The organism is Oceanobacillus luteolus (assembly GCF_023715655.1).
Classification (GTDB): domain Bacteria; phylum Bacillota; class Bacilli; order Bacillales; family Amphibacillaceae; genus Oceanobacillus; species Oceanobacillus luteolus.
On record NZ_JAMBON010000010.1, the window covers coordinates 57,672 to 100,431 of the forward strand.

At 38.0% G+C, this 42,760-nt stretch carries 33 protein-coding genes and 1 pseudogene (1 of these 34 running past the window's edge); 15 read left to right on the top strand and 19 right to left on the bottom strand.

Annotated elements, in window-relative coordinates; genetic code table 11:
- From M3210_RS08620 to M3210_RS08630, 3 genes are all read left to right on the top strand, one after another.
- On the top strand, positions 1–140 hold the 3' end of the coding sequence (locus tag M3210_RS08620; RefSeq protein WP_349774331.1) for a nucleoside hydrolase. Its footprint begins 814 nt before the window's first position; only the last 140 of its 954 coding nucleotides appear in the window; its start codon lies beyond the left edge, outside the window; its stop codon occupies positions 138–140.
- Between the two features lie 160 nt (positions 141–300).
- A complete protein-coding gene (locus M3210_RS08625; RefSeq protein ID WP_251513307.1) occupies positions 301–1,242 on the top strand; it encodes a ferrochelatase in 942 nt (313 codons plus the stop codon).
- Positions 1,243–2,001: 759 nt separating this feature from the next.
- The gene (locus M3210_RS08630) at positions 2,002–3,696 is read left to right on the top strand and encodes a methyl-accepting chemotaxis protein (protein ID WP_251513309.1); all 1,695 of its coding nucleotides are present in this window, start codon (positions 2,002–2,004) and stop codon (positions 3,694–3,696) included.
- Positions 3,697–3,974: 278 nt separating this feature from the next.
- Here M3210_RS08630 and M3210_RS08635 read toward each other — a convergent pair whose 3' ends face one another.
- Positions 3,975–4,565: a restriction endonuclease gene (locus tag M3210_RS08635; protein ID WP_251513311.1), complete on the bottom strand. Its 591-nt coding sequence runs from the start codon at positions 4,563–4,565 to the stop codon at positions 3,975–3,977.
- Between the two features lie 1,518 nt (positions 4,566–6,083).
- Positions 6,084–7,502, bottom strand: coding sequence for a M20/M25/M40 family metallo-hydrolase (locus tag M3210_RS08640; RefSeq protein ID WP_251513313.1), 1,419 nt, complete (start codon positions 7,500–7,502; stop codon positions 6,084–6,086).
- Between the two features lie 375 nt (positions 7,503–7,877).
- Between M3210_RS08640 and M3210_RS08645 the strand changes: the two genes are divergently transcribed.
- The 3 genes from M3210_RS08645 (at position 7,878) to M3210_RS08655 (ending at position 10,295) form a co-directional block, all read left to right on the top strand.
- A complete protein-coding gene (locus M3210_RS08645; RefSeq protein WP_251513316.1) occupies positions 7,878–9,467 on the top strand; it encodes a BCCT family transporter in 1,590 nt (529 codons plus the stop codon).
- Between the two features lie 169 nt (positions 9,468–9,636).
- Positions 9,637–9,861, top strand: coding sequence for a hypothetical protein (locus tag M3210_RS08650; protein WP_251513318.1), 225 nt, complete (start codon positions 9,637–9,639; stop codon positions 9,859–9,861).
- A gap of 125 nt (positions 9,862–9,986) precedes the next feature.
- Positions 9,987–10,295 carry a DUF3784 domain-containing protein gene (locus M3210_RS08655; protein WP_251513319.1) on the top strand — a complete coding sequence of 103 codons (309 nt, stop codon included), beginning with the start codon at positions 9,987–9,989 and terminating at the stop codon, positions 10,293–10,295.
- Between the two features lie 53 nt (positions 10,296–10,348).
- Here the strand turns inward: M3210_RS08655 and M3210_RS08660 are convergent, their stop codons facing one another.
- Positions 10,349–11,086, bottom strand: coding sequence for an SDR family NAD(P)-dependent oxidoreductase (locus M3210_RS08660; protein ID WP_251513320.1), 738 nt, complete (start codon positions 11,084–11,086; stop codon positions 10,349–10,351).
- Positions 11,087–11,258: 172 nt separating this feature from the next.
- On the opposite strand from M3210_RS08660, the gene M3210_RS08665 reads away from it, so the two are divergent.
- Positions 11,259–11,876, top strand: a complete 618-nt coding sequence (locus M3210_RS08665) for a TetR/AcrR family transcriptional regulator (RefSeq protein WP_251513322.1) — start codon at positions 11,259–11,261, stop codon at positions 11,874–11,876.
- Between the two features lie 234 nt (positions 11,877–12,110).
- The gene (locus M3210_RS08670; protein WP_251513335.1) at positions 12,111–13,697 is read left to right on the top strand and encodes an acetolactate synthase large subunit; all 1,587 of its coding nucleotides are present in this window, start codon (positions 12,111–12,113) and stop codon (positions 13,695–13,697) included.
- Between the two features lie 122 nt (positions 13,698–13,819).
- Here the strand turns inward: M3210_RS08670 and M3210_RS08675 are convergent, their stop codons facing one another.
- Positions 13,820–14,578, bottom strand: coding sequence for a class I SAM-dependent methyltransferase (locus M3210_RS08675; protein WP_251513338.1), 759 nt, complete (start codon positions 14,576–14,578; stop codon positions 13,820–13,822).
- 547 nt (positions 14,579–15,125) lie between these two features.
- Here M3210_RS08675 and M3210_RS08680 point away from each other — a divergent pair.
- The 5 genes from M3210_RS08680 to M3210_RS08700 all read left to right on the top strand — a co-directional run bounded on the left by M3210_RS08680 (position 15,126) and on the right by M3210_RS08700 (position 19,625).
- Positions 15,126–16,049 (top strand): WD40/YVTN/BNR-like repeat-containing protein, encoded by a 924-nt coding sequence (locus M3210_RS08680; protein WP_251513340.1) that lies wholly within the window; start codon positions 15,126–15,128, stop codon positions 16,047–16,049.
- Positions 16,042–16,911, top strand: coding sequence for a hypothetical protein (locus tag M3210_RS08685; protein WP_251513343.1), 870 nt, complete (start codon positions 16,042–16,044; stop codon positions 16,909–16,911). The genes M3210_RS08680 and M3210_RS08685 overlap by 8 nt, the downstream gene beginning before the upstream one ends.
- 175 nt (positions 16,912–17,086) lie before the next feature.
- Positions 17,087–17,851, top strand: a complete 765-nt coding sequence (locus tag M3210_RS08690) for an SDR family NAD(P)-dependent oxidoreductase (protein WP_251513345.1) — start codon at positions 17,087–17,089, stop codon at positions 17,849–17,851.
- Between the two features lie 323 nt (positions 17,852–18,174).
- Positions 18,175–18,627 (top strand): hypothetical protein, encoded by a 453-nt coding sequence (locus tag M3210_RS08695; protein ID WP_251513347.1) that lies wholly within the window; start codon positions 18,175–18,177, stop codon positions 18,625–18,627.
- A gap of 800 nt (positions 18,628–19,427) precedes the next feature.
- Positions 19,428–19,625, top strand: a complete 198-nt coding sequence (locus tag M3210_RS08700) for a putative holin-like toxin (RefSeq protein WP_251513351.1) — start codon at positions 19,428–19,430, stop codon at positions 19,623–19,625.
- Between the two features lie 231 nt (positions 19,626–19,856).
- Here M3210_RS08700 and M3210_RS08705 read toward each other — a convergent pair whose 3' ends face one another.
- The 9 genes from M3210_RS08705 to M3210_RS08745 form a co-directional block, all read right to left on the bottom strand.
- Positions 19,857–24,311: a coiled-coil domain-containing protein gene (locus M3210_RS08705; RefSeq protein WP_251513354.1), complete on the bottom strand. Its 4,455-nt coding sequence runs from the start codon at positions 24,309–24,311 to the stop codon at positions 19,857–19,859.
- Positions 24,289–25,035, bottom strand: a complete 747-nt coding sequence (locus M3210_RS08710) for a DUF6063 family protein (protein ID WP_251513358.1) — start codon at positions 25,033–25,035, stop codon at positions 24,289–24,291. Before M3210_RS08710 ends, M3210_RS08705 begins: the two co-directional genes overlap by 23 nt.
- The gene (locus M3210_RS08715; RefSeq protein WP_251513361.1) at positions 25,032–26,540 is read right to left on the bottom strand and encodes a hypothetical protein; all 1,509 of its coding nucleotides are present in this window, start codon (positions 26,538–26,540) and stop codon (positions 25,032–25,034) included. Before M3210_RS08715 ends, M3210_RS08710 begins: the two co-directional genes overlap by 4 nt.
- Positions 26,537–27,610 carry a Wadjet anti-phage system protein JetD domain-containing protein gene (locus tag M3210_RS20585; RefSeq protein ID WP_251513364.1) on the bottom strand — a complete coding sequence of 358 codons (1,074 nt, stop codon included), beginning with the start codon at positions 27,608–27,610 and terminating at the stop codon, positions 26,537–26,539. The genes M3210_RS08715 and M3210_RS20585 overlap by 4 nt, the downstream gene beginning before the upstream one ends.
- Before the next feature lie 284 nt (positions 27,611–27,894).
- A complete protein-coding gene (locus M3210_RS08725; protein ID WP_251513366.1) occupies positions 27,895–28,212 on the bottom strand; it encodes a type II toxin-antitoxin system RelE/ParE family toxin in 318 nt (105 codons plus the stop codon).
- Entirely contained in the window at positions 28,193–28,468 is a 276-nt protein-coding gene (locus M3210_RS08730; RefSeq protein WP_251513368.1) for a type II toxin-antitoxin system Phd/YefM family antitoxin, read from the bottom strand. Before M3210_RS08730 ends, M3210_RS08725 begins: the two co-directional genes overlap by 20 nt.
- A gap of 142 nt (positions 28,469–28,610) precedes the next feature.
- Complete coding sequence (locus tag M3210_RS08735; protein WP_251513371.1) at positions 28,611–29,453, bottom strand: DUF6398 domain-containing protein; 843 nt, start codon at positions 29,451–29,453, stop codon at positions 28,611–28,613.
- Positions 29,454–29,580: 127 nt separating this feature from the next.
- Positions 29,581–29,889, bottom strand: coding sequence for a hypothetical protein (locus tag M3210_RS08740; RefSeq protein ID WP_251513373.1), 309 nt, complete (start codon positions 29,887–29,889; stop codon positions 29,581–29,583).
- Positions 29,890–29,970: 81 nt separating this feature from the next.
- Entirely contained in the window at positions 29,971–30,621 is a 651-nt protein-coding gene (locus M3210_RS08745; RefSeq protein WP_251513377.1) for a hypothetical protein, read from the bottom strand.
- A 466-nt stretch (positions 30,622–31,087) separates the two neighbouring features.
- Here M3210_RS08745 and M3210_RS08750 point away from each other — a divergent pair, with 466 nt between their 5' ends.
- The gene (locus M3210_RS08750) at positions 31,088–32,704 is read left to right on the top strand and encodes a glutathione ABC transporter substrate-binding protein (RefSeq protein WP_251513380.1); all 1,617 of its coding nucleotides are present in this window, start codon (positions 31,088–31,090) and stop codon (positions 32,702–32,704) included.
- 208 nt (positions 32,705–32,912) lie between these two features.
- On the opposite strand, the gene M3210_RS08755 is transcribed toward M3210_RS08750, so the two are convergent.
- Positions 32,913–33,524 carry a TetR/AcrR family transcriptional regulator gene (locus M3210_RS08755; protein ID WP_251513382.1) on the bottom strand — a complete coding sequence of 204 codons (612 nt, stop codon included), beginning with the start codon at positions 33,522–33,524 and terminating at the stop codon, positions 32,913–32,915.
- A 164-nt stretch (positions 33,525–33,688) separates the two neighbouring features.
- Between M3210_RS08755 and M3210_RS08760 the strand changes: the two genes are divergently transcribed.
- Complete coding sequence (locus tag M3210_RS08760; RefSeq protein WP_251513385.1) at positions 33,689–35,188, top strand: aldehyde dehydrogenase family protein; 1,500 nt, start codon at positions 33,689–33,691, stop codon at positions 35,186–35,188.
- A gap of 230 nt (positions 35,189–35,418) precedes the next feature.
- On the opposite strand, the gene M3210_RS08765 is transcribed toward M3210_RS08760, so the two are convergent.
- The 5 genes and pseudogenes from M3210_RS08765 to M3210_RS20405 form a co-directional block, all read right to left on the bottom strand.
- Positions 35,419–37,881 carry a restriction endonuclease-like protein gene (locus tag M3210_RS08765; RefSeq protein ID WP_251513387.1) on the bottom strand — a complete coding sequence of 821 codons (2,463 nt, stop codon included), beginning with the start codon at positions 37,879–37,881 and terminating at the stop codon, positions 35,419–35,421.
- Positions 37,853–40,231 (bottom strand): MrcB family domain-containing protein, encoded by a 2,379-nt coding sequence (locus tag M3210_RS08770; protein ID WP_251513389.1) that lies wholly within the window; start codon positions 40,229–40,231, stop codon positions 37,853–37,855. The genes M3210_RS08765 and M3210_RS08770 overlap by 29 nt, the downstream gene beginning before the upstream one ends.
- Before the next feature lie 181 nt (positions 40,232–40,412).
- Positions 40,413–40,733, bottom strand: coding sequence for a nucleotide pyrophosphohydrolase (locus tag M3210_RS08775; RefSeq protein WP_251513401.1), 321 nt, complete (start codon positions 40,731–40,733; stop codon positions 40,413–40,415).
- Between the two features lie 276 nt (positions 40,734–41,009).
- Complete coding sequence (locus M3210_RS08780) at positions 41,010–42,389, bottom strand: DUF2075 domain-containing protein (RefSeq protein ID WP_349774329.1); 1,380 nt, start codon at positions 42,387–42,389, stop codon at positions 41,010–41,012.
- Between the two features lie 27 nt (positions 42,390–42,416).
- Positions 42,417–42,569: pseudogene (locus M3210_RS20405) on the bottom strand (GIY-YIG nuclease family protein); the annotation flags it as partial.
- Positions 42,570–42,760: the final 191 nt, after the last annotated feature.

Genomic DNA, 42,760 nt, shown 5'->3' on the forward strand with positions numbered 1-42,760 from the left:
TGATTGAGGATATAGGTGCTGAAGGGATGTCTTATATCGATATTCGCCCTACCTCCGAAGCAGGAAAAACGAGAATTGCGGTGCATCTCCATTATGACAAGTTCATACAGGAATTCACTAAAGTTATGCTGCCAGGATAATCAACATCCAGTTTTGATAGAAAACAGCTAATAGCAGGAAAAACTCAAATCAATAGCTTGGTCATTTTTTTGATGGATAGGAGACGTAAGCTTGATGGATGAAAATACCTCTGTAAATGATGTAGAATATGAGTTGACTAGGTTTTAAAGGAGTAAAGAAATGAATGTACTAGTTCTATTCAGTTATGGAAGTTTGACATCGATCGATGATGTTGCCGGATTTTACCAAGATATTTATCATGGAACTGCAACGGAAGCCGATGTAGCCAGAGGTTTTAAATTGTATGATTCGTTTGGCAAAGCTGATCCTCTAGGGGCAAACATGACGCGGATTGGAAAAACTTTAGCCACACGATTACAGAGAGTGACTGGCGAAGAGTGGAAAATGTATATCGCTAACAAGCATACCGATCCTTCGCTGGAAGATGTTGCCGAGGAATGTATTACATTAAACCCTAAACGTATTGTAACTTACAGCCTGACCCCTTTTGATACACTGACGGGAAGTACTGCCTATGAGAAGAAATTCACTAATATTTTCCGTAAACATAATACGAAAACAGAAATCATACATATTCCGCCATTCTCTGAAAATGAATCATTTATTAACGCGTTATCAGACCGGGTAAAAACAGCCTATCATTGGCTGCCGGAATCCACTCAGAACAAAGCAGAAATCATATTTACAGTCCACAGTATGCCTGGAGTACCAAAAGCACATCAAAAAATGATTTCCCAATACCAAGCCTTGGCTAGAAAAGTTGCAGAAAATGCAGGTGTCAAGAAATATCATCTTGCCTACCGAAGCGGTAAACCTCTTCCGGAAAGATGGCTCGGTCCAGATGTTTTGGATGTCGTCCGCGATCTTCATGCCCAAGGCGTACCATCTGTTATTTTTGTGGAAGCTTTATCTGTAATAGAAAACCTGGAAGCAATTCAAGAAGTTACAATTGAAGCTGTCGGAAAGGCGCAAAAACTTGGAATGCATGCGGTGCAAAGCGAGTTTTTAAATGACAGTGTGGATTTTGTGGAGGCTTTGGTTGAGCATATGCTGGATTTTGATGATTTACAGTTGACTGTGGCCCCATCATCTACAAATTGACTCAAAATAGGTTGAGACATTGATGTCACATTAGGATGAGACAAGGTTGAGATGATGCTCGTCCTTAGGCACTTTGCTAACAACCGTTTAGCAGGAGAAGTTATTTCACTACCTTGTCCGTTTGAGAAGAACTTAATAAAGCCGACTAATTCCAAGCTGAATTAGTCGGCTTCCTTCTTATGAAATATATAAGTACCTATTTAGCATGTTAGTCCCCGGAATAAAGGACACCCCTATTAGTGACTAGGACTTGATATACGATGATAGACACCGGATATCTAACAATTTTCTTGATATTCTCACCCGATCTTATAGTCAGTTGAAACTCATCCTTATAAGCACAGTGGTACAGGAGCAGTTTGGAGGCCTTTTACTTAATTAACCGACTACGACGACATGCGGGTTCTCTCTCAGACTAATATTCCTTTCACCCCCTTGACCCTCAGGGCTCTACAGATAATCTCCTCTAATCCCCTCCCCATTAACTTATAAATCTTTTTCCCCACAAAAGTTTGTTGGAGACGGTTTTAATTAAATTCAGGACTTTTCTCTTAATCACCCATTGAAATAGGTTACTGAAAGTAATACAATTATACTTGTGCTTTCACTACATAAACAATATTCACTAGAAAATACATATAACAATTGAACTAGAAATAAAGTAGAAGCACAGCAATCATAATTTATAACTGAAAGGAGAATCACTTTACTTAAAGTACACACAGCGATATAACATAGTATAAAATACGAGGTGTAACAATGAAAAAAATATTTAACTTCAAAAGTATCCGGACAAAGATATTAGCAGGATTCCTCTTTGTGATCCTTCTCGTTATTTTGTTAAGTTCATTTACGATTTATTCCATCACAAAGACAAACCAAGATTTAGAAGATTTGCTGGACACCGAACTGTCCCTCTTAATCATAGATGAACAATTAGCCATCAATATGGCCCATCGTATGAGCTTGCTGCAGAGTTATTTATTATTAGAAAATGAGGATTATAAAGTAGAGTTCGAGAGTGGAATAGAGGAAAGCATTGAGTTGGAGAACAGCGCCCTTGAATTAAGCAACTCTCAAGACTTGCAAAATCTGATTGAGAAAAAAATCGAATGGGGCATGCTGACAGATGAAATTTTCATAGAATATGAGCAAGGAAATGAAGCTGCCGCTAGAGAAATCATGGATTCACAAGTACAAGTACTCGGCAATGAATTGATTCAAGGATTTAATCAATTAGCGATGAATAGAGAAAGAGAAATTCAGAACGTCGGTGAGACAATTGAGAAAAACGGTCAAACCACCATGTACATCGGTATTATCATTTCCTTATCAGCCATTTTGTTAGGTGTTGCGATTGCAATGGTCACATCCAGTTCTATTGTGAAGCCGGTAAGAAGACTTATGGATCGTATGAAACTGATTGCGGGCGGCAGTTTAAATAACGTACCTTTAGAGTCAACTTCCAAAGATGAAATCGGTCAACTGGTAACTGCCACAAATGAAATGAACGACAGTATGTACAACGTGTTGGGTAAAATCCAAACTGTCTCTTCTACCGTATCAGCCCATAGTGAAGAGCTTACTCAATCAGCAAGTGAAATCAGAACAGGTACCGAGCAAATTTCTTTAACTATGGAGGAACTTGCAACTGGAGCCGAGTCACAAGCTGATTTTACTAATAAACTTTCAGAAACTGTCTCAGCCTTTACACAAAAAGTCGAAGCTACAAATGAAGATGGAAATCGACTAGAACAAGAATCCACTACCGTTATTAAAATGACTGAGGAAGGCTCAGAACTAATGGAGACTTCCATGCATCAAATGGAAAATATAGATGGAATCGTTCAGGATACTGTACAGAAGGTACAAGGATTGAATGAGAGATCCCAAGAGATATCCAAACTCGTCGTTATCATTCAGGGAGTTGCAGAGCAAACGAATCTACTCGCATTAAATGCAGCGATTGAAGCTGCCCGTGCCGGTGATTATGGAAGTGGATTCGCAGTCGTTGCAGACGAAGTGAGAAAACTTGCCGAACAAGTAAGCCATTCTGTAACCGACATCTCTTCTATCGTCGATTCTATCCAGCAGGAATTCGACCTTGTTACCAATTCATTATCCGAAGGCTATCAAGAAGTCGAACAAGGAACTAATCAAATCAAACTTACCGTTGAAAAGTTTGATAGTATACAAAATTCCGTCACAACAATGGTACAAAGTCTCCAATCTATAACTGAGAATATGGATGAAATTACAGAACAAAGTCAGGAAATGAACACCTCCATCCAAGAGATGGCTTCCATTTCCGAAGAGTCATCTGCCGGAATTGAACAAACTTCTGCTTCGGCACAACAGGCCAGCAGTTCTATGGATGAAATCACCGGGAGTGCAGAAGATTTGGCTCACCTTGCCGAAGAACTGAATGGATTAGTGAAAGGGTTTAAGCTGTAGAAGGCTTAGTCTGTACCATATTTTACTCCCTCAATTTTAACTTGAGGGAGTGTTTCTTTTCTTACAAAACTACAAAAAAGAACCGTATACTGTAAACAAAAGTTTCTCAATTTACTTTCCTATAATATGCAAAATTAGTTCTGATATGAGGGAACTTCAGGCTAACTGAAATAGTAAACCATCAACTACCTAATAAAATTATTCTCTAATATGATGTAGTCGAGTATTCATATTTAGTTACTACTTTATATCTGATTGATACAATGAATACACTCTACCTAACCATCAAATTTCTCAATTTCTTCCTCCGATTTCTTTAAACTCTTCAACCATTCTTCCACAAGCTTCACACCATCAATCAGTTCAATATTCAATCCTTGTGCATAGCTTCTTGCATTTTCTGTAAAGGATCCGGTAGTTATAACATAACCACCGACTGCCTCTCGCTTCACCATATTCGAATGGATAAGTGCAATCGGGTCAAAAGACAAATCTCCTTGATAGCATTTTACCTGACCTAAATATAAACCATCATCTGTTGTATGTTCAAAATCCACGCCGTAATCATTACTATGAGGAGAAACCCAAGTAAACCCGCCCCTAGTTATTTGAAAAATATCCGCAACGAAATATTCAAAGGAAATGGAATCACCTTTGAGGTAAATACTAGAATAATTAACTGGATTCTCTGCTGATTCATCTTTGAATCTTAAATACAGCCCCATCGCAAGCGTCCTCTTCCATTCTTCGTTTGATTCGTTATGACAATCAATGAGTATGTTTATCCGTTGATGTTTCCTTTTTGTATAATGAAAATGAAAGTATGCTGCAAGTAATCCTAAACCGATGATTATCTCTAAAACTAACATCTTGTGCCCCTCCCTACCTATTACGTTATTAATATTTATTAACATGATTGATAGAAAGTATACGGAGTGTGCATTTTAATAGTAGAAGAGAGTAAACGAAGAGGACACGAGCCGTATTCTTTGAACTAATATGGAATCCATGTATAATTATATGTAAATTCTATTAAATATAGTTATTATTGGTAAGCAGCATTGTTGTAGCCACGGAAGGATAACAGCCTTGGAAAAACTGTTAACAGTTTATTCCTAGGCTGTTTTTAGAGGGGAAAACAATGCTGAGTAAGGAAACACGATGTCGCTATTTTCTCCATTTAACCATGTTGGTGATTGATTTAGAAGGATTAAGCTTGGATTCAGCAAAACATCGACTTTCCTTTTTATCAAAATGATTCTAATAGAGTCATTGACCTTCCGTGTGAACTGGAACCGAGAGTGAGCACGATACTAGGATCTTTATGTTACATAAAGAAGAGCGTGATGCAAAAACCCTTTTCCAAAGGGATATACATATCAATTCTACTAGTTTATCCGTTCTGCATTCACATTTCGGTTTTAGATATGAAATGGGGGTGAGCAAAGTGAACAAGATTCTAGATTCTTTATTATGGGTATTAATCGTTGGAGGAATAGTTGGTTTTATTGCTCTCATTGCTGTTGGAGGTCTTACCTATTTCAATTTTTAGGAATGAAATCCAAGAAGAGTTTGTTTACTAGAATTTCGGAGGTCTGACGCTCCAAGAATTGACAAACACTCAAAAAAAGAGAACCATCCTCAAGATAAAAAATCCCTCATGTCGTGCAAGCTGCGCATGGAGGGATTTTTTGTTCATATTCCCTCCCGCATATCAAGATTCTACAAGACTAAACCGAGCAACTTTCAAGCCGGATTCTTTGAATTATTTTGAATTAAATGTATAATTGTATGTAGATTGAAATAAATTTTATTAGAGAAGGATTTTCTAAGGTTCTGTGAGTTTGACCATGGGAAATCAACAGCATTTGCTGTACTACGGAAGGATAACAGCCTTGGAGAAACTGCTTAACAGTTTATTCCCAGGCTTTTTTAGAGGGGAAAATGCCTAGTATGTTGTCTATACACTTCATTCAACCTATTTTCTTTAGTAGATACAGCACGTTTAATAGAGTACTTGAAAAGATTAAGCTGAAATTCGACTAGACGTAGAAGAACATTCAGCACCTCTCTTTACTAACAATCATATAAGTCATTGCCTTCCGTGAACTGTAGCCGAAAGGGAATTCAACAATTTGCCATTGATGGATTGCACATGTCGGTTTCAGCTATGAAATGGGGGTGAGCAAAATGAACAAGAACAAATTTCTAAATACTTTATTATGGTTTTTAGTAGTAGGATTTATTGTTAGTTTTATTGCTCTCATCGCTGTTGGAGGATTGACGTATTTTAAATTTTGATGATTTCAGGGTCGGCTAAAACAATGCGAAATAAGCAATTAATCCCTCATGCAGCTTAGCATGAGGGATTAATTTTATAACACTTTCTATCTATTCCTCACAGGTTCTTCATTCAATAAATAATTACCTATCATCTTGTTCACACCTTGTCCTTTTTTACCTCTAGGTGTTTCTTTACGTACGAAATCGTATATGGCGGAACCGATCAGTTCACCTGCTTCTTGGATACGATCTTGACTGATTTTATCAATCGTATCGAATGGAGTATGATACCACGGTTCTAATGCTGCCGTTTCTGGTTCTCTTCTAATAAAGTTGGCGGCATCGATTCCTGCTTCATAAAAAGCTACGTGGTCAGAGGCACCTCGTTCAAAAAGAATGAGTGAATCATTTCCTAATCTCTCTGCAGCATCACTCGCAGATTGCCAAACAAGGTTTGGTGCACCGTCCACCACATTGACAAACATGGCTGTCGCTTCTTCCCAATTCGTTCCGACCATGTCTAAATTGAAGTTTGCCGTACTTCTGGCCAACTCATTGTCGGAAAGCTGACTCACATAATATCTGGATCCAACGAGTCCAATTTCTTCCGCTCCAAAGAAAACAAACCGGACTTCTTTGTCAGTTGGATATCCTTTCATAATTCTCGCCAATTCTAAAACAACAGATGTTCCGGAAGCATTATCATTTGCTCCAGGTGCATATGGTACACTATCGTAGTGTGCGGTCACATACACGATATCATGATTTTCTGAAGGCTTTCCTTTCGGCTTTTTGACTGCGATAACATTTTGGGATTTCTGATTCGTAATCTCACTAATTTTGATTGTAGCCGTAATCTCTGATCCTTCAATTTCTTCTAAAAGTGCTGCCCCATCTGCTTGAGTAATCGCCACTACTGGGATAGAAGCTGTGTTGTCACCTAAGCTTGGTGTTGGAGGTACGAGTCCATCGGCATTATCATAAATAATTACCCCTGCAGCACCAGCTTCTGTAGCATGTTCAACCTTTTCCCAGAAAGAGAAACCTCCCCTTTGAATAAGGGCAATGTTCCCTACTACCTCTTCTGAAAAATCACCTGGTTCGCCTAAGCCAGCATGGTATATAGCTCCAGATACACCCTCTTCAGTCGTAGAAGAAGAGCCAGTCGCGATACGAATAGCAAGTTCATTATCGTCCATGGATGTCACTAACTGCCCCTGCATCCGATTGGCGATATCGAACTCCTGTGTACTGACGTCATACCCATAACGTTCCATTTGTTGTTGGATATAGCGCGCTGCCTCCTTTTCCTGATCAGTTCCTGTAACTCTTGGTCCGATGTCTTCACTTAAATAACTGATATGCTGCATCGCTCTTTTTGAATCAAATCTCTTGATAATTTTGTTATCGAAAGGGGATCCGGTATGAATCGTATCACTCTGTGGTTTTGCGGCAACCGTTGGCACTTGAAACATGGAGAATAATAGTGCGATTATAGCTAAAACAACGATATGTTTCTTCAATAAAATCTCCTCCTTAAATATGCTGCCTTTCATAGTTTGATAGACATAAGAGATTGATTACCTTACAAAAAATATCCCACCTCCTCACCTTTGTATACGCTTCCAACATGTTGACTATAAGTATAATAATCAAGCCTCCATTAAACAATCAGTCCTACACCTTATTTTGAATATAGAATGGGTGCTTCCTACTAGGTTTATAGATTGGGTAGAGTCTAAAATTGCGATATGAAAAAATAAGTACGTACTCCATTCAGTTCCCCATAAACCTACATGCTTAAAAATCATAAAAAGTGGTAATACAGATATGGGTGACTAAAAAAGAGAAATTAGTCAAATTCGTTTTACGAAAATATCATTTTTGGGGGTTATCTTTTGGGTAGTGAATATCAAGGAAAAAGAAAAAAGCGATTAGTAGATTATAAGATTTTTCTTCCTGCTATCTTAATTATTATCGCAATTTCGATTCCGTTCGCCTTTTATGAGGACGAATCCACAGCATTACTGAACGGAATCTTTGCCATGATTGTTGATATGTTTTCATGGGGCTATATTTGGTATGCTGTTATTTTAGTTGGTGCCGGGATCTGGTTATCCTTTTCTAAATATGGAAATGTCGTGCTTGGAGAACCTGGGGAAAAACCACGTTTTACATTATTTGAATACGCATCGATCTTAGTTGCGATGGGATTAGGCTCCACCATCATGCGGACAGGGATGACAGAATGGGCTGAAGTGGCAGTAAGTCCTCCTTTTGGCGTAGAAGTTGGTTCACCTGAAGCCTTGCTTTGGGGAAATGCGTATGGGATGTTCATGTGGAGTGTGCAAGTCTTTGCGATTTTTGTCATGGCAGCACCTGCAATGGGATATATCTTACATGTTAGGAAGCGGCCTGTTATGCGAATTTCCGAGGCGCTCCGTGTACTCTTTGGGGATAAATTTACCGATGGCATCGGCGGTAAAATCTTGGATATTATTTTCTTAATTAGTATTCTTGCAGGAGCGGCAGTTACATTAGGATTGGGAACTCCAATTGTTACTTATAACCTGTCCGAATTATTTAATATAGAAATCACGTTTGGCCTGACACTGATGGTTACCATCATTTGGGTGTTGTTCTTTACCATGAGTGCTTATTTAGGAATAGAAAGAGGGATTAAAAGACTAAGCACGCTGAATATGTATCTTGCTGGGGCGTTTGCTATATTTGTACTTCTCATCGGACCTGGTATTTTCATCTTAAACTTCTTTACCGATACGGTCGGCTTTCTATTCTCTCATTATATGGATATGTCTTTCCATACCAATTCATTGAATATTGGCGGGGAAAACCGAATCGAAAGCAATACGGTATTTTGGTTCGCATATAGCGCCACATGGGCCATGCTGCACAGTGTATTCGCCGCAAAAGTCTCCAGAGGCAGAACAATTCGGGAGATGATTATCACCTATATGCTTGCTCCACTTGCCGTATCTTGGATAGCGACTGCGGTTCTCGGTGGCTTAGGAATTCACCGTCATATAACAGGACAAGTTGATGCGCTTGCTATTGTACAGGAAGACGCGATGGCATTGATTCCAGAGATCCTTTCAACATTGCCGTTATCAACAATTGTTCTTGTTGCCTTCATTGTGATTGCGATGATTTTTATGATTACAACCCTGGACTCAACGACGTATACGATTGCTTCCTATGCAGGAACGGAAAATATGAGCAGGGTCGAACCTTCCAAGCACCTGCGCTTGATTGTTGCAGCAATCATCACATTGCTAGCACTCGTATTAATGAGAATTGGCGGGCTAGCTCCACTGGAAGTGTTATCGGGAATCATGGGTATCCCGATTATCGTTCTACAATTCCTGACGATCTATGCAGCCAAGAAAATGATGGATGAGGACCAAGCATGGCTGCACAATGTACGAGATAAGAATCCTAGAAATAATAGAAGAAAATATCGATATTAAAAATAAGCACACTGCCGAAATTTGGTGGTGTGCTATAATTTTGGTGTTTTGGAGACTTTAAGTTTTCCAATAGCTGCTTTTAGCTTGCACATGCAAATTGATTCACTTTTTTCATGAATGAAAACACATGAGTTGGAAAATCCTATAGTTAAAAATAGGAGAATTACAAATGAAAAATTTAACACGTGAACAAGCCATACAATTCGTAAATGATTTATTTAAGGAAGATCTCAGTAGCAGTTTTAACGAGCAGGCAGATCAAGCTGGTGAGAATGGCGATCCTAGCTTCGTCGTAAAGAACAGCAAAGGTGATGAAGTGGAAGTTTTCGTCGATTGGAATAAGGAAGAAGATATCTTGTCCTATGCAATAAATGAAGATAATCAGTCAGAATAAGAAACCACTCCAACCAGTCCCAGAGATAAGAAGTTATCACTAGAGGTACTATCGAAACCTATGGTACGCTTAGGTTAAGTGACTACTTCAATAAGAAAAAGAGACTTTATTTCAGGGGGATAAAAATGATTGGTCTGATTATTATAATTATACTCTTCATCGTAATGGGTATTTTTCTAATCAATGGAAAAGGTTCGTTCTTAATTGCGGGTTACAATACCATGTCTGAAGAGGAAAAAGCTAAATACGACACCGTTGCCCTTTGCAAATTCATGGGGAAAATGATGTTTGCTTTTGCTTTCATAATGGTATTTTGGTTAATTAGTGAAGTATATAGTATCGATTGGTTACTGTATGTGGGTATTGCTATATTTATTGGTTTGACTGTGTTTATGCTGATTTATATGAATACGGGAAATAAGTTTAAGAAGTAGAAAAAATAAAGGCTGAACCCTCATAGGCCCAGCCTTTATTGTACTTGTATTAATTATTGTGCAGTATAACCACCGTCAACGACTAAGGCGTTTCCAGTCATGAAGCTGGAATCGTCACTTGCCATGAACAGTACAGCTTTCGCCATTTCCTCTGGTTTACCTAGACGTTTCATCGGTGTTGCATTGGATAAGAATTCACGGTCTGTTTCACCTAGGATTGGTGTTTCGATAAACCCTGGGCAAAGTGCGTTTACGCGGATATTTCGCTCTGCGTACTCTAATCCTAGAGAACGAGTCAAGTTCACAACCCCAGCTTTAGCCGCATTGTACGCAGCACTTCCAGGTGATCCTACCAACCCGTACATAGAAGCGGTATTAACGATTACTCCACCGCCTGTTTTCAAGAACTCTTGGATGGCACCTTGTGCAACTAAGAATACCCCATCAAGGTCAACCTCGACTGTTTTTCTCCACTCGGCATAGGATAATTCTTCTGTCGGTTTCACCGCACCAATTCCAGCATTGTTGAATAAAATATCTACTTTACCGAAAGTTGATAGAGTTGTAGAATAAATATTCTTTACATCCTCTTCACTTGTTACGTCCGCTTTAACGAAAACAGCTTCAATGCCTTCCGCTTTTAATTCCTCTTCAAATGCTCTGCCCTTTTCCTCATTGAAGTCAACTAAAACTAGTTTTGCGCCTTCAGAAGCAAATAGACGTGCTGTTGCAGCTCCGATTCCGGAAACCCCACCAGTAATAACAGCTACTTTATCTTGTAATTTACCCATATTCGATTACCCCCTGTTATAATAAATATAGTTAAATCTTTTATAACAACGCTTACAACCTTATTATACGAGCTGAAAATAGGCAATCCAACCATCAATATTTCTCTAAATGTCTATTAAATAGACATTCTGTACACTTTTGTCTAATCTACTCACATCAGGAGGTAGTAAAATGAGCGAACCAGTTTCCACACCACGAACAAATCGGACAAAGGAACACTTCCAGTTGGCTCTTATTTCTCTTATTAAAGAGAAGGGCTTCCAGGACACTACCGTCAAAGACATTGTTACTACTGCAAAATATAATCGAAGTACATTTTACACCCATTATCAAGATAAATATAAACTGGCGGAGGACTTGCTTTTTACGATGCTGGAAGGACTAGAGCATGCCGTCGGTAAAGCTTATCAATCCAGACGCAAAGTGAATACGAAACAGTTAACAGCCGAATCCTTTCATATCGTTTCCTATATTTATGATCATCGTGACTTTTTTGAACTGATAAACTATGAGGACACGATTCCCGAGTTGCACACCAGATTTCCTAAAACGATTCTGAAAATATATCAAGAAAAATTCCAGTTCGAAACGATTAACAATTTGCCTGTAGACATGAATTATTTCACTCGTTACACCGCATATGGTTTCTATGGATTACTATCTTATTGGATCAGCACTGGATTTGAAGCTTCACAAGAGGAATTTATTGAAGAGGTTATTCAGTTGGCTCGAACACATATGGCTACGGTGAGGTTTGTTGGGGATTCTTCGGACAGTTCGAGAAACTAAATTAGTATTAATAAAATACCTGCCGACAGTTGGAGTGCTCATGACACGTGAGCACTCCTTTCTTACGTCCCAAATTTCTTTATTTCTTCCTCTAATAGCCATGCCTCCAATCGTATCTCGCTTCACTATATTCGGGTAAAAACATAAATCTCGCCTTGATAGCTTTTCGCCTATTCCTAAAAGGTATTTTAAATAACATTAAGGAGAAAATATGAAAAAAAAGAGGTGCGTACGATGCGGAAAGCAACAGATTTACTAGTTCAATGTTTGGAAAATGAAGGGGTTGAGTATGTATTTGGCATAATGGGTAAGGAAACCTTGGACTTGATGGACTCCTTGTCCAAGTCAAACATACAATTCATCAACGTCCGTCATGAGCAAGGTGCTGCTTTTATGGCAGATGTTTACGCACGGCTTACAAATAAGCCTGGGATTTGCTTGGCAACTTTAGGACCTGGCGCAACTAATCTGTTGACTGGAATAGCAAGTGCAAATTTAGACCACTCCCCCGTTATCGCCATTACAGGACAAGCGGGCTTTGACAAGCAACACGAAGAATCACATCAGTACATCGATATCGTTAAAATATTTGAACCTGCTACAAAGTGGAGCGTGCAAATTAAAGATGCTCAAACAATACCGAAAATCATTCGTAAAGCTTTTAGAGTAGCCCAAATGGAAAAGCCCGGTGCTGTTCTAATTGAATTACAAGAGAATATCGCACCACAAATGGTACCAAATCAACCATTAACAGCTTTGCCCATACCAAAAAGCATCCCAATTCCACAAGCTTTAGAAAATGCTCTTACAACAATCAGTCAGAGTCAAAAACCAGTTGTACTGCTCGGAAACGGAGTAATCAGACAAAAAGCTGTACAGGGCATTCTGCATTTTGTGGAGAAATTGCAAGCACCTGTGATACACAGTTTCATGGCAAAAGGGATATTACCAAAAGATCATGCCTTAAATTATTTTACGTTCGGATTCAGTAAACAAGATGAAGCATTACCAGTAATTGAGCAGGCTGATTTGATCATTGCAGTTGGATTTGATCTTGTAGAAAGTCCACCAAAGAATTGGAATCCAAAGATGAACCCTATTTTACATATTGATACACTTCCTGCAGAGATGGATGAACATTACCCTGTAAAAGAAGAACTTGTCGGTGATTTGAAGGAGATTTTTCAGCAACTTACTGCACGGAATATACCGTCTAAACCATGGATGCCAGCTGGTAATCTAAAAGAACGTATTAAATCGGCTTATCATATTGATTCAAATCCAAATGTAAACCAATCACTCACGATAGAAAATATCTTAGAGAGCATTGAAAATATTGTTCCGGAAAATACAATTGTCATTTCTGATGTGGGTTCCCACAAACTCTCTATTGCCCGAACCTACCAATCGAAACAGGCTGGTAGGCTAATCATCTCCAACGGTTATGCTTCGATGGGAATTGCTTTGCCCGGAGCGATTGGTGCCAAGTTAGCTTGCCGGAACGATCCGGTGATTTGTATTACTGGGGACGGTGGAGCTTTGATGAACATATCGGAACTAGAGACGGCCAAGCGGATGAACCTATCGTTTATCGTCATCGTATTGAATAATTCAAAGTTAAAATTAGAGGAACAAATGATGCAGGATAAATTCAATAGTAGTTTTGGTACGGGATTCGGGAATCCGGACTTTGTGCAGTTGGCTAAAAGTTTTGGAGTAACTGGAGTTAGACCCCAACAAAAGAATGATTTTGAACAAGCATTAATAAACGGCTTAGGACAGGCTAATGGTATTTCATTAATTGATATCCAATTAGGATGAATAGAGAGAAGAATCCCTTTAAATAATATGGGATGAATCAATGTTAGATATAAAACATTTGATTCATCCCGTATTCATTTTCACTCCGAATTATTAGATATTTACTTTTTTCAAAAAAGTTCCTATGGCCTTGCGATAATTAGCCTTAGTGATCCTATAAAGGTTGGTTTCTGTCTATAGTGCCCGTGTTTTTCATCCCATGCTCCTGATTTCAAATCATCTGCCAGTCTCTGTATTAGTTTTTCCCCCATCCCTTCCGGCAAGACTCCCCAGACTGACTGTGACAATCGTACTTCTTTTTTCAAAAATGATTCCGGCCTGCCATAAAAAGCCTCTTGGAAACCATCTACACAGTCAAAAGGTAAAGGAATTTCCTGTACCTCACTTTTTCCTCCGAGCGATTTTCTGATAAAGTCAATGGTCGGAAAACGTGCCCGCTCGACTTCAATCAATTCCGGAAAGTAATCCGTATTCCAATAGCCGTCAATCGCCTCGGGATCAAAGGTCAAAATCAACACCTGATCCTTGGTAACTCTTCGTAATTCCTGTAAACCTTTTCTTAAATCCGACCAGTGATGCACCGTAACCATCGCCATGGACGCGTCAAAAGAATCATCATCAAAAGGTAACGACTCTGCTGTTGCAATAACAGCCGGCACCCTTTCCGCATGTTGACGTTGGGAGCGCATCACACTTGACGGCTCCACTGCAACGACGTATCTGTCTTTCGGTTCATATGACCCTGTGCCAGCTCCTACATTCAATACTGATTTTGCGGAACCAAGCGCATTGTAAACATATTCTTCAATTCTAGGATCCGTTCGTCTGTACCCAGAATAGTTCTGCCCTTGTTCGTCATAGTTATAAGATTGATTTTTCATTTGTGGATTACCTCCAGATTTTTATTTACCATAAACACTCTGTTAATGACAAAACCAAATACTTTATACTTATGAAGGAAATAAATCCTCTTAGGGGTTGAGAAAATGAGTACGTTTAAATTAGTAGAAAGAGGAAAGCGGAAAAAGAAATTTGACTTGGCGATCGAAGTAAAACGACCATGCGATGTTATACCTCCTCCTGGTTCTTCTCATATGAAGGATAGATCAGCGCAAGTATATTTTTCTCTATGTATATGGAAGTATTTAACTTATAATTCAAAGTTAACACAAAACGTAATGTATAGATATATAGATTGATATAAAGTTAACCATGCAATTAGTGCTTTTAAGATAAAAATTCGAGATTTTCTATACAATGTTAAGCGCTTTCCTGATATTATAAGAATATGGCATTTCCTTTAATTCCCATGTACCTTGAGATTTTTTAAATTTAAAAGATTTAGCGGCACTTTATCTTCACAAGACTCTTGCTGTAACCGTCCACAAAACATGATCCCATAAATAAATTTAGAAAGGGCACTTTCTCATGAAATATTTCTTATTTACTTTATCAGGCATCATCTTAATTGTATTATCAGTCGTATCGATTTTTTATTATCAAAACACCAAAGAAATGGATTTATCTTCCTTGGCCCCACCGCACACCTCAGAACCTCCATCTACAGAAAGTAAAGAATTACATATCGTTAATCCAGATGATCCAGTATTCTATTCCTTACAAGACGATGAATTGAACATCTCGTTTAATCAAGGAAAAGATTGGACTACTGTCCCAGTGACGTTGGACGAATTATTCAGTGGCGAATATAACGGGAACAGGCAAGAACTGATTGAGGATAGTTATTTCCTGACTGAAAATCTCGTAGGCTTCCTTTATCCAGAAGGACAGAATTTGGAAAGTCAAAGAGTTGTGTTGCTCTATTCCACGGATCAAGGGGAAACATGGGAAGAAACCACGGTCAAAGAACCCTTCCCCGGCATGCGATTTAGAAAAGTAGACTTTCTAAATGAAGACTTTGGATATATCATTATTTCTGGTGGTCGCACCATGTCTGAAGAAGGTTCCTTCGTCTTTCTTACTCACGACAGCGGGGAGAGTTGGCAGGAAACGACCAATTTAGGGGTGACAAGATTAATTTCCAATGGTGGATTTGTTGATGAGTCCACAGGATTTATAACTTTTGAAACAATCAATTCTGGTAAACCCGAGCTTTATGTGACACAAGATGCAGGCCAAACATGGAAGCAAGCATCCCTTCAAATTCCAGAAGAGTACAACGAGATTTTCATACAAGCGGGACTTCCAGTACAGGAAGAAGACCATTTATCTTTACTCGTGAACCAGGGACCGTATGGAGATTATCAAGGTGGACTAGTGGAAGGAAAATTCATATCAGAAGATAATGGAGAAACTTGGGAATTCGAAATGGAGGTCGAGCCTAATGAATAAATTGCGTACAAAGAATATAATTGGTTGGCTCTCATTGATGATCTCCCTCGGCTTTTTCTTCTTACAGATCGGCTACTTGGTCATCTCTAGAAAACATCAAGTGGAGTACGTGGATGACCGTTTATTTTACTTGATTAATATCATTTGTTTCATCTTTCTTTTCTTAGCACTATTACTTTTGATAAAACCTACGAAGAAATTAAAGCTAGTTGGAGCAAGTATCCTATTCATTTTTATTGTAGGTCAGATTTATATGTTGATCTCCAGTAATCAAATAGTGAAAAATACTGTAAGTGTCTCCCCTGATTGGAAACATGTCTTGTCAATTAAAGAGAACATGGAAAATGGAGATGTCGCCTATTATCGAGATTATTATCGCATTCTAGCTCGGCCGAAAGAAGTCCTCCCCCACGAGATAAAAGGGGAACTTAAAATCGAATGGCTAGCGGATGATGTAGCAGCCGTAACATTTGAAACGGAAGACAACACTATCCAACAATTTGTAGCCACTTACGGTTACCGTGGAGACGGGCTTTCCTATTACGAAGTTGGATCTGTGATTCATGGCAAATGGCAAGGTGAAAATATCGAACTAATCACCGGTACAGAAGGTCTGACAGTGACTGAGAAAGGTATACAAAAGTTATTTGAATGGGATGAGATTGAACAGTTTGGCACCCTTGCTATCGTTTTGAATAAAAATAACGAAGCCGTTTGGACGGTTGCACTAAATGACAACTTTGAAGTTCCTTCTGATTACTCACTGCCTACTGAAGGAAATATTACGTTGTATAAGGCTACGATGGAGGATAATGAGCCGATCATATTGGATTATGGTGGGAATCCTGAACTAGTACAATAAAAAAAATAACTAATCCCTCATGCTGCTTAGTAGAGCATGGAGGGATTATGTTTTTTTCACTGGGCCTTCTTCTTTATGTATCTATAGGTCTTCTGAAGCAGATAAATTGAATGTTGTAAGCGTTTGCTATACCATTAAATTAGATACAGATTATACACAACGAGGAGGATGAGAGATGGAGAACAAAGTAGTATTAATCACTGGAGGCGCAGGTGGAATTGGTAGAGAGACTGCGCAGCTTTTCCTGGATAATGGGGCAAAAGTGGCATTAGTAGATATTAATGAAGAAGCTTTAGAAAATGCCAAAGCAGGATTAAATGGGGATAAAGAAAATATTTTAGTTGTACAAGCAGATGTAACAAATGAAGAAGATGTGAAAAATTATGTAAAACAGACAGTGGATGAATTTGGAAAAATTGATGTCTTCTTTAATAACGCAGGTATCAACGGACCATTTAAAGAAATTAAAGATCTCGATAAGAAAACCTTCGAACAAATCCTGAGCATTAACGTAACCGGTGTCTTCCTCGGTATGAAGCATGTCATCCTTCAGATGGAAAAACAAGGTTATGGAAGTATTATCAACACTGCTTCCAATGCAGCTTATATTGGTTCCGCTGGTATGCCTGGTTATATTGCATCCAAACATGCTGTGGCTGGACTAACTAAGACAGCGGCACTTGAAGTTGCGAAAAGTGGAATTCGTGTAAATGCTGTTGCACCAGCAGCAATTGATACACAAATGCTCGCTGACATTCAAAACAACATTACTCCAGAAGATCCAAAGGTATCTGGAGAAGCGATTAAACAAGGTATACCATTGGGTAGATTTGGTGCACCGAAAGAAGTTGCACAAGTTGTCCTATTCCTTGCATCTGATAACTCATCCTTCGTAACAGGTTCACTATATAATGTGGATGGTGGAATGCAGGCTGATTAATGCAAGTAATTAAATAATTTGAAGTGTGCTCTCCTGAAGTTCTGCTTCAGGGGATTTTTTTAATATCACTTTACATTTCGAAAATATATCAGCAAAAACATATTTTAGCTGATATATATCTTAGCGTGATTTCGACGGATAACAGCATGGACAAATAACAGTCACTGCACTAATTTACAAAACCAAGTACTTCATACTTGCGTAGGCTATATGCTATAATATGTATACAAGTTTCATAATAAATTTTACGATACACTTAGCTCGACTCGCAGCTAAGTTTTTTATTTTATATGAAGCAAATAATCCTTTTAGGGGCTGAGAAAATGAGTACGTTTGAATTGGCAGAAAAAGCAAAGCGGGAAAAGAAATTTGATTTGGCGCTCGACTATTATCAACAGATTATTAATGACAAAGGAATTTCTGTTAATCTATTGCAAGAAGTGGCGAATATCTTCTACTTAAAAGGAGTAAACGACCATGCGGTTGCTTTTAATTTAGCTGCTGCCCATCTTTCATTGCATGTCTATCAAGAAAGTTACAAACAAGGTGATGAGGCAATTAAAAATGCCTTAGAAAATTTTCCGAAGGACCTCTTAGAGAAATTTCCAGAGCCCATCGGCGCACTACTTACTAGTGAAAGAGATACAATGAGACATCTTTCTCATGCTCTTATGGATCAGGAATTGATTTTTGAAAAAGCACCAGCTTACCGTCCATTTGCAGAAGTTTACTATGCGCAACTTTTAGATGACGGTTCAGAAAAAAGGATATCTTGAAAAAATTGAAGATAACCAATCAAGATGTCCTTGCTTTTGATCGAAAACATTATTTCAATCATGGGTTCCAAATATTGCTGGGTGAAATTAAGTGGGATCAATTAGACAATCCGAATGTCTATCAATTGTATATAAACCCGAGTTGATATAAGTCGTTTGAAACTTATTCGAACGATGCAACGGAAAGTTAAGTCAGGACAATATTTTTTTCAAATCAGCGATACCAAAAATCAAAAGGAGGCAAGTTCTTTATCCTGCTGTTTAATAGGATAAGAGGATTTGCCTCCTTTATTGTTATTCATTCTGCTATTCAACGAGTTATAGACACTTTTCTATAACAACTCCATCTGCTCCACTTCACTTACGTTCATCATTACCAATCAAAACAAAAAATAACCCCTCATGTGCTCTAGCCCGGCGCTGAGGGATTATTTCTAACTTCGTGTGTCCACCCCACTTGATGGGGTTGGTATGTTGCAACCGTTCCCAATAGTGGACGGTTTTTATTATTCTATGTTTTTCTATGGATATTATACCACATATAAAATGAGTATAAACCTGTTATAAGAGCAGCATTCAGTAAGGCCTACCACAATTTTAGCCTTAGATCTTATGCACCGGATTTTCTACTCTCGGTATATTCAATAGTAAACGGGAAGTCGCAGGCATCTATTCTTTCCAAAACACATATAGGAATATACGTTCTTATATGATAAAATACAGATACAATAGACTGGCTTCGCATGAGGGATGACGGCGCACTTTTCTTTCTGGAATTTTCCAGGAAGGAGGTGATGCCGATGGAGATTGTTGAAACATTAAGTCTCATGATTGCTTTTGGGACCCTGATTGTTTTAATTATGTCCAACAAAGAAAATAATCCCTCATGTCGTTTAGCCGCGCATGGAGGGATTATTTTACCCAGTGTGCCTTCCCCTCTTGTTGGGGTTGGTCTATTGGAACCGTTCCATGTTACCAGCATGGAGCGGTTTTTATAGTGTATTCAATATTTTGTTATTTATGTTTATTATAGCATAATGTAGTTACTTGTAAACAGAGGTATGTATAGAGGTTCAATGTTATGATTCTTATATCTCTTAAAAAGAAAAATAATCCCCCTATGATCGTCAAAACAAGTTTAAGACCAGAGGGGGAATTTTATGTTATATTAAAACACGTAATTTCTTCTGCCAAACTTTTCGACAAATTTCAGGAAGCGGCAGTTACCCTTACACTCCCTGCCCCTGAAGTATCCGCATAGCCGGCACAATCGTATCCGAGATAATCTCTTTACCATTTTCACGAATAAAGTCCAGTTTATAGTAGGCTTCAAATCGTTGACTAATTTCCGTTTTGACCAATTCAGGTGGTGTGACGATAATGAATTGGAATCTTAGTTTATCCGCTACAGCGAATATCGGATCTAAAACATGGGCAGATGCCGCTTGGCCGAATGGATTATCGACGACTAATGGAACCCAGCTTTGATCGGTTTCACTTTTCACGGATAATAACATCATCATCATGACCATACGGGCAGATAGTTTTTGTCCGCCGCTTCCATCTGATTTGGTTTTGGAACCTTGATTGATCGTTTGCCATGTGGAGTAATGCTCTCGTTGTGGTTTGCCATACATAAAGGCATTATCGGTACGCATGTTGTAGACAAGCAACTCTGGATAGCGATTCCGAAGCGCCACAAATAAGATTTTCTCATCACTGACAAGGCTTCTAATTTCTTGATCCAATGTTCGGTTTTGATCGTCGATAAAGTCAAATTGCTTCGTGATTTGCTGAATCGCCGAGACAAAATGTTGACTTAACAGCGGTTCAATTTCTTCCGCCTTCTTCGGTAAAATATCCTCTTTCAGCTGAACAAGCGGGAAAGTGCCTCGTTCATTTTTCAGTCTCATTTTCGCAATCATCGAGCGGATCGCTTCGGAAATACTCATCACTTTCATGCTGGCACGACTCGCCCAGAAGTGCTGAGCTTTTTCCGCTCTTTCCTTATCCCGTTCCAATTGTTCCAATCCGCTTTGGGAGAAACGTTTCATGTTTTTTACGACACTTTGAACATGGTCGTAATGTCTCGTATCCAGATGATCCAATGTCGTCAATACTTCATTTTTAAAGCGAATCTCCCAATCTTTACCTTCGATCGTCAGTTTTAAATTCCTTAGGGATTGATCAATCTTCGCATGCTTCTCTTGGCCTTTATCTTGTAAAGCTTGATGCTGATCACACCAGGCGATGATACATGATTTTCCTTGACTCTTAATTTTTTCGATATCTTCTTCCGTAAAGGCGGACGATTCTTCTTTCAAAATAACCGAGAGTGTCAGCATATCACCGTCATAACTTGTTATATTTGCTTCCGCTTCTTTTTGACGTTTTTCTGTTTGCTTGATTGCGTCTTTTGTATTTTTCGTTTGATCCTTAATCTCAACCGCTTTTACTTCTAAATCCAGCTCTTCCCAAGCCGCCACTTCTTTCTCATGCTTGGCTACCTTTTTCTCATGCTTAGTTCGCTCTTTTACAGCATGCTCCAACGATGTTTCTGCAACGGTAACTGCTTTTTCGATTGCGCGCTCTTCTTTTTCTGCAGCTCTAAGATCCTTGCTTGCGCTCTGCAGCATATTTTCGAGTATAGAGAGTGGTTCATCGGCTACGGTCGCATCTTTCCAATCCTCGTTTTGCGCATGTAATTTTTTCTCTATTTTCTTCTGTTGCTTCTGTTCACTTTCTTTTTTCGCTTGATTGACGAGTAACTCTTGGGCTTGCTCTTCTTTCGACTTTTGCAGGTTACGTAACGCTTCGATGCTTCCTAAAAGATCTTCTAAAATATGATCGGATAGGGAAGGTGCTTCTTCGGTGAGCTCTCCCTTTTCCTCCTTAGGAAACCCGGCTTCTTCGATAAAGAAGGCAACCTCTTTGATCGAGTGCTCGATCTGCAGTTTCCACTCCAAGTACGTCTGATTCCATTTACTCGCTGCGTTAACGAATTCTTCATGAGTTTCGCTTACTTCTTCTTGCTCTTTGATCAATGCTTCTTTTTGTTTTTCCTTTTCGAGTTTGACCCGCTTATTTTCTTCATAGAGCTGCTTCTCTTTTTCAAATTCTTGCAGTCGGGCGATATTTGAAGTAAGCTCCTCTATTTTTTGCTCGGTCTTTTCCAACTCCTCTTTTAATTGCAATTGGATTTCTTTTTCATTTTCTTGCTTCGTAATAATCTCTTGTAATTCAGTTTGCTTAAGTTGAAGTGCACTCTTTTCAGCGGCTAATGCTTTTTCAATATCAACGGAAAGCTCGCCTGATACAAAGCGATCGATTTCCTTCAACATCCGCCTGTAGGCCGTTTCCGTTTTTTCCAATTCTCGGAGTGTATTGATTTTCTCTTCAATGGCTTTCTCTATTTGAATTTTCCAGTTTGAAAATTGGTTTTTATCGATTAAAAGTTCTTTTTCCGTTCCATTTAAGACAACTAACGCAGCTTGTTCCGAGGTGCCTTTCATTTCCTCTCTTAAGAAAATCGGAACCGGACTATGGAATAAGCGATTCGTAAGCAATTGTTGATTGATCTTTTCCCATTGTTGTCCATAGACGACTAAACCATAGGGAAGAAGCGGGTAGTTCACTAAATGATTTGCCAGTTCTTCCGGGCTTAACGATTGAAGAAATTGACTGCCGTAGAAAACATCAATTCCTGTCTTCTCATCAATCCATTCCTTTAATTCTTTGACATCTTTATTGGCAATCCAAAATTGTTGATCATTTAAGGATGCATCGAGCTGCGTTTCCCATAATTCTTTTTTGGTGTTTTCCGCTTGATCTAGATTTTGCTTTAATAGTTCCTCCAACTCGAGGGCATATTTGGATAAAGATGAGTGTGTGAACGGTTCGGTTACGGAATCCAGTAGTCCATGAAGCTTCGACGCGAGTTTCCCTTCTTTCTCTTTTTGTACTTCATAAGTACGCACCAACTCTTCATACTTCTCTTCCGAATACGTTATCGATTGGGTTAGCGTCCCGTGTGATGCTGCAAGTTGATTTTGTCGCTCGCTTGCTGCTTGACGTTGATTCTCGATTTCTTCTACTCGTTGATTTCGATCTTCCACTTGTTTCGTTAAACTTTCAATCAATCCCGGCAAATCATAGGTCATCCGGTTACCGAATTCCTTCGTTACATCCGCTTCCTTCTTCTCGAAGGAACTCATATCGAGATAAAGACGATCGATTTCTGTACTTACTCTCGCAATATCCTTCGTCTTTTGTTTATCTTGTCTCGCCAGTTCTGTGGCTCGCTTATTCAAATACTTGAGGTAACCGAAATACTGCTTCACATTGGCTTGGATGGCTTCAGAGGAAACCTCCCAATGTTTGCTTGCCTCTGCTTTGATTTCATCCATTTTTTGATTGACTTCCTCAAGCCCACTACTTTCTTCCAAGCGTGCAATCGCCTGAGACAGGGAGTGAATCGTTTGTTCGACCTCGTTCCACTCTTTCAATAAAAGATCAAAGCTTAACTGGTCTTTCCGGTCTTGCTTTTCTTTGACGACCTCTTGCATATCCTTATTTTTCTTCTGTTCTTCGTCTAATTTCTTTTCCCATTCCAATACCTCACGATGGGCCTCTGCAAAAATTAGATTGTCTTTTTGATAGCGCAGGTCCTCTTCTTTCTCCTGTAATTTTTCCATTTCACGTTCCAGGTTAATGAGGTTTTCTTCTTCTAATCTTTTCAAATGCTCCAATGCACCGAGGAGCTGCTTCCCTTCTTTCACACTATCCTCGACAATCTCCTTGTGCTCGATACCGGTAGCCAAATGTTCTTCAAACGGAACAATATCTTCGAGAAATTCTTTGTGGGCTTGTTCCCGTTTTAAGAGGACGGGCAAATCTTTTGCGATACTCGCCTGACTTTTAAAAATTTCAACTAAGTCGTTCTTTTGATGTTCGGTTTTATGTAATACTTGGCTAATCGTAGGAATAATCCGCTTTTGAAAAAGGGAATGATCGTCTTCCGCTCCCTCGAAATATTTTCCTACGCCACCTTCGTCTTTGTTGATCTCTTTTAAAATATCCCAGTCTTTACGGTTGATTGCGTATGTATCGAGAATGCGATAATGCTTCTTCGTATCCTTATAGACATCAAAACCATTCCATCTCAAATAATCTTTCAAATTCTCATTATCCGCTACCTCGCCATCTTCATAAAGCGGAATATGCTCGAGGTCTGCTTCTTCCTTTGTCTCAAACTCTCGTGTGTAAAATGTAATGTTGGGAATGATTTTCGCTTCTTGTTCCAGTGTTTTGCTTTCCGTTCCCGTTTCCTCATTCACGGAAATCCGCTGGTCTGCCGAAAACATCCCACCGGTGATGAGATGACGGTCCGCACCATCCAATTCCCATTGAATGGAAACATGGAACGTATACGGAATAAACTGCTCTTTATGATTAAAGAAAAACTGCTGATAATACCGATTGTTTTGTTTGCCCCAGGCCGTACCTGGTTTTACGATTTGGAAAATGGCTTGTAAGAATACGCCTTTTCCTCCCCCGTTCATCATCGAAATTAGACCGTTCACGGAGGTCTCTTCATTATGAAACTGGAACGTCGTATCTTTATACTGTTTCTGCATGCCATCGTATTTAAGGCCTACAATTCTAATCTTGTGTATCTTCGGCATGCTCGCCCTCCTCTTCGCTCACTAATTTTTTCATAAATTCATAGCGTTCATAGTCATGATATAAGTATTCAATCCGCTCAAATAATTCCTGCTTCGGTATGACCTTTGGAATATCGTCCCAGTCGAGGATGACGACAAGACCTTCTGTCTCGAGAAGCCTCATGCTGCTAGCAATGAGACCGATCCTTGTCCGTTTATTAACCTTTCGGAGTGATGCATCATCTCGATCAACTTCCATATACTTCCACATGGTGACGACTTCCCTCATGTCAATCCGTTCCTCATCACCAAAGTTCGGATTACTCTTTAGGATACGATCCCAATTGATGATGAGTTCATTTACTTTACGTTCAAGGGAATAAAAGCTGATCCCTTCCCGTTTCGTCCTTATTTTAGCAGCCTGATTTTGATCGACACTTGCTAAAAAAGACATCAAAATCACACTCATGAGGTGAAACTGTTTCTTCGTTTCGACCTGATTATGCTTGTCCCGCATATGGGTAAAATTCGTCGCAAAAACGGAACCTGTTGGTTGAACGACTAAATGAATCCGTTTCGGCGCTTCAATAATATACGTCCCTGATTCATCCGCCATGAGTAGAACCGTTTGCCGCACTTCCGGTTCAAAATACGCTTCAAAATGCTCGCTCGTTTCATCGATGACTCTTTCCTTTAACAGGGAAAAATAAATGGCGGATGCTTTTTTAATACTTTCTGCGTTCATCGGTTCTCCTCCTCGATACAGATTTTAAACGGAGTTATTTTCATGTCATACCAATTAATCGGCTCGGCGCGATGATCAAACTCCGTATAAATTTTGCTGCCTTCAAATACTTGAAATTGCGGATATTCCTGCATCAGTTTATAAAGCAGGATCTCCCGTTCATCATTTAATGTCTCTTCTTTCCGGTGGAGAACTTGCACCTTAAGCGGCTTTCTATCAAACATCATCCATAAGTCGATGCTTTCATATTCCTCAAACCATACATCCTGTACTTCCAGCGGCAGCTTCTTTAAGTCGACTAAGGAGAACTGCTTATACGTTTGGAGATATTGGAACACATAGCTCCATGCCTTCACGACAGAATCCCAGTACGTGATGCGCGCTTGAACAATCCTCTCTGTCTCCTCCTCGTCTTCCACTACTTCGATTTCCTCTTTTCCATCGAATTCTTGCTCGCCCCAAATCCAATCCAATGGCAAGATGAATTCATTTTTAGGGGAAAATAACGGAGACAGGATCGTTTCAACGGTGGAAAACGACGCTACTCCCTCTTTCATTAGCCAGTCCTCATAAATATGCTCTTTGAAGGATACCAGACTGTTTTCCCAAAATAGAGATGGATTTTCCACCTTTAATTTCATTTCATACGAGATATTCTGGATGACGAGTTTGGCAAAGCGATCATGCAGCCCGCGGGAATGGCCAATCTTTTCTTGCAGCAGAACGAGTTCTCGGTGAATATGATCATCCTCGGCATTTTGACGTTTCGTTCGTTCAATCATACTTGTAATCGTCCGGAAGTGATTCTTCTCTTCTTCAAATTGCTTTTCAATTTCGATTCGATTATCAGCTCGTTGCTTTTCAGCTTCGATGATTAGGATTTTGGGATTATTGATCATTTCTTGCCCGAAGGAATATTCCTTGGCCATTAAGCGGTTAACCCTTGAAATGAGGTGATCGAGGTTTCTTGTGGCTTTCTGAAAGTTACCGTTTTTAATCAACTGGATACTATAGAGTTGTTCGATCGTAATCGAGAATTCTTCTGCCATTTCCCTGCTCATAAAAATCATTTCTTGCGCAACATCTGTCAGCTTATAGACGATGGACTGGCCCATTTCCAAATTCGTATACAAGTCATCCATCGTTACATAACGAAAAACTTGAGTCTCCCAAGATTGTCTCACTTCATCATAATAATGAGCTTCAAATGGTTGACTGTATTCTTCTTTCCCGGAATATAATAGCCCACTCGTAATTCGTTCAATTTGCTTCTCATCTGCGAGCAGCTTCATTTGTTTAATTGTATCTTCCACGATATATTTAATATCGGATTTCCGCCGATGCTCATCATCGTTTAATTCACGATAAAAGATCGCGAGCAGCACTTGCATGAGGATCGTTTGAAGATACGGTTTTAACTCGCCCACTTCCATTCCTCTGCCTAATTCAAACAGTGGATTGAGACGTTGCATTCGTTCTGCAAAGCCTTCCCATGATTCGTTCACAACCAACGCCTCCATGTTTCGATTGTTAATACTTCTTGGGGAATTCGTTTTTTCTCTTCCCAAAGCTTAAGTAAAATGTTCTGTTCCTCCTCTGTAAACCACTGAAAAAATGCATCACGATATACTATATTCGCTGATTGGCCACTCTTCTGGTCGTTTCGTTGCTCGATACACTCCAGCATTTTCCGGTATATTTTCAACGCGGGCTGAATCGTCATATCAGGGAACTTCTCGATTAAGCGGATGAGAATTCCATAGCCTGCCGCATCAATGTCACCGGCGTAATAGAAGAGATAGTTTTTCGGCGGGAACATCTCGAAGAAGAAAGAAAAACTTCGTTCAATTTTCGTCCCTTCCCCATAAATAATCAGCTCTGGCTCATAATCTAGGACGTTTTCTTCCAACAGCTTGACCGCAGTATGGAAGAAAGCTAGATTTTCCACAATGAGCACCCGCTGAACATCGTTATATCCCTTTCCTTGTTTCAACCAAAATACAAAAGGCTCTCCGTATTTTACCATATTCAACTCTTCTTCTGATATACCAATTCGGGATAAAAATCTACGTCCCTCGGGAAACAACTCCGGATCTGTTAAAAACTTTTCATGACCAAACAGTTCCAAACTTCTTTCTTCTATGGACACAACTTCTCGTTCGTCTGCAGTTTGTAAGAAGGTATATAACGTCTCAATCCGTTTCCATTCTTCTTCCGTTTGATATTCCGGATGAGCTTCATAATAGGAAAAATCAAACGTGTCACTTAACCGCATCATCTTAAGGCGGTCCCACTTCGATTCTTTAGCTTTCATATTTACCCAGTAATACAACGGAAGAGCTGGTGACTTCCCGTTAAATTGTTTATTATGTATCGGAGAAAGCACACCTTCCTCCTGTAAGGCTTCAATCGCTTCGTAGAAAAACCCGTAGCCATTCATTTCAAAATAATTATCTATTATCCTTCTGAGTTGGAGTTCTAGATCATTGATATTGATTTTCTTTTTTTGTTTAGGGTGTTGGATGTCCGTAATAAATCCACGAACCCGTGTTTCTATGATATTGATTGTGATCACCTGCTTTGTTTTCTGCCTAAAAGATAATATCTATCTTGTATCGTCTTCCTCTATTATAAACTAAATTAGGGAACGGCGGGGAATGGAATGGTTGGTGGAAGTGGATGGCAAAATTTCCTATGAACAATGTTTGATTGGATTAATATAAAAATCCCCCTCTTGTTGTCTTGTAAATAAAGACGATCTGAGGGGGAAATACGTTTCAACAAAAATCAGTTAACATCCTAAATTGCTTTAATTCAAGAGTGCAAGCCACGGACGATTGGTAAAATTCTGTTTATCATTTAGAATTCAAATAATTCTCGCAGATAATCTCTCCGCCCATGTATTATCCGGTGAATGACAACAGAGTCTTCCATTATCCGATAAAATATTAAATATGGATGGACAACGATAAATCTATATCCCTGCTGAACAAGCGTATATTCATCATCTGATAAGACCGTTCCTGCTTCGGGAAAATCCCCTAATGAGGCTATTCGTTCGTTTAGTTTATCTAAAAACTTTTCCGCAGCAATAAAATCATCCTCTGATATATATGAAAAAATCTCATCCATATCGTCAATAGCAACAGGTGCATATTTAATCTTCTTTTGCGGCATTTATTTTCCTCCGCATTTTTTCCATTACTTCTTCGTGATCCATTAACTTTGCACCTTCAGCTATTTGCTTTTCTGCTACAAGGAGTTTGGTTTGTAATTTTAACCGAGCTTCCCTGCGACGGAATGTCTCGTGACTCATAACAACCAAGTCAGCTTCACCATTTCGTGTTAAAATTACTGGTTCATCAATTTCATGACAATATTTCGAGAATGCATTGTAATCTCTCCGTATTGTTGTCGATGGTTTTATATCCAATATGAATAACTCCTTTCAAGTAACTTTATAATCACCATATTATATGATTATTATACTACAAGGAGTATATGTTTTCTATATCCAACATGATGGGAAATGTGGATGAGGGAACAGTCCCCGCCCTAAAAAGAAAAAGACTCCTTTATCTGTATGACCAGAACCAATCCAGATATAAATCTATCCATTTATAATTATTATGTTTTTCATCCAAAATAATGCTGCCTAATGGGAGTACGACATGCTTTTCCTCAAACATACATTCCATAAGAATCCCATAAGTTTCGTCTATTTTCATTTTTTGTTCTAAACCAAGGCAATCTACTTCAAATCCCGCAACTTCAAATGGACCTACTTCCTCTTCATATATAGCGGTAAAAGGAAATGTTAAATACTTCGAAAGGTATTCATAGAACTTCATTAGACTTGCCTCTTCCACTTGAAATAATTTATGTATATCACTCTCTTTATATGTTTCACCCAACTCTAAACTCTTAATTCCCAAAACTTGTGCCATTTGAATTTCTCTTTCTCCGACATAAACATACTTTTCCTTCTCCATATACTGAGGAACAATAAATCCATTACTTTGTGTAAGATTATTAAAAGGGCTTGATTGTTTAACGGACTCTATCGAAAAATCACTGTCAAAATAAGTCATTTTAAACATGTCTCTAATCTGCTTCGATCTTTGTGAAGTTGTACTTTGCTTTGTATCAAAATACGAATAAATATCTGTTGCTGCCACATAAGGCTGAGTAGATTTATCAAACAAAAAATTGACCGTCCCCACTGCATGGATCACTGCAGCAGCCCAGATTTCAATACGGCCTGTCAAAAACGGGACCTCTCTTTTTCTGGCCATTTTGTTTATTAATTTTTCAATCACATTTTCATATTCCTCATTCAAAAATTCCTTACTGAATGTCATTGTTAATTTCAGTAATTCAACTTTCCTTCTTTCTTTCTTTTCTTTTGTGTTAGACATTTTTCACACCTTCTCTTTCTTGATTAGTCTTTCGGAAGTTTCTCTATTATTAAGATAACTGTATACCTCGTCGTAACTACTTTTTTTACTTCTTTTCGTAAACAAGCCACTTTTCTCTTCATTTATCTCAAAATGGCAAGTCTTCATCATCTATTCTTGATTCAGAAGTAATTGGTTTTTCATGCTTTCCGTCTGTTTTCATTAATTTTGTACTGGATGCAGGATTAGGTTTTAAGACTTTACCGAACTTCTCCCGATACAAATCACGGACCCATATTTTTACAGGTGCTTTCCATTGCTGCTTTGATGAAGGGATATTTTTAATCAAACTCTTTGGCGTCATCCCCAACTCCTTGGCCATCTGAATATCAGCTTGATTTAAACGACATTTTATTTTAGCTTCTTTCCAAGCATCTGAACTCTTTTTTGTTGCCATCGCCATATCTCCTTTATTATGCATTCCGTCATGCAGTAAGATCATAGACGCAGGGACAAGTTTGCTGTCTACCTTTCCTTATTAATATAAGTGCCTGGCACTTCGACATTGTTCGGGAAGTGACTGGCACCAATAATTTCCTTGTTTCAACCAAAATACAAAAGGCTCCCCGTATTTTACCATTTTTAACTCTTCTTCTGAAATACCGATTCGAGATAAAAACCCTTTCCCCTCTGGAAATTCCTTCACATCTTGCAAAAACTTTTCATGACCAAACAGTTCCAAACTTCTTTCTTCTATAGACACGACTTCTCGAACGTCTGCGGTTTGTAAGAAGGTATATAACTTCTCAATACGTTCCCATTCTTCTTCCGTTTGATATTCCGGATGAGCTTCATAATAGGAAAAATCAAACGTGCCACTTAACCGCATCATCTTAAGCCGGTCCCACTTCGATTCTTTAGCTTTCATATTTACCCAGTAATACAGCGGAAGAGCTGGTGACTTCCCGTTATATTGTTTATTATGTATCGGAGAAAGCACACCTTCCTCCTGTAAGGCTTCAATCGCTTCGTTGAAAAGCCCGTAGCCATTCATTTCAAAATAATTATCTATTATCCTTCTGAGTTGGAGTTCTAGATCATTGATATTGATTTTCTTTTTTTGTTTTGGATGTCGGATGTCTGTAATGTTGATTGTGATCACCTGCTTTGTTTTCTGCCGAAATGACAATATCTAACTCGTATCGTCTTCCTTTATTATAAACTAAATTGGGGAACGTGGGGAATGGAATGGTTGGTGGATATGATAGATTTATTTTTTCGTATATTAAAGGCTGAACCTAGAGTATAATCCTTTGGTTCAGCCTGATGTGTCACTTTACTCTATTTTATTCATCATTAAATATTATACGTCCCCTTCAATGCCCATTCCATTCTGCTCAGTAAAAATTTCTCGTTAAATCAAAGACCTGCAAATTAAATTTAGGATGAGTTTGATCAGAATAGTTTTTCCATTATACTTTTAAACTTAAAGCCATACACCTTAAAGTATAAGGACGAAATTATTTCAAGTAAACAACAAACGATAAAAATCGTCTAAAACTTAATTTTTCATAAAATATACTCTATATTGAATAGAAATTGTACGATTTTCACAATTTAGGAAATATAAATTATTTTTAGGGGGTATTAACAGCATGAGGTTAAAAAGATTATCGCTTCTCGCCTCTCTCATTCTAGCACTAGTACTAGTGTTAGCAGCTTGTGCGGGAGACGGTGAACCAACAACAGCAGAGCCTGAAGATAGTGCAGAGACAGAAGGCGAAACTGAAGGTAAAACAGAAGGTGGAGATTTAGTTATTGCCATCGGAGATGATGTTGTTTCTCTTTCCACGCAAGGTTCTAACGACACAGCATCAAGTAACGTAGCTGAAAATATATATGAAACACTCACTGTTCTTGATGAGAACCAAGAAGTTCAACCAGGCCTTGCAGCATCTTGGGAAGTAGTAGATGAAACAACTTGGGAACTTACACTTCAAGAAGGAGTAACTTTCCATGATGGTGCAGAACTGACAGCTGAAGTTGTAAAAATGAACTACGACCGTTTAGTTGACGAAGAAATTGCTTCACCACGTGCATTCCTAGTTGAAGCAGTAGAAAGCGTGGAAGTAGTTGATGAGTTAACAATTCGTATTAACTTAGAGTATCCATATGCTCCGTTACTAGCTAATTTAGCTCATAGTGGTGCAGCAATTATGAGTCCTAATATTATTCAAGAGGACTATGCACAGTTTGAAGATGGTGGAGATGCTGATTCATACATAAACCAAAATCCAGTTGGTACAGGACCATTTGTATTTGAAAGCTGGACACCTGGTGAAAGTGTTGTATTGACTCGTAACGATGAGTATTGGGGAGAACCAGCTAAGCTAGACTCTGTTACTTTCAAAGTTGTATCGGAGCAAAGTGCTCGAATCGCTGAACTTGAAACAGGTGTAAGTCACGTTGCTGATAACATTGGACCAAATAACATTTCTCGAGTAGAGGGTGCTGATGGAGTCCATGTTTTACAGGAACCAAGTGTAAGATTAGATTATGTAGGATTTAACGCACAAAAAGAACCATTTGATGATGTAAGGGTTCGTCAAGCAATCTCAATGGCAATTGATAAGCAACAAATTATCGATGGTGTATTGAACGGAGTTGGACTTGAAGCAGTTGGTCCTTTGGCTCCTCCGGTATTCGGATATGATGAAAGCGTAAGCGGACTTGAATATGATCCAGAGGCTGCTCAAGAATTATTAGAAGAAGCAGGTTTCTCAGATGGCTTCTCTACAACGATTTGGACACGTGATAGTGAACAACTTGTAGATACTGCAGTTAATGTTCAATCTCAGTTAGCTGAAATTGGAATCGATGTTGAAGTTGAAGAACTAGAATGGGGTGCTTACCTAGAAAAAACAGCAAATGGAGAACATGATATGTTTATCCTTGGCTGGACTACGGTAACTTCCGATGCTGACTATGGAATGTACCCACTGTTCCACTCTTCAGCTCTAGGCGCGACGGGTAACCGTACATTTACTGTAGATGAAGAACTTGATGCAGTTCTAGACGAAGCTAGAAGAGAAACAGATCCAGAAGTTAGACAGGAACTTTATTCTGAAGCACAAGAAATGCTTGTGGAGCTTGCTCCAATGCTTTACTTAAATCACTCAGAATATCTACTTGGTGTAAATGATAACGTCCAAGATTTACATATCAATGCTCACGGACTTTATCAATTAGAACAAGCATATATTGCAGAATAGATTTTTAGTGAATTAAGAACAGCCTTGTACATTAATGTATAAGGCTGTTTTTTTAATGGTCTTTTGGTAGTAGTTTTTTATCCATGTCAATATTAGAGTTGATATTTAATAGTTTGGATAGAAACCTTCCGCCTTATATTTATCAGGCCCCCCATTAAAAGGTATAAATTTTGTTATTTCACCACTAATATCTGTTCAAATTCTACCATCAAGAATATCTAACCATTCCCTTTCTTTCTACCCTCTTTTTTGGAATGCTTTTTACAAGGTCTAATAATTGCTCAGCCATATACTTCGGTGAATGTGAGTATCCCTTCTTGATCCACTCTAGTATTATTCCGTAAATCGCATATGCGTACCACTCCGCATAGATCACTCTATCAATATTTGAATTAATCATACTAAAGTCTTTTAAAGCTAAATTTTTCAACTCATCAATCATACGGTTTTGGAGTTCTATTAAAATATCAGAATTGGTAACTGTAGAATAAAAGTCTGAATACTTGTAAACATGCTCAAATAACATTAACATGGAAGGTTTTATATCATTAACCGTAAATAAATTAAGATTTTCGTATGGTTTCCGATAACTAATGACTAAGTCTTTCATTACATCGTCAATAATTTCAATAAGTAGCTCCTCTTTACTATCAAAATGATTATAAAAAGTAACACGACTAATTTTTGATTGATTAACAATTTCTGTAATCGTTAGTTTGTTGTACGGTTTCTGTTGTAACAGCAATAAGAATGTCTTCTTTATCTTGCTCTTTGTCCTTACAATCCGTTTATCAATGTAAGATTCCTCATTGTTATACATAGAGTCCCCCTTTGTTCAAATATGTTATTTTATTGTACAAATAATACTAATATGTTCAATAGTCTGTAAACATCCCTTTTAGTTTGCCTTACATCCTATTATAATAAATTAAAGAGTAATAATCACTCTATTTGTAAGCGCATTCAAAAATAGGAGGTATGGATATGACAACCAATACATTAGTCCAATTGAATGAAAATGCTGCCAAATTTATTTCCAAGCCAAAGAAATTATTTATCGGTGGCAAATGGGTAGAATCGGTATCTGGAAGAACATTCGAAACGAGAAACCCTGCAACCGGAGAACTCCTTACTACTGTTGCTGAAGGCGGTAAAGAAGATATTGAATTAGCAGTTCGTGCTGCACGTGATGCATTTGACAAAGGTCCTTGGCGAACAATGAAGCCATATGACCGTAGTAAACTTATGTTGAAGTTTGCAGATTTGTTGGAAGAACATGGAGAGGAACTTGCCCATTTAGAAACACTGGATAATGGGGCTCCACTCAATATGACAAAATTCTTCTCGGCATCTGCGGCAGAAAATATTCGTTACTTTGCTGGATGGACCACGAAGATTACCGGAAGTTCGATTCCTACTTCTGTTCCAGGAAAGACGTTTACTTATACAAGGAAAGAACCAGTAGGGGTTTGTGGTCAAATCATTCCTTGGAACGGTCCATTAATGATGGCTGTCTGGAAATTATCAGTTGCCTTAGCTACTGGAAATACGATTGTTTTAAAACCAGCTGAAAATACTCCTTTAACTGCATTGCGACTTGGAGAACTTGTTCAAGAAGCTGGGTTTCCTGATGGCGTTGTCAATATTGTGCCAGGATTTGGCGGAACAGCTGGGCAAGCTCTAGTTGACCATCCACTGGTCGATAAGATTGCTTTCACTGGTTCAACAGCTGTTGGTAAGAAGATTATGAGTTCAGCAGCTGCAAGTGTGAAAAAAGTTTCCCTTGAACTGGGTGGAAAGTCCGCTCATATTGTGTTTGCCGATGCGGACTATGAGAAAGCCATTCAAAACGCTGCAAATTCTGTATTTTACAATTCAGGACAAGCTTGTATTGCAGGTTCCCGTTTATTTGTTGAGAAAAATATTTATGATAATTTCATGAGTGATTTAGCAGATTACACGAAAAATTATAAAGTTGGAAATGGATTTGATCCTTCAACTGTTTTAGGACCACTTATTTCTGAAAGACAAAAAGAAAGAGTTCTTGGCTATTTAGACATCGGTCAACAAGAAGGAGCAGAAATTCTAGTTGGCGGTAATGCAACGGAAGAGGAATTAGCGAATGGATACTTTGTAAAACCGACCGTCGTGGCAAATACAAACAATAATATGAGAATTGCCCAAGAGGAAATTTTTGGTCCTGTCGTTTCAGGTATTCCATTCACAGATATCGATGAAGTGATTGAATTAGCAAATCAAACCGAGTATGGATTAGGTGGAGGAGTAAATACGACAGACATCCGGAAAGCCCATCTCGTTGCAGATGGTCTGCGAACAGGAACAGTCTGGGTGAATACTTACAATGCAATGGATCCTGCAGTTCCATTTGGTGGATATAAACAAAGCGGACTTGGTCGAGAAAATGGAGAGGAATCATTAGATCTCTATTTGGAAACAAAGACAGTTTGGATTGACTTAGATTAAAAGTCTTTTAGTTTGATGAAGCCCCAATATACAAATTCAACGTCTATTGGGGCTTTTCAATTATTCTATCAGGTTTCGTTTGTATCTATGAATCAACTACTCTGTTTATTAACGATATGTATGAACGGATGTCGATGAGAAAATCCATCATAAAAATAGCATGACAGCTCCTAATATGAGTTGTCATGCCTTGATGTAAAATACAATTTTATATTTAATATTTAATTCACTCAACTCTCCAACATCCCCACCAACATCCGAAAAACAGCCGAAGGATTCCTCTTCAATTTGTCATAGGGTACAATTTCCATCTCGTTTCCATTATCTATAGCCAATTCCTGTGTATCCTTCTTTAGTTGGATATTAATATCTTTTATCCTAAACTCCGTAACACCCGTTGCATAATCAATTGTATTATCATCCAACTCTAACTGAATACGATCTGAAACTCTCCGCAGCATTTTCCAGAGAGTCACTTCTTCCTTCGACTTCATAAATAACTCCGGAAGTTCCGTAGAATCTTTCAACATATCGAGTGTGGTCAACATATAATTTGCAATACCATACTGAACTGGTTTGATAACATCGAGCAAGTTTTCCCAAATCTCCACTTCAAAAATGACATTTTTCTTTTGAATTTGAACATCCTTAATTTTTCCGTAGACAAATACTCCATGTTTTTCTGTTATACTCTTTTTCACATATAATGCAATATAATTAGCTTTCTGCCATCCATTCTTTAACTTATTAATTGGTCTGGAGTAGTATCTCCCCTTCAGATACTTGCGATATGCAGCGTGAGAATCTACTAATCCTACAAGTACAATTTCCTGCAGAGATGATTGCCACTCTTCCACCGTACCTCTTGGAAGGATTCCTTCTTTTTGGAGTTCTTCCGGACTTTTATCAACTAATCTATGGACAAACTGCTCGACTAAGTTCGTTGCATCTGGAAGAAAAGGCAATCCACCAATATTGACCCGATCAATACTTTTATAAAAATGATGATGTTGATAAGATTGTTCATCAAACCATGGAAATAATACGTAAGCACCAAATGATGTCCGTTCATATGGCCCATTAATTCCCGCTACAATTGAATCCCGGTAACGATGCATTGTATTAATATCTTCCTCTAGGGGTCCAGGGGTTCCATAGCGTCTTTTGTAATAACTTTCTGTTTGTGCATAATCCACCCGATATTTAGCATCAAAGATAAAGTTGTAATGATAATCTTTACCTTTCTTTTCGAGACTTAACATCGTATCAGGTTTCTGGTTGACGGTAGGCAATTTATTTTCATATTTCTGGTAAGTTAAAATGATTTTTTCCTCTGTGACCGGATGGCGATAAATGCGTTTGGCTGATTGATTCGCATCTAAAACTACAAACAAACCATTCCGATTCACTTTTACAATATCTTGACTTACCAATTGATAGTTCTTACCAAGAATTTGACCAAGCTTTAAAAACGTCCAATACTCATATAACGTAGCCACATCTTTTACAGACATTTGAAATACTTTACCATCAAGTACAAGGCCTCTTGAAATCGTTAAATAGATTTGATTGGCATCCCGATAATTCGGTGCCATTTGTAGAACTAAACTCATAATGGAACGGTCGAGTTTTCCAATCCTTTTCCAAAAAGGTTGCTTCAATCTCGAATCGATGAGAGTAATCATTCGCTTCACTTTTCCGATGATATATTGGTCGTCATCCTGCCTAAATCTTCGGTTCTGTTCTTGGATGGAGGTGTGCAAGTCTTCGAGCTTATGAACCAATCTCTCCATCATCCATTTGATATATCGATTTTCATTCGTATCATAAGTGACCTCTTTCTTGATTCTCAATCCTGAAGTAGGTAGGAAATGTTTATTTCCAAGCGGGATACCTCTTTCCACCTCCACAAACAACTCAGGACGCTTTCTTAAAAAACTTCTCCCTTTAGAATCGAGTTTTCCAATCTGATCGCCTCTTGCCTTCACATGAGTTTTTTGGAGATTGTGATTCGGCTGTTTTTCTATATTCGAGATTGCTCGTATGAATCGTTCAAAGTAATGTTCAATCAATCGATAGAATTCAGCTCGTGAAGGTTTTCCATCCAACTTCACTTTCGCTCCATGATATGTTTTTCGGATAAAATGGAAAGCTAGATTATAAATCTCATCATTTACCTCTTCCAATAACTTCTTATAATCATTACGATAATCCAATTTAGAAGGAAATATTTCTAGTGTCACTTCCAGCAATTTTGTTGTATGGTGAAAGACTCTGAAAGTAGTCAACCCTACTTCATTTTGGAATTGGAGATTACCCATTAAAATGTTTTGGTCTCCGATTGTAGTAGAGGAGATAGCGTTCCGAATCCCAGGATGTTCATGATGAAATGACAATTCCTGATTCTGCTTTGGTGCAATAATTACTTGATATACGCTATTTTCAAAGAATATCGGCCGTAAAGTTGAAGGTTCAACAAGAGTGTTTTGGTCAATATCATATACTTTGATTTCTTCTATATCCCTTCCGTTAACAACAAAGCCCATTGTGTCATGAAAATCCATCGAACGATATTGTTTTAAACTTTCGTACCTTTCGTGATAGGGCCTCCCTTTAATGATTAAGGAAAGGTCATCTGTTTCAACGTGAACTAATTCAATGTCCTCACGAGATCCAGAAGGAAGTGTAGCCATCACGTAACCTCCTAAGCATCTCCGCCACTTTTTTCGCACTCTGAGGATATTTTGCTGTAGCAATATCTACTTCTTCTATCTCTACTCCCTCATCCAATCTTGTATTTGTAAACATCTCATATAATTCACGTAGCAATTGTTCTACTAAGGAATCACTACCTGAGATCCGTGGAAGAATCTTTTGTAGCACACAATGATCGAAGGCTGTTTCAAAACTTAATAGATTTGCTTCATCGTTATAGATCATATAAAAACAGATTTCATCCCGGACACGATATCCGACATGAGCATTGTTCTTCTCTAAAATGGTGTTTATTTGTACAAGTTCATTTGTCACTTCTTTGATTAAATCTTCATGTTCAGCGTAAGCATCCTTTAAGTGGAGATACTTTGGCTTCAGTTTTTCATTATCGATTCGAAGTGGTGCAGCCGTATTTGTTTCATGTAGGAATGCAAGATTATCAAGTTCCACCCGATTGAACTCGATTGTATTCGCACGGTCAAGCACCTTTTTACTGAATGGATACGTTGTTTCGTCCATATTAACGGTACCAATCACATACAAGTTATTAGGAAGGGAAAGATCAAAACCTACTGTTTCTTTTGTTAACAGATTCGATGATACAACTTGTCCATCTTTCCATGTGCGACTTTCCATAACGGAAAGGATGTCACTAAAATAATGCTCCACTCGTGCTAAGTTCATTTCATCCAGCAATACAAAATATGGGTAATCTGGATTGTTTGTTGCAATTTTAATCACTTTTGTTAATGAGCCTTCTTTAAAATCACCTTTAATATCTACATAGCCCAATAAATCAGAGCCATCATTCCAGTCTGGTCGAATTGGTATCAATGTAAATTGTCCATTGTCCTCGTCTGCACCAACACTTTCGGCAAACCATTGAACCATTTTTGTTTTACCCGTACCAGAAATTCCGGAGAGAATGACAAAGGGTTTCGCCCTTAGGGAAAGGTAGAGGTTGGTTATTTCTTCTATGGTGTAGTTGAAGCCTTTAGATCGGACGTATGTATAGATGTGTTCAATAAGTTCTTTTTCACTTGCCAATTCATTCGCTTCTTTTACAGCTTCTATTGATTCATCCTTTTGATAGGCATCTACTATTTCTTGGTCGATAACTTGTAAGTCCTCGTCTACTATACCTACGGTTTTTAACCAATCGATTACATAATTATATCTCTTATCCAATACACTCTCTTTTATTTGGGTCCCATCTTTAGAACTAACAATAGTAGAACGTAGCACATCTTTTATTAGTTGCTTCGTTTCTATTTCTGTCCATTCTGAGGCTGATTCAAGTAATTGTATTATCATTTTAATAATAGGTATCGAACTAACTCGTTTACTTTGTTCTAATGCGTTTGGAACCTCCGTTACAAATAAATTTTCATTACGATCAATATAATTTAATATATTCAACGCATTCAGTGCTCGCCAGCTAACACTCCTACTTATAGAACTTGTTTGATCGCCACCTAATAAATCTTCTAGCATTTGGATCGTATGCTGGTAACTTGCATTAGGTAAATCTAATGTTGTATACTCTGTCAATTCATATGTAGTTTCTTTTACGCTCACAAAGGGTATCCTGTCTAAAATCTCCCTACTGTTAAACGTAATTTTCGTACGATCTATCTCTTGCTTATTTAATATCTCAACCAAAGAAGCTTTTATCTCACCATATATCTCGGTGGAATATGTTTCACTTGAATGCAAAGAAATAAGCTCTGATAAGAATTTATCAAGGGTTTTAGGTAAATCAAATTGAATAGATTTCTTAATATATTCCTCGTAATATTTCACCATGATTCTAAGGTCTTCTAATAATTGCTCATCAGATGGAAAACCATCAATTAAATAGGGAATATAGATTGCTGTTGATTTTTTGTAATCTACGGCAAATCTACTTTCACCTAAATAAAAGTTGTTATCTCTATGAATTTGTGGTTCTTTAATATCTAGTTCTTCTCTAATTTCTTTATTAATCCGGTCCATTTCTGCTGGAGGCGTTTCTGTTACGCCTTGGGCCAACGCTAAATAAACATGAGACATGTCTTCAGCAAATAAGTAAACAAGATAAAATCCTCTTTGTGTAGAAGTTGTAATTTCCCTGTTCATTACTGCAATCCAAGGAACATGGGCCCAATTGCCTTGGCCTACTGAACCTTTAATAAGATATTTTTTTCTATTTAGTTGGCTTTTACGATAAAATTTTTTTGGGATTTCTCGCCTTATAAGCGTCCCCAACTCATGTTCTTTAAAGGTTTCTGTTTTTGCTTGTTTGTAGTTATTCATAAAAATTAGTAGTTGGTCTTTTAGTGATGGCAATGAAAAATACCTCCTTTTAACTAAATTATCTTAATAAAAACTCCAGCATTTAATGGGAGCGAGACCTTTAACTCGAATTTCACTGTGTTCCATTCCCAACGATATGTATAGCCCGAAAACAGTTATAGGGGGATCAAAATGAATTGAATCATGGATATACAGATACAAATTAACTGAAGTATCATAAATCTGTATACTTCTTACTAATCCCAAAAGACTTTTCCACTGGATATTTACTTCTATTCTTTCTAATTTTTTCTTTAATAGCAGTTTCCATATTTATATCTAAGGCATCAGACAACAATAATGCATATATAACCACGTCCGCTAACTCATCCTTCAAGTTATCCATATTTTCTTTTATAGCTTGCTCACTTGTTTTCCATTGAAAGTTCTCCAATAACTCACTTGCTTCTAAAGAGAGCGATAACGCCAGATCCTTAGGATTGTGGAATTGCTTCCAATTTCTCTCGTCCCTGAATGCTATAACCTCCTCGATCAATGAATCGAAAACAGAGGATCCACAATTAAACTTATTACTTTTAAAATCTTGGTAGATTAGTTCTGCTTCTTTGTATTGAGGGAATGGAACAAATAATGAAACGTTCAATTCTCCAGAAGAATCTGGGTTACTCTGCTCCGTCCGCCAATCTATATGAGGGTATTTATTTTCAAGTGCTTCTTTCATGGCATACACTCTACTAGCATTCTTACTATTAAATGAGTCCAATTGTTTCATAATTTACTCCTTTCTTTAATGATTCAATAATCTCTATCCCTAATGATAGTCCCCGTTTGCTTCAGCGACCTTCATATTGCCATATTTTTGACCACGGTTTTGGTAAAATTTTAATAAATGGTTTCCTAGTTTTAAATCACTGGCATAAATATATAAACCCTTTATTCCTCTCTTTAGTAGAACATTTATAGAATTTAGTATGATTTTTTCTTTAACAGCATCTGGATCTTTGAATTCATCTTTTCCTCTGAATGCCTCAGTATCCTTATAATTTTCGGTAATAATTTTCAGCTCGTTTTTGTCCTCGTCATAAGAAACTGAAGGCCCTAATATCACGCCTACATAATTCAAGTCAAAACCTTGGATTGTATAAATAGAACCAACTTCATCTATCGTTTCTTTTCTTTCTGCCCAGGTTGTATCTCCCATAGTAGTATTCCATGGTAATTTAAACTTGCCTTCAGTTATATAGTAAGTGCCCCCATCTTTTTTATGTACATAATCAAAAGTTGAAACCATCCTCGCCAAGCCAACTTGATTATTTTTCTCACGTATTTGTTTATACATATCATCTGCTGATTCAAATATTCGAAAATCAAAATTATTTTCTCGAGGAATAGGGGTAATTTTTTTCTCGACAAATTGGTCAATCCAATTTATCATCTCTTCACTTGCATTCATACGAAATTGATTTTTCAAAATATATTCTTGTGACTTAACACCTTTTACAATCTGTCGTAACTTATTTTCATCCCAGTAACTTTTCATTTTTAATACTTGTTTATCATCGAATACTATAATAGCGATCTTGCTGTTTTTTATTATCTCTTCCAAATGATTATTCTCATTAAAATTATTGAATCGGTCAGGTTTTGTTAGGAGTAAATGTGCTTCGTCCACAAATACAATATCTGCTTTTTCATTAGACTTTTTTTGTCTGTTAATAAAGGAAGTAGGTTTATCAAAGTTATTCTTTTTAAGCGTCTTTATTTTTCCCGCAATTTTTTGATATGTTTTTAACATTTCTGTGTGATTCACTAATAAGTAGTTGTTACTATTATAAAGTACTGAGGACTTTTCCTTTGCTAATTCTTGAATTCGATTAAAGACTGCACTCAACACCACACTCTTACCTGTTCCTGCTTCACCTTTTACAAGAAAAACAAACGGTTCATCGCTATCCATTTGTTTTTCACAAACTTCAATAATCTTTTGTTTTAATTCTATTTGATCCGTTGATAACTCTTTAAAAGGAGACAGCTTATATATATCTTTGTTTTCGATAACATCTCTAGAGTTGTTGACTATTTTCTGCTGTCTTAATCGGTCCCATATTTCGTTAAATATTTTCTCATTATAAAATGGTTTGTCGTAGTAATTATGACTGATGCTATTAACTGTTTGACTTTTATTCTGCATTTTATACCGCTCATCTGCTAAGAAATAGTTAATTAATTTAGTTTCAATATTATAGGTAGCAGACCGATTAAATTTCTCATGGATAATTATAGTCATCTTTTTTAATGATTTTCTTTCGGAGTTTTTCAAGTGATTTCTCAATCGATTTCTAATCGCTACCGTCTCCCCAATATATACCGTTGAATTATTATTTAAAAAGTAGACAACGGGATAGTCTGAATATCCTTTACCAGATAAGTTATTTGTAAGCCCGAACTAAGAAATTTTATAATAGAAGCAACTAAAATTAAAAACAGAAACGCCAAATAACCGTGAATCTGAGATGTTTTAAACAGATTTACGGTTATTTTATTTTTTTGCACATGTTGCTT

Coding starts and splice junctions, on each gene's coding strand:
- M3210_RS08625 (WP_251513307.1), top strand. CDS start 301: ATGAATGTACTAGTTCTATTCAGTTATGGAAGTTTGACATCGATCGAT.
- M3210_RS08630 (WP_251513309.1), top strand. CDS start 2,002: ATGAAAAAAATATTTAACTTCAAAAGTATCCGGACAAAGATATTAGCA.
- M3210_RS08635 (WP_251513311.1), bottom strand. CDS start 4,565: ATGTTAGTTTTAGAGATAATCATCGGTTTAGGATTACTTGCAGCATAC.
- M3210_RS08650 (WP_251513318.1), top strand. CDS start 9,637: ATGAAAAATTTAACACGTGAACAAGCCATACAATTCGTAAATGATTTA.
- M3210_RS08655 (WP_251513319.1), top strand. CDS start 9,987: ATGATTGGTCTGATTATTATAATTATACTCTTCATCGTAATGGGTATT.
- M3210_RS08660 (WP_251513320.1), bottom strand. CDS start 11,086: ATGGGTAAATTACAAGATAAAGTAGCTGTTATTACTGGTGGGGTTTCC.
- M3210_RS08665 (WP_251513322.1), top strand. CDS start 11,259: ATGAGCGAACCAGTTTCCACACCACGAACAAATCGGACAAAGGAACAC.
- M3210_RS08670 (WP_251513335.1), top strand. CDS start 12,111: ATGCGGAAAGCAACAGATTTACTAGTTCAATGTTTGGAAAATGAAGGG.
- M3210_RS08675 (WP_251513338.1), bottom strand. CDS start 14,578: ATGAAAAATCAATCTTATAACTATGACGAACAAGGGCAGAACTATTCT.
- M3210_RS08680 (WP_251513340.1), top strand. CDS start 15,126: ATGAAATATTTCTTATTTACTTTATCAGGCATCATCTTAATTGTATTA.
- M3210_RS08685 (WP_251513343.1), top strand. CDS start 16,042: ATGAATAAATTGCGTACAAAGAATATAATTGGTTGGCTCTCATTGATG.
- M3210_RS08690 (WP_251513345.1), top strand. CDS start 17,087: ATGGAGAACAAAGTAGTATTAATCACTGGAGGCGCAGGTGGAATTGGT.
- M3210_RS08695 (WP_251513347.1), top strand. CDS start 18,175: ATGAGTACGTTTGAATTGGCAGAAAAAGCAAAGCGGGAAAAGAAATTT.
- M3210_RS08700 (WP_251513351.1), top strand. CDS start 19,428: ATGGAGATTGTTGAAACATTAAGTCTCATGATTGCTTTTGGGACCCTG.
- M3210_RS08705 (WP_251513354.1), bottom strand. CDS start 24,311: ATGCCGAAGATACACAAGATTAGAATTGTAGGCCTTAAATACGATGGC.
- M3210_RS08710 (WP_251513358.1), bottom strand. CDS start 25,035: ATGAACGCAGAAAGTATTAAAAAAGCATCCGCCATTTATTTTTCCCTG.
- M3210_RS08725 (WP_251513366.1), bottom strand. CDS start 28,212: ATGCCGCAAAAGAAGATTAAATATGCACCTGTTGCTATTGACGATATG.
- M3210_RS08735 (WP_251513371.1), bottom strand. CDS start 29,453: ATGTCTAACACAAAAGAAAAGAAAGAAAGAAGGAAAGTTGAATTACTG.
- M3210_RS08740 (WP_251513373.1), bottom strand. CDS start 29,889: ATGGCAACAAAAAAGAGTTCAGATGCTTGGAAAGAAGCTAAAATAAAA.
- M3210_RS08750 (WP_251513380.1), top strand. CDS start 31,088: ATGAGGTTAAAAAGATTATCGCTTCTCGCCTCTCTCATTCTAGCACTA.
- M3210_RS08755 (WP_251513382.1), bottom strand. CDS start 33,524: ATGTATAACAATGAGGAATCTTACATTGATAAACGGATTGTAAGGACA.
- M3210_RS08760 (WP_251513385.1), top strand. CDS start 33,689: ATGACAACCAATACATTAGTCCAATTGAATGAAAATGCTGCCAAATTT.
- M3210_RS08765 (WP_251513387.1), bottom strand. CDS start 37,881: ATGGCTACACTTCCTTCTGGATCTCGTGAGGACATTGAATTAGTTCAC.
- M3210_RS08780 (WP_349774329.1), bottom strand. CDS start 42,389: ATGCAGAATAAAAGTCAAACAGTTAATAGCATCAGTCATAATTACTAC.